Source organism: Tenacibaculum sp. M341 (assembly GCF_004337695.1).
GTDB lineage: Bacteria > Bacteroidota > Bacteroidia > Flavobacteriales > Flavobacteriaceae > Polaribacter.
The window spans coordinates 57,672-115,342 of the sequence record NZ_SJXJ01000001.1 but is presented as its reverse complement, the minus strand read 5'-3'; the positions used below and the strand labels follow the sequence as shown (position 1 = coordinate 115,342).

The 57,671-nt window shown below is 30.5% G+C and carries 42 protein-coding genes (2 of these 42 cut by a window edge); 18 read left to right on the top strand and 24 right to left on the bottom strand.

The window, feature by feature from the left end; translation table 11 throughout:
• From EYW44_RS00425 to EYW44_RS00415, 3 genes are all read right to left on the bottom strand, one after another.
• A protein-coding gene (locus EYW44_RS00425) for a class I SAM-dependent methyltransferase (RefSeq protein WP_243643580.1) crosses the window boundary here: on the bottom strand, positions 1–334 show its 5' portion. It extends 251 nt beyond the left edge of the window; 334 of the gene's 585 nt are visible here — the first part of the coding sequence; its start codon is at positions 332–334; its stop codon lies beyond the left edge, outside the window.
• A complete protein-coding gene (locus tag EYW44_RS00420) occupies positions 331–1,218 on the bottom strand; it encodes a DUF72 domain-containing protein (protein ID WP_132721273.1) in 888 nt (295 codons plus the stop codon). The genes EYW44_RS00425 and EYW44_RS00420 overlap by 4 nt, the downstream gene beginning before the upstream one ends.
• 72 nt (positions 1,219–1,290) lie before the next feature.
• Positions 1,291–2,241 carry a patatin-like phospholipase family protein gene (locus EYW44_RS00415; protein ID WP_132721271.1) on the bottom strand — a complete coding sequence of 317 codons (951 nt, stop codon included), beginning with the start codon at positions 2,239–2,241 and terminating at the stop codon, positions 1,291–1,293.
• Between the two features lie 39 nt (positions 2,242–2,280).
• Here EYW44_RS00415 and EYW44_RS00410 point away from each other — a divergent pair, with 39 nt between their 5' ends.
• The 3 genes from EYW44_RS00410 to EYW44_RS00400 all read left to right on the top strand — a co-directional run bounded on the left by EYW44_RS00410 (position 2,281) and on the right by EYW44_RS00400 (position 7,748).
• Entirely contained in the window at positions 2,281–3,339 is a 1,059-nt protein-coding gene (locus tag EYW44_RS00410; RefSeq protein WP_132721269.1) for a WD40/YVTN/BNR-like repeat-containing protein, read from the top strand.
• Positions 3,340–3,468: 129 nt separating this feature from the next.
• On the top strand, positions 3,469–6,450 hold the full coding sequence (locus EYW44_RS00405) for an amidohydrolase family protein (protein ID WP_207893726.1): 2,982 nt from the start codon (positions 3,469–3,471) through the stop codon (positions 6,448–6,450).
• Between the two features lie 2 nt (positions 6,451–6,452).
• Positions 6,453–7,748, top strand: a complete 1,296-nt coding sequence (locus EYW44_RS00400) for an amidohydrolase family protein (RefSeq protein WP_132721267.1) — start codon at positions 6,453–6,455, stop codon at positions 7,746–7,748.
• Between the two features lie 49 nt (positions 7,749–7,797).
• On the opposite strand, the gene EYW44_RS00395 is transcribed toward EYW44_RS00400, so the two are convergent.
• Positions 7,798–8,532 (bottom strand): siderophore-interacting protein, encoded by a 735-nt coding sequence (locus EYW44_RS00395; protein WP_132721265.1) that lies wholly within the window; start codon positions 8,530–8,532, stop codon positions 7,798–7,800.
• Between the two features lie 160 nt (positions 8,533–8,692).
• Between EYW44_RS00395 and EYW44_RS00390 the strand changes: the two genes are divergently transcribed.
• The 5 genes from EYW44_RS00390 (at position 8,693) to EYW44_RS00370 (ending at position 14,536) form a co-directional block, all read left to right on the top strand.
• Positions 8,693–9,490 carry a TrmH family RNA methyltransferase gene (locus EYW44_RS00390; RefSeq protein WP_132721263.1) on the top strand — a complete coding sequence of 266 codons (798 nt, stop codon included), beginning with the start codon at positions 8,693–8,695 and terminating at the stop codon, positions 9,488–9,490.
• Between the two features lie 11 nt (positions 9,491–9,501).
• Positions 9,502–10,263 (top strand): hypothetical protein, encoded by a 762-nt coding sequence (locus EYW44_RS00385; protein ID WP_132721261.1) that lies wholly within the window; start codon positions 9,502–9,504, stop codon positions 10,261–10,263.
• 232 nt (positions 10,264–10,495) lie between these two features.
• Complete coding sequence (locus EYW44_RS00380) at positions 10,496–12,706, top strand: RelA/SpoT family protein (RefSeq protein WP_132721259.1); 2,211 nt, start codon at positions 10,496–10,498, stop codon at positions 12,704–12,706.
• Between the two features lie 74 nt (positions 12,707–12,780).
• Positions 12,781–13,230, top strand: a complete 450-nt coding sequence (locus EYW44_RS00375; protein ID WP_132721257.1) for a Fur family transcriptional regulator — start codon at positions 12,781–12,783, stop codon at positions 13,228–13,230.
• Positions 13,231–13,264: 34 nt separating this feature from the next.
• On the top strand, positions 13,265–14,536 hold the full coding sequence (locus tag EYW44_RS00370) for an adenylosuccinate synthase (RefSeq protein ID WP_132721255.1): 1,272 nt from the start codon (positions 13,265–13,267) through the stop codon (positions 14,534–14,536).
• A 93-nt stretch (positions 14,537–14,629) separates the two neighbouring features.
• Here EYW44_RS00370 and EYW44_RS00365 read toward each other — a convergent pair whose 3' ends face one another.
• The 7 genes from EYW44_RS00365 to EYW44_RS00335 form a co-directional block, all read right to left on the bottom strand.
• On the bottom strand, positions 14,630–15,655 hold the full coding sequence (locus tag EYW44_RS00365; RefSeq protein ID WP_132721253.1) for a DUF6630 family protein: 1,026 nt from the start codon (positions 15,653–15,655) through the stop codon (positions 14,630–14,632).
• Between the two features lie 198 nt (positions 15,656–15,853).
• Positions 15,854–16,963, bottom strand: coding sequence for a hypothetical protein (locus EYW44_RS00360; protein WP_132721251.1), 1,110 nt, complete (start codon positions 16,961–16,963; stop codon positions 15,854–15,856).
• Between the two features lie 9 nt (positions 16,964–16,972).
• A complete protein-coding gene (locus EYW44_RS00355) occupies positions 16,973–17,437 on the bottom strand; it encodes a hypothetical protein (protein WP_132721249.1) in 465 nt (154 codons plus the stop codon).
• Positions 17,438–17,452: 15 nt separating this feature from the next.
• The gene (locus EYW44_RS00350; RefSeq protein WP_165872122.1) at positions 17,453–19,300 is read right to left on the bottom strand and encodes a WG repeat-containing protein; all 1,848 of its coding nucleotides are present in this window, start codon (positions 19,298–19,300) and stop codon (positions 17,453–17,455) included.
• A gap of 5 nt (positions 19,301–19,305) precedes the next feature.
• Entirely contained in the window at positions 19,306–20,523 is a 1,218-nt protein-coding gene (locus EYW44_RS00345; protein WP_132721245.1) for a hypothetical protein, read from the bottom strand.
• A 23-nt stretch (positions 20,524–20,546) separates the two neighbouring features.
• Positions 20,547–21,977, bottom strand: a complete 1,431-nt coding sequence (locus tag EYW44_RS00340; RefSeq protein ID WP_132721243.1) for a leucine-rich repeat domain-containing protein — start codon at positions 21,975–21,977, stop codon at positions 20,547–20,549.
• 5 nt (positions 21,978–21,982) lie between these two features.
• Positions 21,983–23,293: a short-chain dehydrogenase gene (locus tag EYW44_RS00335; protein ID WP_132721241.1), complete on the bottom strand. Its 1,311-nt coding sequence runs from the start codon at positions 23,291–23,293 to the stop codon at positions 21,983–21,985.
• Between the two features lie 383 nt (positions 23,294–23,676).
• Between EYW44_RS00335 and EYW44_RS00330 the strand changes: the two genes are divergently transcribed.
• The 4 genes from EYW44_RS00330 (at position 23,677) to EYW44_RS00315 (ending at position 31,106) form a co-directional block, all read left to right on the top strand.
• Entirely contained in the window at positions 23,677–26,733 is a 3,057-nt protein-coding gene (locus EYW44_RS00330; RefSeq protein ID WP_132721239.1) for a T9SS type A sorting domain-containing protein, read from the top strand.
• Between the two features lie 182 nt (positions 26,734–26,915).
• Entirely contained in the window at positions 26,916–29,957 is a 3,042-nt protein-coding gene (locus EYW44_RS00325) for a GEVED domain-containing protein (RefSeq protein ID WP_132721237.1), read from the top strand.
• Between the two features lie 180 nt (positions 29,958–30,137).
• Positions 30,138–30,716, top strand: coding sequence for an RNase A-like domain-containing protein (locus EYW44_RS00320; RefSeq protein ID WP_132721235.1), 579 nt, complete (start codon positions 30,138–30,140; stop codon positions 30,714–30,716).
• A gap of 81 nt (positions 30,717–30,797) precedes the next feature.
• Complete coding sequence (locus EYW44_RS00315; RefSeq protein ID WP_132721233.1) at positions 30,798–31,106, top strand: hypothetical protein; 309 nt, start codon at positions 30,798–30,800, stop codon at positions 31,104–31,106.
• Positions 31,107–31,470: 364 nt separating this feature from the next.
• Here EYW44_RS00315 and EYW44_RS00310 read toward each other — a convergent pair whose 3' ends face one another.
• The 6 genes from EYW44_RS00310 to EYW44_RS00285 form a co-directional block, all read right to left on the bottom strand.
• Positions 31,471–32,019: a hypothetical protein gene (locus EYW44_RS00310; protein ID WP_132721231.1), complete on the bottom strand. Its 549-nt coding sequence runs from the start codon at positions 32,017–32,019 to the stop codon at positions 31,471–31,473.
• A gap of 1 nt (position 32,020) precedes the next feature.
• On the bottom strand, positions 32,021–36,358 hold the full coding sequence (locus EYW44_RS00305; protein ID WP_132721229.1) for a DNA/RNA non-specific endonuclease: 4,338 nt from the start codon (positions 36,356–36,358) through the stop codon (positions 32,021–32,023).
• Positions 36,359–36,545: 187 nt separating this feature from the next.
• Positions 36,546–37,187 (bottom strand): hypothetical protein, encoded by a 642-nt coding sequence (locus EYW44_RS00300; protein WP_132721227.1) that lies wholly within the window; start codon positions 37,185–37,187, stop codon positions 36,546–36,548.
• Positions 37,188–37,343: 156 nt separating this feature from the next.
• Positions 37,344–38,228: a hypothetical protein gene (locus EYW44_RS00295; RefSeq protein WP_132721225.1), complete on the bottom strand. Its 885-nt coding sequence runs from the start codon at positions 38,226–38,228 to the stop codon at positions 37,344–37,346.
• A 116-nt stretch (positions 38,229–38,344) separates the two neighbouring features.
• On the bottom strand, positions 38,345–38,545 hold the full coding sequence (locus tag EYW44_RS00290) for a hypothetical protein (protein ID WP_132721223.1): 201 nt from the start codon (positions 38,543–38,545) through the stop codon (positions 38,345–38,347).
• 5 nt (positions 38,546–38,550) lie between these two features.
• The gene (locus EYW44_RS00285; RefSeq protein WP_243643579.1) at positions 38,551–44,013 is read right to left on the bottom strand and encodes an alpha-2-macroglobulin family protein; all 5,463 of its coding nucleotides are present in this window, start codon (positions 44,011–44,013) and stop codon (positions 38,551–38,553) included.
• A 194-nt stretch (positions 44,014–44,207) separates the two neighbouring features.
• Between EYW44_RS00285 and EYW44_RS00280 the strand changes: the two genes are divergently transcribed.
• From EYW44_RS00280 to EYW44_RS00270, 3 genes are all read left to right on the top strand, one after another.
• Positions 44,208–44,789 carry a tRNA-(ms[2]io[6]A)-hydroxylase gene (locus EYW44_RS00280; RefSeq protein WP_132721219.1) on the top strand — a complete coding sequence of 194 codons (582 nt, stop codon included), beginning with the start codon at positions 44,208–44,210 and terminating at the stop codon, positions 44,787–44,789.
• Between the two features lie 167 nt (positions 44,790–44,956).
• Positions 44,957–45,394 carry a DUF4268 domain-containing protein gene (locus tag EYW44_RS00275; protein WP_132721217.1) on the top strand — a complete coding sequence of 146 codons (438 nt, stop codon included), beginning with the start codon at positions 44,957–44,959 and terminating at the stop codon, positions 45,392–45,394.
• A 7-nt stretch (positions 45,395–45,401) separates the two neighbouring features.
• On the top strand, positions 45,402–45,884 hold the full coding sequence (locus EYW44_RS00270) for a CAP domain-containing protein (protein ID WP_132721215.1): 483 nt from the start codon (positions 45,402–45,404) through the stop codon (positions 45,882–45,884).
• Between the two features lie 86 nt (positions 45,885–45,970).
• On the opposite strand, the gene EYW44_RS00265 is transcribed toward EYW44_RS00270, so the two are convergent.
• Genes EYW44_RS00265 through EYW44_RS00255 form a run of 3 tightly spaced genes read right to left on the bottom strand, consistent with a single transcriptional unit; the run spans position 45,971 to position 48,501 of the window.
• Positions 45,971–46,726, bottom strand: a complete 756-nt coding sequence (locus EYW44_RS00265) for a patatin-like phospholipase family protein (protein WP_132721213.1) — start codon at positions 46,724–46,726, stop codon at positions 45,971–45,973.
• Positions 46,727–46,729: 3 nt separating this feature from the next.
• The gene (locus EYW44_RS00260; protein WP_132721211.1) at positions 46,730–47,932 is read right to left on the bottom strand and encodes an acyl-CoA dehydrogenase family protein; all 1,203 of its coding nucleotides are present in this window, start codon (positions 47,930–47,932) and stop codon (positions 46,730–46,732) included.
• Positions 47,878–48,501, bottom strand: a complete 624-nt coding sequence (locus EYW44_RS00255; protein WP_132721209.1) for an acyl-CoA dehydrogenase family protein — start codon at positions 48,499–48,501, stop codon at positions 47,878–47,880. Before EYW44_RS00255 ends, EYW44_RS00260 begins: the two co-directional genes overlap by 55 nt.
• A 93-nt stretch (positions 48,502–48,594) precedes the next feature.
• Between EYW44_RS00255 and EYW44_RS00250 the strand changes: the two genes are divergently transcribed.
• Both EYW44_RS00250 and EYW44_RS00245 read left to right on the top strand, forming a co-directional pair.
• Positions 48,595–49,230 (top strand): TetR/AcrR family transcriptional regulator, encoded by a 636-nt coding sequence (locus tag EYW44_RS00250; RefSeq protein ID WP_132721207.1) that lies wholly within the window; start codon positions 48,595–48,597, stop codon positions 49,228–49,230.
• On the top strand, positions 49,208–50,101 hold the full coding sequence (locus EYW44_RS00245; RefSeq protein ID WP_207893725.1) for an alpha/beta hydrolase family protein: 894 nt from the start codon (positions 49,208–49,210) through the stop codon (positions 50,099–50,101). Before EYW44_RS00250 ends, EYW44_RS00245 begins: the two co-directional genes overlap by 23 nt.
• Before the next feature lie 45 nt (positions 50,102–50,146).
• Here the strand turns inward: EYW44_RS00245 and EYW44_RS00240 are convergent, their stop codons facing one another.
• Positions 50,147–50,518, bottom strand: coding sequence for a DUF4870 domain-containing protein (locus EYW44_RS00240; RefSeq protein ID WP_132721203.1), 372 nt, complete (start codon positions 50,516–50,518; stop codon positions 50,147–50,149).
• A gap of 157 nt (positions 50,519–50,675) precedes the next feature.
• On the opposite strand from EYW44_RS00240, the gene mnmE reads away from it, so the two are divergent.
• Entirely contained in the window at positions 50,676–52,076 is a 1,401-nt protein-coding gene (mnmE, locus tag EYW44_RS00235) for a tRNA uridine-5-carboxymethylaminomethyl(34) synthesis GTPase MnmE (protein ID WP_132721201.1), read from the top strand.
• Between the two features lie 881 nt (positions 52,077–52,957).
• Here the strand turns inward: mnmE and EYW44_RS00230 are convergent.
• The 3 genes in view from EYW44_RS00230 to EYW44_RS00220 are tightly spaced (at most 7 nt apart) and all read right to left on the bottom strand, a layout consistent with a single transcriptional unit that may run on beyond the window.
• Positions 52,958–53,422: a hypothetical protein gene (locus EYW44_RS00230; RefSeq protein WP_132721199.1), complete on the bottom strand. Its 465-nt coding sequence runs from the start codon at positions 53,420–53,422 to the stop codon at positions 52,958–52,960.
• Between the two features lies 1 nt (position 53,423).
• Positions 53,424–57,581 carry a DUF6443 domain-containing protein gene (locus EYW44_RS00225; protein ID WP_132721197.1) on the bottom strand — a complete coding sequence of 1,386 codons (4,158 nt, stop codon included), beginning with the start codon at positions 57,579–57,581 and terminating at the stop codon, positions 53,424–53,426.
• 7 nt (positions 57,582–57,588) lie between these two features.
• Positions 57,589–57,671 carry the end of an RHS repeat domain-containing protein gene (locus EYW44_RS00220; protein ID WP_132721195.1) on the bottom strand. 3,418 nt of this gene lie beyond the right edge of the window, so 83 of the gene's 3,501 nt are visible here — the last part of the coding sequence; its start codon lies beyond the right edge, outside the window; the stop codon is at positions 57,589–57,591.

Here is a 57,671-nt window from a genome sequence, read left to right as displayed (position 1 = left end):
ATTCTGAAAACATAGATAAAAAATGATTTTCATTTTCAGCAAAATGCAAAACCGCTGAACAAATTACATGATCAAATTTTTCATTTTCAAAGTGTAAAGACTCTAATTTGGTTTTTGAAATTTTAACTGACGGATATATTTGTACTACAAAATCTAACGCTTCTTCATTTAAATCAACTCCATACAGATCAAAATTCTGAGTAGTAAACCATTTTAAATTTCTTCCAAGTCCACAACCTGCATCTAAAATTGTCTGTCCTTCTGCATATCTACTTTTTAAAATTTGATCAAGCAAGTAAATATCTACATTACCAATGTGCTCTAAACTATTCAAAATAATGTTTGTTGTTGTTCCTGATTTGGTACTTTTAACTGAATACCTAACTCTTTATTTAAATTTTCAATAAAATATGCCGCTAATAATGGAGATTCTACTTCTAAATTCTGGTGTACAAAAAAGTGAATATTTCTCAAGCCTAATTTTACCCATTCAGATAAACGCTTCACCCAATCATCTAATCTTTGATAATCTGACGGATGATTAGCTCCTACATATCTAATAAAAGCTTCGTTTTTGGTTAATCTCATGTGCATCATATCTCGTCTTCCAGCGGTATCAACAAGAGTATTAGAAACATTGTTTTCTTCTAACAAATCGTAAAAATCTTTTGAAATTTCTGGATCTGTAAACCAATCTGTATGACGACATTCTACAGTTAAAGGTATGTCTTTAGGCCAACTTTCCACAAAATTCTGAAGTCTATCAAAATTTTGAGGTCCAAAATTTGCATGTAATTGTAAAAAAATAGTTCCTAACTTTTCTTCTAATCTAGAAGCTGCTTCTAAATAATAATTTACCGAATCAGCCACACCCTCTAATCGTTTCCAATGACTAATATCTTGAGTTAACTTCGGAAAAAACTTAAAGCCTTCTGGAGTTTTATTCTTCCATTTTTCAAATTGTTCAGGAGGAAATTGTCTGTAAAAAGTAGCATTCAATTCAATAGAATTAAATTGATTCGAATAATAAACCAACTCATCCTTGGTTCCTCTAGGATAAAAACCTTTTAAATCAGCTTTATTCCATTTTGCGCACCCAACATACACCGAAAGTGGTGTTTCCTCTTTTACCTTCGATAATACTTCTTTTGTTTTTACGTGCGTATCAGGCATTGTAAAATCTATAACTTCTGGATGTTCTACCTTTCCGAATTTCATTGTTTTACTATTGGGGTATTAGTTATTGACTTTTTACTGTCAACTAAAAAACTACATACTGATTTCTATAACTTACTGTAATTGTTGATCAAGGCTATCCTCTTTATCTACTAAATCAGGTCGAAAATCATTCATCAACGATAGTTCTTTCATTTTAGCATATTCATAACCTTGCTTCCACCAACCTCTCATTTGTTCTTTATCAAAAACCAATGAATTTGTAGTAAGTACAGTTGGTGTATAATATAAATTTAGTTTTACATCTTGGTATTTAGCTGAAAGTTTTCCAATGGTAACATTATGTTTTTCAACATGTTCTAACATAAACCCAAAGACATCTAGCATTAATGAAAATGGATTCTTAGAAGGCATTCTATTTATTTGATTTACTTCTGTTTCTAAAATAATTGCATCTACTTCTTTTGCACCTCTCTTGATAGCTTCTCTAATTGGAACTAAACAACCAAAACCACCATCAGCATATTGGCAACCATTTTTTTCTAGCAAACTCATAAAAGGAACATAGTTACAAGAACCCCAAATCCAATCACAAAAATCGTCGTAAGTACAATCTAAAATCGATTTATATTCTATTTGGTTGGCTGTTAAGTTAGATACCGTTACAACTACTTCTTTATTTTGATCTTTAATAATTTCAAACATTTTTGGAGTTACATTGGCACGTATCAATTTTCTGAGATTCTTACTTTCTCCAAAAGTTTTTCTTCCATTTAGTAAATTCCAAAAAGTATTTCTATGTCTAATAGAAATTACCTTAACTCCATGTACTTTTTTTATTTTAAACGGATTGTTACTAAAAATGCTACGCTGTTTTACGTTGGTGTATAACATTTTCAATTCATCAACCATACCTACAGCCAAATGCGACACCATTAAACTACCTGTAGATGTACCTACAAATAAATCGTATTCTCTCTTTTGTTCTTTCATTAAAAACTCAACAACACCACCAGCAAATGCCCCTTTACTGCCTCCTCCAGAAATTACCAACGCTTTTTTCATCGAATTTAACTAATTTAGTTCTGTAAAAGTATTAAAAAAATGAAACGTTTTTCCATAATTGCATGCCTTCTAATTTTATTATTTAATTGTACTAAAAAGAGTACTACTAGAAATATTGAATCTGTTGTAATTAATGATTTTTTTAAAGACAGTACAAGCATACGTGCCATTAAAACGCTGCATAAAGACACCTTATTCTATGCAGGATCTAATGGAAAAGTTGGTATGACTTTGAATGGAGGAAAGAATTGGAGTCAAATAATTATCAAAGATTCACTGAATAACACGCCTCATTTTAGAAGTATTTCTTACAACAACAAAGCTTTATTTATACTATCTATTGGTAATCCTGCTTTGTTATATAAAATACCGTTACAAAATAATTCAAACTTACAATATGAATTAGTTTATAAAGAAGAACACGAAAAGGTGTTTTATGATAGCATGCACTTTTTTGATGATGCTTTACACGGAATTGCAGTGGGTGACCCTATAGAAGATTGTCCTTCTGTAATTATGACTAAAGATGGAGGTAATACGTGGAAAAAAACTGATTGTAATTCACTTCCTAAATTTGTTGAAGGAGAAGCTTTTTTTGCGGCGAGTAATACAAATATTGAAATTTTAGGAAGTACTGTTTGGATAGGTTCAGGAGGAAAAAAATCTAGAATTTTAAAATCAACAGACAAAGGTGAAACGTGGAATATTTATGATACTCCGATTGTACAAGGTAATGGTCCACAAGGAATATACTCTGTTGACTTTTTCAACCCAAAAGAAGGAATTGCCATTGGTGGCGATTTTTCTAAACCAGACGACAATTGTAAAAATAAAATAATTACCAACGATGGTGGACAAACATGGCAAGTAATAGCAGATAATGAGAATCCAAACTATAAAAGCTGTGTACAATACGTTCCAAACTCAAACGGAAAAGAAGTTTTTGCTGTGGGTAAAACAGGAATTTCTTTTTCTAAAAACGGAGGAGAAAATTGGAAACAAGTTTCTGATAAACCTTTTTATAGTATTCAATTTGTCGATTCAAACACCGCCTGGTTATCAGGAAATAATAAAATTAGTAAAATGATAATTCAATAAACTTCTTGAACTAAATATTTCACTATCAATTTTCAACCATAAATTGAAAACCAAATCTTAATATTATGTTAAAGGAAATTCATTATCGATAATATTGAATATTTTTAGCCTCAATTCAATTAAACCATAATGAAACAAATTTTACTAATGTTACTGCTGTGCATTAGTGTAGGGTATTCTCAAGAATACTTTCCAACTAATACAGGAGTAAAAACTACTAAAAGCACTACATATGCTTTTACAAACGCTACTATTTATGTAACTCCCACGCAAAAAATTAACAAAGCTACATTACTTATTAAAGATGGTAAAGTTGTTAATTCAGGAAGAAAAGTTACAATTCCGAAAGAAGCTCAAATTATTGATTTAAAAGGGAAATTTATATACCCTTCATTTGTTGAAACCTATTCTAATTTTGGAATAGCTTCGCCAAAAGGTGATCAAGGTGGAGGCTTTAGAAGTGCACCTCAATATGATGCTACAAGAGTTGGTTATTACTGGAATGATCATATTCGTCCTGAAACAAATCCTATCAGTGAATTTAATTTTGACGCTAAAAAAGCAAAAGAATTATTAGATATCGGTTTTGGTACGGTTAATACGCATCTTGAAGACGGAATTATGCAAGGTAATGCAGTATTAGTTTCTCTAAACACAAATGCTAATGATGCTTATAGAATTTTAGATAAACAAACTACCAATCATTTATCGTTTAAAAAAAGTAAAAAATCAACTCAAGGATATCCAACTTCTTTAATGGGAGCTATGGCTTTGTTAAGACAAACATATCTTGATGCTGATTGGTACTCAAAAGGAAATGCTAAAAATACTGATTGGTCTTTAGAGGCGGTTAATAAAAACAAAACATTACCTCAAATTTTTAACGCAGGTAGCAGCATGAATGCTTTGCGTGCAGACAAAGTTGGTGATGAATTTGGAATACAGTATACTATTTTAGGGGGTGGTGATGAATTTGAACGCATCAACGCTATAAAAAACACCAATGCAACTTTTATCATTCCTATTGATTACAGAAAAGCATATGATGTAAGCGATAAGTTTGCTACAGAAATTGTTTCTTTAAGAGACATGCGTAAATGGAACCAAGAACCTTCTAACCCAGCTTTGTTAGCTAAAAACAATGTTCCTTTTGCCTTAACAACTCATAAACTTAAATCGCTACAAAGCTTTCATAAAAACATTCAGAAAGCTATCAAACATGGTTTAAGTAGTACCAAAGCATTAGAAACCTTGACTACTATTCCTGCTAAAATTTTAGGAAACAATAAAATAGGAAATCTTAACAATGGAAGTTTTGCTAATTTCTTAATTACTTCTGGAGATATTTTTGATAGTAAAACTACTTTATTCGAAAACTGGGTACAAGGTGAAAAACATATCGTAAATGATATGAATATTAAAAACCTATCTGGAAATTATAATTTAACTGTAAATGGTAAAAATTATGATTTAAAAATTACTGGTAAAGGTAAAAAGCAAAAGGCTTCAGTTTCTTTAAATGATAAAAAACTAAAATCAAACTTTTCTTTTAAAGACAATTGGTTACAGTTAACTATTAATGAAAACGATACTTTTACTCGTTTATCTGGATTTGTTGATAAAGCTGATATAAAAGTATTTTCTGGCACTGGAAAAGATCATCTTGGTAATGATATTACTTGGTCTACTTCTGTAGCTGCAGAAGATGCTACAAAAAACAAGAAATCAAAAGATCAAAAAGTCACTGTACTACCAATTAGTTATCCTAATGTTGGATTTGGAAACTTTACTAAGCCTTCAAAAGAAACTATTTTAATTAAGAATGCTACTGTTTGGACTGGAGAAAACGAAAGTGTTTTAAAAAATACTGATGTACTTATTAAAAATGGAAAGATTGCTAAAATAGGTAACAATTTATCTAGTGGTGGTGCAAAAGTTATAGATGGAACCAACAAATATGTGACAGCTGGAATTATTGATGAACATTCACACATCGCTACAGCTGCCGTAAATGAATCGGGACACAATTCGACTGCTGAAGTTACTATTGAAGATGTAGTAAATCCGGATGATATAAATATTTACAGAAACTTAGCAGGAGGAGTAACTTCTATTCAAGTACTACACGGTTCTGCCAATCCTATTGGTGGTCGTTCAGCTATCCTTAAATTAAAATGGGGAGAAAGTGCTGAAAATATGATTTATGATAACACTCCTAAGTTTATCAAATTTGCTCTTGGAGAAAATGTAAAGCAATCTAACTGGGGAGATGCACAAACAGTTCGTTTTCCACAAACTCGTATGGGAGTTGAGCAAGTGTATATTGATTACTTCCAAAGAGCTAAAGAATATGATGCTAAAAAGAAAAGCGGTCAGCCTTACAGAAAAGATATTGAGTTAGAAACATTAGCTGAAATAATTAACAAAGAACGTTTTATTTCTTGTCACTCTTATGTGCAATCAGAAATAAACATGTTAATGAAAGTTGCTGAACAGTTTAACTTCAACATTAACACATTCACTCATATTTTAGAAGGTTATAAAGTTGCAGATAAAATGAAAGAACATGGTGTTGGTGGTTCTACCTTTGCCGATTGGTGGGCTTACAAATATGAAGTAATTGATGCAATTCCTTACAATGCTGCAATTATGCACAGACAAGGAGTAGTTGTTGCTATAAATTCAGATGATGCTGAAATGTCTAGAAGATTAAATCAAGAAGCTGCTAAAACAGTTAAATATGGTGGTTTAACAGAACAAGAAGCTTGGAATACCGTAACTATTAATGCTGCTAAATTATTGCATTTAGATGATAGAACTGGTAGTATTAAGGTTGGTAAAGATGCAGACATTGTTGTTTGGAACGGAAATCCTTTATCAATTTATACAAAAGCTGAAACTACTATTATTGATGGTACTATTTATTTTGATCTTAAACAAGACAAAGAAAAGAGAAAAGCTATTAAGCAAGAACGTGCAAAGCTTATAGAAATGATGTTAAGAGAGAAAAATGGTGGTGCGCCTACACAAGCTCCATCTAGAAAAGCAAAAAGATTATTTCACTGTGATTCTGAGTCTGAATATCACCATCATAATCACGAAACTCATTAAAAATGAAAAAACAACTATATATAATATTACTAAGTTTCTTATTTGTAAGTAATCTTAGAGCACAACAAACTCCTGGAGCAAAACAAACTTCAGATTATTCAATAGTTGGTGCCACTGCTCATATTGGTAATGGTACTGTTATTGAAAATTCATTATTGGTATTTTCTAACGGAAAAATCACCTACATTGGTAAAGCCGATGCTAGTCAGCAAAAAGGTACCATTATAAATGCTATAGGAAAACATGTATATCCTGGTTTAATAGCTGCCAATACTTCTTTAGGTTTAGCTGAAATTGATGCAGTTAGAGCCACAAGAGATTTTGATGAAATTGGTTCTTATTTACCTCACATTAGAAGTATTATTGCTTACAATGCTGAGAGTAAAGTTGTAGAATCAATGCGTCCTAATGGAGTATTAATTGCTCAAATCACTCCTAGAGGTGGAGTTATTTCTGGTACTTCATCAGTAGTTCAATTAGATGCTTGGAACTGGGAAGATGCTTCTATAAATACCGATGATGCAATTCACATTAACTGGCCTTCTTCTTTTACTAGAGGTCGTTGGTGGTTAGGTGAAGATAGAGGTATGAAACCAAATAAGCAATATGCTAAATCGGTTACAAAACTTACTGATTTTTTCACCAATGCTAAAAACTATCTTTCTGGTAAAAGATCTACTAAAAATCTTCCGTACGATGCTTTAGAAAATGTTTTTAAAGGAACAAAAAAGGTATTTATTCATGTAAATGGTGAAAAGGCAATTACTGATGCTGTAAATACTTTTTTAAACTTAAAAATTAAAAACATTGTGTTAGTTCGTGCTTATGGTGCTGAAAAAGTAACTGAGTTATTAAAAACGAATAACATTCCTGTAGTTTTAGAAAGAGCGCACAGATTACCTAATAACGAAGATGAGGATTATGATTTGCCTTTTAGATCTGCTAAAATATTAGTAGATGCAGGTATTTTAGTAGGTTTAGGTATGGAAGGTGATATGGAACGTATGAGTGCTAGAAATATTCCTTTTTATGCAGGAACTTATGGTGCCTATGGACTTGGTAAAGAAAAAGCTTTGCAATTGATTACTGCTAACAATGCTAAGATTTTAGGAATTGATAAATTCGCTGGAACTTTAGAAACTGGTAAAGATGCAACACTATTTATTTCTGAAGGAGATGCTTTAGATATGAGAACGAATATAATATCTAATGCTTTTATCCAAGGAAGAAAAGTGAGTTTAGAAACTCATCAAACAAAACTTTGGAAACGATACAGTAATAAATTTAAAAATCAATAGTTAGAAAGCTCGGGGTTTCCCGAGCTTTTTCTTTGTAAATCAACAATAACTACAATTTCATTTTTGCTCTTTTATGCTCCTCCTCTGTTTTTCCTATTTTCCAGTAAGAGCTGATGTAAACATTATTAGCATTTTTAACTTTTGTCTCATTCAATAAAAATTGCTTAATCTGTTTTACTGTTTCAATTTCTCCTGCTACAAAAACATTTGCTAAATCTGGAATTTCTAATTTCTGTATTTCTTTTAATTGTTCATTATCTGAATTCTCTTTATGAATCAACCAATGAATATTTACTCCTACTGGTTTATTAAATTCCTGCACATCCTCTTTGCTTATAATTTCAAAAAACACCTCTCCTATTGAATTTTTTGGAAGTTCCTCAATAGCAGCAATAGCTGCTGGCATAGCAGACATATCTGCTGCAAAAAGATACCAGCCTTCAATATTAGTTTGAAACTTTTTAGGACCTGGTCCCATAAAACTTATCTCATCTCCTACAACTGCATTTAAAGCCCAATTTGTAGCCGGACCCGCTGGTTTATGAATTGCAAAATCCATTGTCAGTTCTTTAGTTTCGTTATCTATACTACGAATCGTATAAGGTCTCACTTTTGTTTTACTAAAAAAGCCTTTCGATTCTACAGGAACTACTAATTTTACATATGCACCATTATAATCTGAAGAAAACTGTTGTATATCATTACTTTCAAAAACAATTCTTTTCATATTAGGAGTTACGTACTTATTGCTTTTCACTTTTATTGTTCTTGATTTTCTTATCATTCTTAAACTTTAAATTAATACTACTACTTAGTCGTAGTTTGTTTTGCTAACCTTCATTTATTTTTAATAAATCTAAATAAATTTAATTATTTTTTTCAGTTAGACATCAAAATCAATAATAAATTTCTACAACAATTATAAATAGGTATTTTTGTGCTTAATGAAAACCATCACTAGCATACAGAATAATTACATTAAAAACCTTGTTAAACTTCAAGAAAAATCAAGGGAAAGAAAAAAACAGCAACTTTTTTTAATTGAAGGCGTACGTGAGATAACTATAGCCATTAAAGGAAATTATAACATTGAAACATTGTTGGTTGCTTCTAATATTTTGTCTAAGAATGATGATGAAATTACCATGCTAATAGAAAAACATAATACGATAGAAGTTAGTAATGAGGTTTATGAAAAATTAGCATATAGAGATTCTACGGAAGGTATAATCGCAGTTGTTAAAACTAAAAAATATGGTTTAGATGAACTGAAATTTGAAACAGCATCTCCATTAATTTTAATAATGGAAGGAATTGAAAAACCAGGTAATGTTGGTGCTATGTTACGTACAGCAGATGCTGCAAATGTAGATGCCGTTATAATAGCTAACTCTAAAACAGATATTTACAACCCTAATGTTATTAGATCAAGTGTAGGCTGTTTATTTACCAATCAAATAGCTATAGCTAGTACAGATGATGTTATTACTTACTTAAAACAAAAAAATATTAATATTTATAGTGCTACTCTTCAAAATTCTAACAAATATTATGAAGAAGATTATACTAAACCTAGTGCAATTGTCGTTGGTACAGAGGCTACTGGTTTGAGTGAACGATGGAGAACTGAAGCAACACAAAATATTAACATTCCTATGGAAGGTGTTATTGACTCAATGAATGTATCTGTAGCAGCTGCCATTGTTATATTTGAAGCAAAAAGACAACGAATATCTAATTAAATTAAATAAAAATGAACATTCAAAAATCCCTAAAAAAGTTTTCATTATTAAGCTTAGCTGTATTAGCAATTTCTTGTTCTGATTCAGATTCTGATCAGGTTGGAGGAGACAACGGAGATAACGGAAATAGTGGTACTCCTGGAAGTGAAGCTTGTAACAATCCTGCAAATTACATTTTCGCAGAAAAAGATGGTTTTGTAAAAGTTGAAATTGAAGATGCTGTTTTACCTGAAAATTGGAAGTTAGAAACTAGTAATAGTGCTTCTGGTAAAGGTTATGCTGTATGGACAGGTGATCAATCTTTAGGACAACCTGGAAAAGGACTAATTGAATATAAATTAGCGATCAAAACTCCTGGAACTTACCGTTTTTTATGGAACACAGCTGTTACAATTGGTAATCAAAGCTCTGAGCATAACGATAGCTGGTTAAAATTTCCAGATGCAACTAATTATTACGGAGAAAAAAATGGTAGTAGAGTATATCCAAAAGGTAGTGGGCAAACTCCTAACCCAAATGGATCTTCTGCTGACGGTTGGTTCAAAATTTACAGAAGTGGTAGCGATTTAGATTTTAAATGGCAAGCAGCGACTTCTGATAATGATTCACACAATATTTATGTTGAATTTGCTACTGCTGGAACATACACAATGCAAGTATCTGCAAGATCAACAGGTCATGGAATTGATCAATTTATGTTATTTCAAGAAGATACTTATTCTTTAAACGATGCTAAAGAAATTACAACTTTCAGTGAAGTAAGCTGTAATTAGTAAATTATAACTTAACATTTAAAACAGTATTCTTTATGATGATTATTTCATCTTAAGAATACTGTTTCTTTTTTACACAAATTCCCTTCTTCTATTCTTCAATTAATCAACAATTTAATGTTCTTTCAAAAACTCTATATTGCCTGCTACAAGTAGAAGTTAATTTGCTTAATACAAATCTTTGTAGTAATTTCACTAAAATAACCCCTTACTAAAGGAAAATTAACTTTGAATGAAGTATTCGGCGACTCAGGAAGAAGAAAATAAAGAGATAGCAAATAGGTACAAAGATTTGCTGAAAGGTACTTACCAAACCTTATCAGAAGATGATAAAAAATTGATTCGTAAAGCTTTTGAGGTTGCTGTTGAAGCGCATTCTAAACAACGAAGAAAATCTGGTGAGCCTTATATTTTCCACCCTATTGCCGTTGCTAAAATAGTTGCTTATGAAATTGGTTTGGGAGCTACTTCTATTGCTGCTGCATTGTTACATGATGTAGTTGAAGATACTCATTACACTGTTGAAGATATGGAGCAATTGTTTGGTGAAACAGTTGCCAGAATTGTAAGTGGTTTGACTAAAATATCTCGATTAAAACAAGATCAAGATTATTCCATTCAAGCAGAAAATTTCAGAAAAATGTTATTGACATTACACGATGATGTTCGTGTAATTTTAATAAAAATTGCTGACCGTTTGCACAACATGCAAACTATGGATGCCATGCCTCCACACAAACAAGTTAAAATAGCTTCTGAAACACTTTATATTTATGCTCCCCTAGCCCATCGCTTAGGATTGTATAATATTAAAACTGAATTAGAAGATTTAGGTTTAAAATACACTGAGCCTGAAGTTTATAATGACATCTTTTTAAAAATTAAAGAAAGTAAAGAAGAGCAACAAAAATACATTGATCTTTTTAATTCAAAAATACGAGAAGCCTTAGATAACGAAGGTTTTAGCTACCAAATTAAAGGGCGTTTTAAATCTATTTTTTCCATCAGGAGAAAAATGAGAAAACAGAACGTTACTTTCGATGAGGTATATGATAAGTTTGCTATTAGAATTATTTACAAGCCCACTTCTGGAGATGAAAAATTCGATGCTTGGAAAATTTATTCTATTGTAACAGACTTTTATAAGCCAAACCCTTCTCGTTTAAGAGATTGGATTTCTCAACCTAAATCAACTGGTTATGAAGCTTTACATATTACTGTAGTTGGACCAGAAGCTAAATGGGTAGAAGTTCAAGTTCGTTCTGAACGTATGGATGAAATAGCTGAAAAAGGATATGCTGCTCACTTCAAATACAAACAAGGAAACATTGGTGAAAATGGTTTAGAAGGTTGGCTTAATAAATTGAAAGAAACTCTTGAAAACAACACTTTAAATGCTGTTGATTTTGTTGAAGATTTTAAACTGAATTTATACGCTAAAGAAATTTACGTTTTTACTCCTAAAGGAGATTTAAAATCGCTTCCTAAAGGAGCTTCTGCTTTAGATTTTGCTTTTGCCATTCATACTGATGTTGGTTTAAAGTGTAGAGGTGCCAAAGTAAATGGAAAACTTGTTCCACTAAGTTACGAGTTAAAAAGTGGTGATCAGGTAGATATTCTAACTTCTGCTAATAACAAACCAAATACACGCTGGTTAGATTTTGTGATGACAGCTCGTGCTAGAACAAAAATTAAATCAGCCTTAAAAGCCGATGAGAAAAAGATAGCTGAAGAAGGAAAAGCAATTTTAGTAAGAAAACTACGTCATTTAAAAATTAATTACGACGAAAAAATAGCACATGAAATAGCTAGTTACTTTAACCTACAAACAAGTTTCGATCTTTTTTATAGAATAGGAAATGGTGCTATAGACAATTCTCAATTAAAAGAATTTGTCAATCAACGTAGTAGTCCTATTATGACTTTCTTAAAGAATCCTTTTAAGAGAAATACAACCATAAGTAACAATGAAGAAGTTACTAATAAGTATGATGCTTTAGTATTTGGTCAAGAAGAAGAAAAACTTGAGTACACCTTATCTGTATGTTGTAATCCTATCCCTGGAGATGCTGTTTTTGGTTTTGTAACTATTAATGATGGTATTAAAGTTCATAAAAACAATTGTCCAAACGCAATTTCATTACAATCTAATTTTGCCTATCGAATTATCAAAGCAAAATGGATTGACTCTACGAAACAAGAATATTCTGCCATATTAAAAATTAGTGGAGTTGATAATAAAGGAATTGTAAATAATATTACTCGAATTATTTCAAGCAATATGGATGTTTTTATCAACAGTATTAATATCTCTGGAAATGCTGGTATTTTCGAAGGTAAAATCTCTCTTACAGTTAAGAACAAAAACCAACTAGCAAAGCTTATAGACAGCATTAAAAAAGTAGAAGGTGTTCAAAAAGTACAACGTGTTAATAGTTTATAAATATATTCTTTTGCATAGGCTTTTTTTATTGATAAATTAACGTAAATTTGTCTTTTGGTAAAAAATAGAAAAGTATGAGTAGTTTATCTGAAAATCAAGAAATAGTAAAAAAGGTTTTCACTTCTTTTTTAGAAGAAAATAAGCATCGTAAAACACCTGAACGTTATGCTATCTTACAAGAAATTTACGAAGCAGATGAACATTTCGATATAGAATCTTTATACATTAAAATGAAGAATAAAAACTATCGTGTGAGTAGGGCTACTCTTTACAATACGATGGATTTATTACTTGATTGTGGATTGGTTCGTAAACATCAATTTGACGGGCAATCTATGGCTCGCTATGAAAAAAGTTACTTTGATAAAAACCATGACCACGTAATTTTTACTGATTCTGGTGAGGTTAAAGAGTTTTGCGATCCTCGCATTCAAACTATCAAAAAAACTATTGAAGAAGTTTTTGATATCGAAATTCACAATCATTCTTTATACTTCTACGGAACTAAGAAAAACACAAAATAAACATAATAAATACACAATAACAACACACTAAATAATGGCAGTAGATTTATTACTTGGTTTGCAATGGGGCGACGAAGGAAAGGGTAAGATTGTCGATGTTTTAACTAAAAACTACGATATTATTGCGCGCTTTCAAGGTGGACCAAATGCAGGACATACACTTGAATTTGATGGTATAAAACACGTTCTAAGAACTATTCCTTCAGGAATTTTTCATGACAAATCAATCAATGTAATTGGTAACGGTGTAGTTATCGATCCTGTAGTTTTTGCTAAAGAATTAGAAGGTTTAGATCAATTTGATATTGATTATAAAAAGAAGCTAATTATTTCTCGTAAAGCTCATGTTATTTTACCAACTCACCGATTATTAGATGCTGCTTCTGAAGCTTCTAAAGGTAAAGCCAAAATTGGTTCTACTTTAAAAGGTATTGGACCAACTTACATGGACAAAACTGGAAGAAACGGAATTCGTGTAGGTGACTTAGAATTAAGTGACTGGAAAGATAAATATCGTGCTTTAGCTGACAAACACGAGGCAATGATTGCCTTTTATGATGTAGATATTCAGTATGATTTAAAAGAATTAGAAGAAGAATTCTTTAAATCTGTTGAAGTATTAAAAACATTACAGTTTATAGATTCTGAAGAGTATTTATACAAAGCGCAACAAGAAGGAAAAACTATCTTAGCAGAAGGTGCTCAAGGTTCTTTATTAGATATTGACTTTGGTACGTATCCATTTGTTACTTCTAGTAACACTACTGCAGCTGGTGCTTGTACTGGTTTAGGTGTTGCTCCTAATAAAATTAAAGAAGTATTTGGTATTTTTAAAGCTTACACTACTCGTGTTGGTTCTGGACCATTCCCAACTGAACTATTTGATGAAGTTGGTGCTGAAATGGCTAAAGTTGGTCATGAGTTTGGAGCTGTTACTGGTCGTCCTCGTCGTTGTGGATGGTTAGATTTAGTTGCTTTAAAATATGCATGTCAGGTAAACGGTGTTACTCAATTAATGATGATGAAAGGTGACGTTTTATCTGGTTTTGATACTATTAAAGTTTGTACTGCTTACAAATATAAAGGTGAAGAAATTACACATTTACCTTACAACATTGAGCCAGAAAACTTAACTCCTGTATACACTGAATACAAAGGGTGGACAGAAGATTTAACTAAGATGACAACTAAAGAAGAATTACCTCAAAATCTTTTAGAGTATATCGATTTTATCGAAAAAGAGACTGGTATTCCTATTAAGATTGTTTCTGTTGGTCCTGATAGAAAACAAACTATTTTAAGATAAGAGAACTTTTAAAAGTTCACACATAAAAAAACGCCTAAAATTAGTTTTAGGCGTTTTTTTATGAAAGTAGTTATATATACAATATTCTTTACGTTAATTTTTGTTGTAATAAGCGTAACCTATTTTGTGTACCGCTTCTTTAATTTGTTCAGTATCTTCTTGCTTGTGTAATAACAAGATATATTCATCAGATTGAGTATCTATAAAACCAACTTGCAAGCCTATCAATCTTATAGGTTTAATGTATGCTTCAAAAATACCATCATTAGATACAGAAGCATTCTCATCATAACTCTGATAATCTGGTAACTTCAATACCTCATCATAATTATCCTTTAAAGCTGCCTTTAACATTCGCTCAAAATCCTCAATATCAGATTTCCAATCTAGTCTCATTATAAAATTATACGCATCTTTATCTAAAAACTCTAAGAAGTAATTTAACGTTGTTAAATACTCTTCATCCTCATCATAATTTTTAAGAGTCTCTATAAAGTGAGTTATTTTCTGTTTGCTTCCCTTATTGTTAACACATAAGTTGGTTAACTTTAAATAACCAGATTTTTGTTCTTGATTCAAAAGAGGTCGCATTTCCTCTATCTTTCGTTTTCTCTCTAACTCTTTTTGAGCTCTCTCTTCCTCTACTTTTTTATTGTAGGTTGTATCAACTAGTTTTTTAACCTTCTTTAATGAGTTTTTTACTTTTGACAGCACTTTTTTATCCTCTACAGTTTTATGCAACACAGGAATTTGATACCACTTAACACCTTCACCAGCATCACATTGTCTCAACTCTATTTGATCTCCTATTTTTGAGATAAAATAAAATTCTGAAGGAAAAACCGCGTCTTCCACATCATAAAAAATAATTGAATTTGGTAAATAAAAGTTTCCTTCTTCTGCACTGTAATCAATTCCGTCTCTAGTTAATTGAATGTTATTAAAAACCTCTTTCTGAATTTTTAAGGTTTTCAATATCGGATTTTTTGGAGTTGCTGTTAGTTGAAATTTGTTCGTATTTGTACTGTTAAAAATGTAATCAAATAAATCTACGTTTATAAATTTATTATGTAGGGGGTCACCACTTAACTTTTCTTCTTTGTAGTATACTCTAGCCATTTAGTTTCTTATTCTTTCAGGAGTTTTTCGTTAATTAATTTAGTTTTTCGATTCCAAAATACCAATTCTTTTTGACTGAAAAAATTTAATATTACAATTAAACAATCTATCGGCATTGATAATTTAAAATGAATCTGCAAAGATGAAGATATTTTTTTGCTGTAAAAAATAATTACTGTTTAAGTATGTTAAAATAACCTACTTTTTATCAACACAATAACTATTCTTTAAATCTGAGAAGCTAGGATTGTACTTATTGTATTTCACATCAAAATGCTTTGAAAAATTTTTTACTGTTTCTCTCTTAAAAAAACTGTTAAGTGCACAATAATTTTTCAAATTAGCATTATCTCTAATACTTATACTACCTATTTCTTTCAAATTTTCTAAACCTACAAGAGTAGTTAGCATATTATTTTCTGCGATATGCAACTCTCCTCCTACTTTTTCTAAAGCCTTTAATTCAGATATTGAACTCAAACTTCTATTTAACCAAATGTCTAAATAATCACCTACATTTTTTAAATTATGAAGTCCTTTTAAGGAAATCAACGAACTATTTCCCCTTATCAACACTCCAGAAACTTCTCTTAAATTCTTAAAACCTTCAAGTGTTTTCAATTTATTATTACCAGCAATTACTATAGACGAAAGTGTTGTTATCTTATCTAAACCGTATAAAGATGTAAGCTCATAATTATTCTTAATACTTAAAACATTGCCTATACTTTTCAGTTTCAACTGAGCAATACTTTCTAACGACTCATTATCAATTATTGATAAGTTTGATACTATTGTCTGTAAATTTTCTAAGCCTTTACAACTTTTCAAATTCTTATTCATAAAAACCTCAAACTCCCCTACTTTCTTCAATTTATCGAACCCTTCAAAAGAAACTACATTTTTATTATGAGAAAATTTACATAAGTTTTTTACTGTTGCTAAATTTTCAAATCCATTAAAATTGATTAAACCTTCATTTCCGGTTATTTCTAATTCTGATAGAATACTTATCTTTTCTAATCCTTTTAAAACCTTTAATTCAGGATTATTAAATAGATACAGACCTCCTTCAATTTTTTCTATTCTTGAAAATAATTCTAAATTAGAAATATTACTTAAAGTACTTCTATCTCCTATAACCAAAGTACCATTTATAGTTTTTATGTTATGTAGTTTTCCTGATGCTTTAAAAGCATTATTAATTTCTTGTTGAGTTTTAAACTGTAAATCTCCGTTATAAATTTGTGCTCTTATTGATAAAGAAAACAGAACAATACTTATGTGAAAAAATAATTTCTTATCCATCTTTTAATTTTAAAATTTATTATTAAAATTTAATGTTTTTACTCCTACTTTTTTAAGTTCATTTTCTAAGTTATCCCAAAACGTTAACTCTTTCAAAAAAGGAGTTCCCATCCAATACTTTTTTAGTTTTTTAGAATTTTTAAAATATATTTCAATTCCTTCCCAATAATGTCTAGATGTTTTCTTGGTTTTATATGAAACATAGTTTATTTCATCAATAAAATAAACTTGCTTATACCAAAATAACAGTAAATTCTTGACTACAATTTTCTCTTTATGCAGTTCTATAAAATACATTTGTATTACCCCTGAATACATTAATAATAGTACCGGTAAAGTAATCAGAAATGAAAACACATAAGAAAAACCATCAGAATAATCAATTGTAAAAATTATTTTAAATAATAAAATAACACCTAAAAGAATAGGAATAATTCCTACTGAAGTAAACATTTCTTTTTTAAAACTATGCATAAGTATACTGTACTCTTATTCTACTACCAGTTTACCTTTACTATCATACTTCTTTCCTTTAAACATAAAGTATACCGTTTCTCCTTCCTTTAATTCTTCTACACTTTCAGGATTTTGTTCTGTATCACTACTACCAATAACAATTTTACCAGTTTTATCTATTACTTTCTTTACATACTCTAATTCAACCAATGCTAAACCGTTTTTAAACTCAAACGATTCGTTATATTTAAACGGTATTACAACTTTACCATTTTTATCAACACCTCCATAAAATCCTCTTGAATTCTCTAAGCAAGCTATACCTTCACTAAAATCATTGACATCAGCATATTTAATTGGAGCTATAATTTTACCTAAATGATTTATTATTCCTTTCTCTCCTTCTTTATTAAATATTATACAGAAATTATCATCGTACATTTCTTTGAAACTAGTAACATCTTTTAATAATTTTTCTTTTCCTGAACTTGAGATGAAATAATATTTATCATCTCTCTCTCCAAATAAAACATTTCCTTTTTCGTATAAATATTCAAATTTTTCATTCGATAACTTAACATTATCAGCACTTAATAACTCATAATCGTCATTACTTGTGTTTTCTTGAATTGCTGCCAATCCATTTTCAAAAACTTTTAATTTGTATACCAATAAAGTATCTATTCTCTTTTTTATAAAATCATAGTGATAATAATACTCATCATCTTCAAAAAAAGTTTCACTTAACTGATCTTGATCTGTATTTTTTACACTTAAATTTTTTTCTAACTTATTATTAAAGAACAACACACTATCATTTACTGGCATCATTATTTTATCTCCAAATTTTGTATCATTTACAGCTGTAAAAGAGATGTTTTTAAGTTTAGTTTCAGTTGGAAAATATAATTTAACCTTGTCTATATTTCCTTTGAAGTATAAATACCTATGAAAATAACCATCTTCGTCTTTAAAATAATCAAAAGCTGAAACATTCTTTTTAAAATAACTTTTTAAATCATCCATTGAAGCAAAGTCTTCATCTATTAATTTTTCTTTTAAGTTTTCTAAGAAATTTACTAATTTTTCTATCCTCTCTTCTGACACAGATTTCTCTGCACCTGAATAACTGTAAGCTACATTATCCAATGGTTTTCCTCCTTCATTATAAGCTTGAATTTTTACTGGTGATTTTATTGTATCACTGGTTTTAAAATAGATGTAATTATCTTTTAAATCCTCTATAATTATTTTACCTTTTTCATAATCTAGTTCTTGAGTATCTTTTGAAATTTCAACTTCATCAAATGCTGATACATACTTAACTTTATAGTTTAGTTGAATACTATCGATAAAACTCATTTTTCCAAAACTATCTTCCATTCCTAAACCAGTAATCGTGTAATCCTCAAAATCTTTATCTTTTTGAGTTCCATTTTTATAATAAATTACTTTTGGACTAATTTTTTGTTTAATATGTTCTGGTAGTTTAACCAATTCCTTTTCAGAATCATTTTTAAACTCCAGTTTTACCTTGTTCTTATATTCATTAAACGATTGCTTAAAAACAATTTGACTTTCAAACTGATTCATAGCTTTTTTTACAAATACACTATCTTTTATAAATTCAGGTTCATACACTTCATCTTCTTTAGCTATATATTCTGATTCTCTATCAAAAGTTTTATTAAAAGACACAAATGGTTTAAATGTACTTAGCAATTCAGACACTTCTTGTTTTGCCTGTTCTAAGTTTTTTCCTTCAAAAGTTTCGTCTATTTTTGATAAATATTCATTATCCTTTGTGTCTGCTGATGAAGAACAACCAAATAAAAAACTAACTAACAACACAGTTACACTAATTTTTATAATTCTTTTCATAACCATTATCTTATTATTTGCAATTCTTTACTTCCTTTAGGTAAATAGAAAAAATAATCAAATTCCTCACTCTCCTCTTTACCTGTGGTGATTAACATACTTTCTAAATCTTTTGAAAAAGCAAAACCTAACCTATTGTCTGGACTTATCTGAATATCAAAGTTTTTTGATACTGTATATTTATAAGTTTCTCTCATATATTCTAACCAATTCTCCCAAGTTCTTCTTGAAAGTTCATGATTTTGAACATAATTAAATTGATGTGTCTCCACCTCATATTGATACATCATCTTATTTATTAATTCTTCATCTTTTTCTTTTAAAGCTTCTCCTAAGTTTTTATATAAATTATGAATTTTATCGCCTAAATTTTCAACCTTAGTTAAATCCTGACCTTCATTCCATCCTTTTAAACTATATGGAACTTCATTCTTAAATAAATAAACAACCTTTTTTAAATTAGGATCATCTGTATCTTCTATTTTCTTATTCATGTAAGATTCTTCTTCTCTTTCGTAATTAACTTCTTTTCTTAAAAAAAGTTCCACATCATCGTCTACTGCTTCTTTAGGTACTAAAAATGTAATTTTTATATCATCATTATTTAGTATGTATGGATTTAAGTCGACACTTCTTCTGTATTCTCCTTCTTCATCTGTAACATTGATATCATTTACAAACAAAGTACTTTCAGAATATTTTTGTCTAACTATAAGTGTGTAAAGAAATTGTTTTTTTGTTTTCTTTACTTTTTCAAACACATTAGCTATTGGAGAATAATAAATTTTAAAAAAAGAACATAAAACATCTCCTCTTCCTTTTTCATCAAAATCAACATTTATCTCTCTGTACTTATTATTCCAATGATATAATGAATCCTCTTCTTTAGATGTATATAAATCCTTAATCCTTGTATATTCTCCTTCTTCATTCATTATACTTTCTAACAAGTCTGATTTGTCAACATATTTTTTAGTGTAAAAACTATAACCATCACCTTTACTATATGTTCTAAACTCTTCAATCGGTATTTCATTGTAATGCATTCCTTCTGTATAAAAAATCTGTTGATATCCTTTAAGAATGCTATCCTGTGGAGCCAATACCGTCAACAAACTATCAAGTTTTTCCTCTGTATTAATAGCTGCTAAATTGTATTTAAAACTTTCTTTTTTACTGCATGCAAAGATGGATAGTAAAATAAGTAGAACTATTTTTTTCATTTTTATAATTGGAATTAATCGTTTTAATTAAAATATATTTTACAATTAACAGGTAGTAATCGAATTATATTTTCTTTTTCCTTATCTGATAAAGGATTATTTTTTATACTTAAAACTTTTAGCTTATCTAAACTTCTAATAGACCTAGGTAATTTTTTTAAATTATTATCAGATAATAATAAATATTCTAATGATTCTAAATCTCCTATAGTATCTGGAAGTGATGTTAATTTATTATTAGTAAAATCTAATACTTCTATTTTTTTTAATTTACCTATAGATTCTGGTATTTTACAAAGTTTATTATTTTCTATAATTAAATGAGTTAATACACTAAGATCTCCTATTTCTTTGGGAACTTCTGTCAGTTTATTATTATTTACTCTAAGTACTTCTAATTTTTTTAGCTTTTTAAAAGCTTTACTAGGTAAAGAAATCAACTCATTATCTTTAAGTTCTAAATAATCTAAGTTTATCAGTTTTCCAATATCATTAGAAATGGTTCTTAGTTTATTATTATATAAATCTAAAGAAGTTATATATTTTTCTTTCCATATTTTTTTAGGAACTTTAGTCCAATTTAAATTATTATACCTCACATACTCATTCGGTTCGTGTTCATAACTTTCATATTTTTTTGAATCCTCTTTTGTTTTTGTTTCTTCATTAGAAAATTCATTGCTTTTTACTGTTGCTCCAATGACTTCATCATACTCAACTTCTTCTTCTATAGCTGTTTCAGCTATTTCTCCTTCTACAGATTCATCATCTTCTACAACAATTATTTCTAAATCATTATCATTTTTCTTTTCTTGTTCATCTTTCTTTTCAATTACTTCTCGCTCTCCAAAAATAATTTTAGAGGAAGCTATGTCTTTCTTCATTTTATCTATAGAATATACATTTAGTTCTCTATAAATAAAAACGATTGACATATATTTCACATCTAAATTTGTAAACCAATCCTTTTTTAAATTTTCTTTCCATGCTTCAGAAAAATTAGAGTAACCATCCCATTCTTTGGGTACTTCACCAGAAATTATAATTTCATCTATCTCATTTCTAACCTTTAAAAGTTGTAATACTTGTGATGGTAATTTTGATGACATATCTTCTTTTTTAAGAATAGAAGAACAAGACTCTAAATTATCTAAATTTTTAAAATATTGATTAATTATAGTAGCAAGCTTATACTTTTTCTTTATCTCTTTTTCTGTTTTATATTCATTGTAAGGATAATATTCAGAAAAAAAGCGATGGTACTCTTGCGCTGAATTATTTACTATAAATCCATTTATAATTAATGCTTTTTCAAATTTCAAGTATGTCCCTCCTTCTTCAAAAAAACATTCTTTAAATGAAGATTCTAAAATTGATTTTTCTACTTCTTGTGCTTCATTACAACCTGTAAAGGTTATTAGAAATAATGCTATTATTTTAAAATATTTTTTCATAATTATTAATCCATTAATCCTTTAGCTTTATCAAACAAATCTTTTCCTTTATTCTTTAAATCTTCACCTACCTCTTCTATACCTTCTTTGGTCATGTATAAATTCATATTATCCATTAAATAAGCTACATTATTAATAACTACAAACATTTCATCAACATGAGGTACATTTTGCTCTTTCAATACTTTTTTCCATTCTACCTCTGCTAGTTTAGAGAACATATACTTTGTTGCTATTTTTGCTAAAAAATACTTATCATACACCCCATTTAAAAGGCTTTCAGCATCTCTATCTTGTAAATAAGCAATAGATTCGTCTATTTTACTTTTCTCTTTAGATGATAGTAAACTACTTGTTTTTAATTTTGTTAATGAAGCAATAGCTTTTTCTTTTTGCTCATTTTTTAAATACAAATACGTTTCAACAGACCAAATAATTTCATTTTCTAAACCTATTTCGTTTGCATCTTTTAAAAAAACTTCAAAATCTTTAAGCGCACGCTCTTCATCAATCTCTCTATCCATCATCAAACGATCAAAACCTCTAAATAAATGATTTAAACCATGCACACCTTTATAGGTTTCTTCGTTATTTAAATTCCCCCATTCAAATATCTCTCTACTGTAAGGTAAATCAATACCTTTATTATTCTCTAGCCATTTTATATTTCTTGAAATTTCATCTTCAGACAAATAATACAATCCTTTTTCAAAAAATAATAAGCCTCTGAAATAATGTAACAACGTTTTAATCTCTGAATCTGGTAAATAATCAGGATTTGTTTTTGAACATTCGTACAAAGAAATTTCTTTACCAATACTTTTTCCTGCAATAGCTATTGTACTTAAAACAGTATGCTCTAAACTTTGTACAAATTCTTTAGCTTCTCCCGAATAATAAGGTCTTTGTCTGCTTATAGAATCACCATACATCATATTCAATGCATCAGTAATTGTAGGAAACTGATCTTCATCTGTTTTAATAATAAAGTTTTCCATTTTCTTATAATCTCTATAAACAGATATATAATCTAATATTGAAAGTTTTTTAGGCTCACTTATATCGTGACTCAATAACTTACCTGAAAGCTTATTTAATGTTGATTTGAATGATTGAAATTCTTCTGAATGCTTGTCTTCTGTAAAAGTAGATCTTACGGCTATTTTAACGAATTTATAAGGAAAAATCTTGTAAGAAGATAAACTTTCTTTAAGCGCCTTCTTATCTAATTTCAATAATTCTTGATCTGTTTTTTCTTCTCCAGAACAGTTTACCAATAAACTTATTGTAAAAAATAATAATATAAAATGCTTCATTTACTTTTTGTAGATGTATTTTGATTATAAATACAAAACTATAACATATAGTACTACTACTTAAACAATAATCTCTATTCTATTATTTTCAATCTATTTTCGTAGTGTTTATAAGCTTTTTTGATTTTTTTGCATCACTTTACTTCCCGTAATAAACCTGTAAAAAACATACTTTTTTCACTCTAAAAAAACACCAAAAACAAAATAAACCACTAAAAAACAGCTTTTTATATTGTTTTTTTTCATTAACTTTATACTAATCATTATCACGTTTAATTTTTTTCTTAAAATTAAAAACCCTGATTTTAAAAACAAAAAACGCTGTTTTTTGTCCTCGTCTTTTAAACGTGATAACAACTATTAATTAACTAAACCTATTTATTATGAAAAAACAATTATCTATTGTTTTGTTCTTGTTGTCTATTATGGTTATGGCACAAGAAGGCACACCCAACAAACCTTTTTATCGCGGAAAAATTCCTTCAGTAGAGTATGTATCTCCAATTGCTAACAGACCTTCAGATGTAGTTCCTTTTGTAAATGTTCAAAAAGAAGCCAAAGACAAAAGGTCTATGGGAGGACTTGTAGTGGCTGGAAAAGATCCTCAAACTCAAGATGATTTTTTCATTAGAAACAGAAACTCAAAAGAGCAAAGTGTAAAAATGGCGGATGCAAAATTAGTATTCGATACTTACTCATCTAACTCTCAACCTACCGATCCTTCTTTAGCTGTAGGTCCAAATCATGTAATGGTAGTATTCAATACTGGTTTTATGGTTTACGACAAGCAAGGAAACGAATTATTAGGTGAAACTGCTCCAAATCCGGCTATTTTCCCTTCGGGTGGATGTTGTGATTTAACTGTTTCTTATGATAATGCTGCTGATCGTTGGGTATTATCTTTCTTAGGAGGTGGTGCACAAATTGCCGTTTCTGACGGTCCAAACCCATTAACTTCAGGATGGTATATTTATAACATTCCACAAATCAACGATTATCAAAAATTATCTATTTGGAGTGATGGGTATTATATTACAGATAACACAAACAGCTCTAATAGAGTTTGGGCTTTAGAAAGAAGCGCAATGCTTGCTGGTGATACCAATGCAGGTATTTTAGGGTTTAATTTACCAAACATTGCTACTAGTGGTTTTTATAGCCCTCAAGTATTAAATGTTACAGATAATAATTTACCAGCTGCTGGTGGAGCTACCGTAGTATACATGCAGGATAATGCTTGGTCTGGTGTTTCTAACGATCATGTAAAAGTATGGACGATAGATGTTGATTGGTCAAATACCTCTAGTTCAACAGTATCCTCTCCACAAGAGATTTCTATTACTCCTTTTATTGGTGTATTTGATAACGGAAGTTTCTCTAACTTACCCCAACCTGGTGGTGGGGCAACTATTGATGCCTTACAAGCTACTATTATGAATCAAGCACAATTCAGAAAATTTGCAACACACAATTCAGCAGTGTTTAATTTTGTAGTTGATGTAGACTCTTCAAGTGGAAAACGTGCTGGTGTTCGTTGGATGGAATTCCGTCAAAGTGGAGACAATCAACCTTGGTCTTTATTCCAAGAAGGTACTTATACTGCTGCGGATGGAAAACATGCTTGGAATGCTAGTTTAGCTATGGATGCAGACGGTAACATTGGTATGGGATATACTTCAATGTCTGGTCCTACTACTTCTTCAACAGTAAGGGTTAGTTCTTACTTTACTGGTAGATCTAATGGTGATCCGTTAGGTACTATGACAGCTGCTGAAACTCTTATTGCTAATGGAAATGCAAATATTCCTGGTACTCGTTATGGTGACTATAGTAAAGTAGATGTAGATCCTGTTGACAACAGTACTTTCTGGTATATTACTGAATATATGAACAACGGAAGAAAAGGAGTTGTAGGTACTTTTGAAATGGCTCCTGCTGGTCCACCTGATACTGAAAACCCAACTGATCCTTCAAACTTAACTGTTTCTAATATCAGCGTGGTTGGTGCTACATTAAGTTGGACTGCTGCTACCGATAATGTTGGAGTAGCTAATTATTTAATTTCAATCAACGGAAATCAAGTAGGAACTTCTTCAACTACTTCTTTTGATGTTACTGGATTATCACCTTTAACAACCTATACAGCATCTGTTGTAGCACAAGATGCAGCAGGTAATACTTCTGGTAGTGTAAGTACTACCTTTACAACATTAGATGGTACTATACCTGTAAATTATTGTGATTCTTCAAGTAACAATGTAAATGATGAATTTATTAGCAATGTAACTTTAAATACTATTAATAATGATTCTGGTGCTCAAGTGTATTCTGATTTTACTAGTATATCTACTAATTTAAATGAAGGTCAACAATATACTGTTAGCGTTACCCCTACTTGGACAGGTACTAACTATGCTGAAGGGTATGCTGTTTGGATTGACTATAACAATAATGGCGATTTTGATGATAGTGGTGAATTAGTTTGGTCTAAAGCTCCTTCAACAGATGCAACTAATACAGGTACTTTTACTGTTCCTTCTGGTACAGCACAAACTGCTGTAAGAATGAGAGTTTCTATGAAATATAATGCTATACCTACTTCTTGTGAAAACTTTACATATGGTGAAGTTGAAGATTATACCATTAATTTAGAAACTGGTACAGGTGGTGGCGGAAATCCTGGTGTAATTGCTGGTTATAGCTTTGAGAACGGTTTTGAAGGATGGAGTGATCCTGGTAGTGATTGTGCGCGTGTAAACAATGCAGCTCGTTCTTATGATGGTAGCTTCTCTATTCGTTTAAGAGATGATACTAACACTTCAAATACCCAATCTCCTGTATTAGATTTATCAGCTAACAATGAGGTGACTTTTGAGTTTTTTGCTTTTATTAATAGCTTTGAAGCTAATGAAGATTTCTTTGTAGAATTCTTTGATGGAACTTCTTATCAAGTTATTGGTCAGTATGTAGTTGGTACAAATTATAACAATGATGAATTCTTTACAGATACTATTACATTAAATGCAGCTGATTACGATTTTAATGCTAATAATAGATTCCGTTTTCGTTGTGATGCCAGCGGAAATGCTGATAGAGTATACTTTGATCAAGTAACCATTAGTGGAGACAATGTTGCAAATCCTTTTGTAAAAGAAACAACTCCTACTCCTGGTGAACAATTAAAATCATTTACTGAAAATTCTTTAAACAATATCAAGCTATATCCTAACCCTGCTAAAAATAGTTTAAGTATTGAAATATTAAATGGAGAATTTGAAAATGTAACTATATACTCTATTGCAGGACAGGTAGTATACAGTTCTGACAAAAAAGTGGTTCAAAAATCAACTATTGACGTTTCTAGATTCGCTAGCGGACCATATTTTGTGAAGTTTATCTCTAATGGTAAAGCTGTCACAAAACGATTTATTAAAAAATAAACAAATAACACATTCTTATTTTTAAAGGTCATCAAAATTGATGACCTTTTTTTATGCATTAACAAAAAATAAAACAAAAATTCATGAATAGTTAAATATTTAACAACTTAACAATCAAATCAATGATTTAATTCAGGTTTTTTCATTAGTTTTACATCAATATTAACCAAAACCCTATCATTATGAAAAAACAATTATCTATTGTTTTATTCTTGTGCTGCATTATTGGGATAGCACAAATTCAGGCTCAAAACACCCCTTCTTATCGTGGAAAAGTACCTTCTGTAGAGTACGTTTCTCCTTTATTAAGTAGACCTGCCGACTTAGTTCCTTTTTTAAATGTTCAAAAAGAAGCTAAAGACAAAAGATCTATGGGAGGAGTTGTTGTAGCTGGTAAAGATCCTCAAACTAAGGATGACTTTTTTGTTAGAAACAGAAATCCAAAAGAGCAAAGTGTAAAAATGGCTAATGCCGGATTAGTATTTGACACTTATTCATCTAACTCTCAACCTACAGACCCTTCTTTAGCTGTTGGTCCAAACCATGTTTTTGTTGTATTCAACACAGGATTTATGATTTATGACAAAGCTGGTAACGAATTATTAGGTGAAACCGCTCCTAACCCAGCAATCTTCCCTTCTGGTGGTTGTTGTGATTTAACTGTTTCTTATGATAATGTCGCTGATCGTTGGATATTATCTTTCTTAAACGGTGGTGGTGCAGGTGCACAAATAGCTGTATCTGATGGCGCTAACCCTTTAACTTCTGGATGGTTTGTTTACAACATTCCTCAAATTAACGATTACCAAAAATTATCTATCTGGAGTGATGGTTATTACTTAACAGATAACACAAACAGCTCAAACAGAGTTTGGGTATTAGAAAGAGATGCTGTACTTGCTGGAGAATCAAATCCTGGTATTTTAAGTTTTAACTTACCTGGTATTGCAACTAGCGGTTTTTACAGCCCACAAGTATTAAATATAACAGATAATAATTTCCCAGCTACTGGTGGTGCTACTGTTGTATACATGCAAGATGATGCTTGGAGTGGTGTATCAAATGATCACGTTAAAGTTTGGACTATTGATGTAGATTGGGATACGCCAGGTAACTCAACTATAACAAATACTCCTTTAGAAATTCCTGTAACTCCTTTTATTGGTGTATTTGATGGTGGTAGTTTTTCTAACTTATCACAACCAGGTGGTGGTGCAACTATTGATGCCTTACAAGCTACAATTATGAATCAAGCCCAATTTAGAAAGTTTGCTACTCACAATTCTGCGGTATTTAACTTTGTTGTAGATGCAGATGCATCTAGTGGAAAATTAGCTGCTGTACGTTGGATGGAATTCCGTCAAAGTGCAGACAACCAACCTTGGTCTTTATATCAAGAAGGTACTTACACTGCTCCTGATGGTAGACATGCGTGGAATGCTAGTTTAGCTATGGATGCTAGTGGTAATATTGGTATGGGATATACTTCTATGTCTGGTCCATCTACTTCTTCTACAGTTAGAGTTAGTTCTTATTTTACAGGTAGATCTAACGGAGATCCATTAGGAACTATGACTGCTGCTGAAGGTCTTATAGCTAATGGTAACGCTAATATTCCTGGTACTCGTTACGGTGATTATAGTAAAGTAGATGTAGATCCTTCTGATAATAGTACTTTCTGGTATATTACTGAATATATGAATAATGGAAGAAAAGGAGTTGTTGGTACGTTTGAAATGGTACCTGCTGGACCACCAGATACTGAATCTCCTACAAATCCATCTAGCTTAACAGCTTCTAATGTAACTGCTACTGGCGCTACTTTAAACTGGACAGCTGCTACTGATAATGTTGGTGTTACTCAATACTTAATTTCTCAAGGTAGTACACAAATAGGAACGTCTGCTAGTACTACTTTTGATATATCTGGATTATCTCCTCTTTCTACTTACACAGTAACTGTAGTAGCACAAGATGCTGCTGGAAATACTTCTAGTGGAGTTAGTACTACTTTTACAACATTAGATGGTCCTGCTGTTACATATTGTGCTTCTTTAAGTAACAATGTAAGTGATGAATTTATTAGTAATGTTAGCTTAAATACAATTAACAACAATTCTGGCGCTCAGTTCTATTCTGATTTTTCTAGTATTTCTACAAACTTAACAGAAGGACAAGAATATACTATAAATGTTACTCCTACATGGCCTGGTACTAACTATGCTGAAGGGTATGCTGTTTGGATTGACTATAACAATAATGGTGATTTTACAGATGCTGGGGAATTAGTATGGTCTAAATCTCCTTCAACAGACACAAGTAACAGTGGTACTTTTACTATACCAACGGGTACTTCTCAAGCTGCTGTTAGAATGAGAGTTTCTATGAAATATAATGCAATTCCTACTTCTTGTGAAAACTTTACTTATGGTGAAGTTGAAGATTACACTATTAATTTAGAAGCTGGAAGTGGTGGTGATACTTCTACTCCTCCAACTGGTTATTGTGATTCTAACGGAAACAATACAAATGATGAATATATTTCTAGAGTTCAATTAGGAAGTATTGATAACACTACTGGTCCTGAAACTGGTGGATACGGAAACTATACTTCTATTTCAACAAACTTAAGTGGTACAAATACAATTACTGTAACTCCAACTTGGACAGGTACTGTATATAACGAAGGATATGCTGTATGGATTGACTATAACAGAGATGGTGATTTTGCTGATGCAGGTGAATTAGTATGGTCTAAAGCGGCTTCTAACAATACAACTAACTCAGGAACATTTACAATACCTAGTTCTGCAATTGCTGGTGCTACAATTATGCGTGTATCTATGAAATATAATGGTATACCAACTGCATGTGAAACGTTTACTTACGGTGAAGTTGAAGACTACCAAGTAAATATTAGCAAATCTGCTAATAATGTAAAATCAGAAACTCCTGGAGAGGAATTAATAGAGTTTACAGAAACTTCTTTAAGAAACATCAAATTATATCCTAATCCAACAACTAATAGTTTAAATATTGAGATATTAAATGGTGATTTTGAGCAAGTATCTATTTTCTCTATTACTGGACAAAGAGTTTACAATTCAGAGAAGAAAGTAATGGAAAAATCAGCTATTGATGTTTCTAAATTCTCTGCTGGTACATATTTTGTGAAGTTTACTTCTAACGGTAAAACAGTTACGAAACGTTTTATCAAGAAATAACTATATACTTATTCTAATTTTTTAAGATCGCTCTTTTAGAGCGGTCTTTTTTTGTTTCACACTCTTTCTTCTGTTAAATTTTATTTACAATAGGCTAACAAAAGATTAATTGGCTCATGATATTAACTTTTTATTCCAAGCATAAATTGGACCCCATTAATCTTAATAATATCTATTATCATGAAATTAATCTTTAACTACTTCTTAAAGTTTTTCCTATTAGGACTTCTTGTTACTACTTTCAATGCTTGTCAGCAAGATGAAATTGTTTTAGAAAATGAAACTTCTGAAGCAATCATCTCTGAACAAAATTCAATAAAAAATGTTCTAGACGAAACAAAACATGCTGAGCGCTACTCTAGTCGTTTTTTATATGATCATGAAGACTGTGGTGGTCATACTATTGAACGTCATATTGAAAAATCAGACAACTATTTATACAATAGATTAAGAAATTCTTCAATTAGTGCTGCAAGTACTTTTTATAACAGAAATCAAGCAGGTCAACTAATTTATAATTCTATTTATTCATACAATGCATCTAGAGTTAATAATTGGTTAAACTCTAGCAGTAACTCTAATTTAGTAATATACTATACTCACAGTAGTAATGTTGGAAAAGTAACGGAAAGAGGAAGTTACAACACCTTCCAATCAAGAAGATTTAGAGTTATATTATCTAAAAGAAGTTGTATTTCTTATGATAACAACTGGGATAATGATTACGATTTTACAATTATTACTGCTTATCCTTACTAACTGAAATTACCAAAAACAAAAAAATAGCTCTCTAAACATTCATGTTTTTAGAGAGCTATTCACTAAAATTGATTGATAACAATGGAAGACATTTTACAAAGTTTTATAGAAAATACACCCGATGTTTTAAACTTTTTCGCAGGATACTTTCCTGAAGCTGAATTTGATGATACATTGACTGATAAAAAAATCATTGCCAATTATATTTTATCTAATACCACAGCAACAATTACACAGACTTATAAAGAATTAGAAATGTTAGATAATGATCCTAACACTTTAAAATTAATTGCTCGAGAAATCAACAGACATTTTGAAACTACTGAAGAAATTTGGCAATGGCTACAAATGATAAAAAAAACATATCAAACAAAAATAGAGCAGCTTTAAAATACTGCTCTATTGTGTATCTTTTAAATTACTACTATAGTTTCATTAAAATTTTTGCACTAAAAACCTACTGCTGTAACATTTGTTATAGCATATATTTTGTCTTTTTATCAGACTTAATCTTTTGTTTTTGGGTATTAGTTATGTAATACTAGCACTAGATTTGTACTCTAGTGCTAGTATATTTTTCTTTTATTTTTTTCTATAATTGGATACCTAAAAAAGGTATTTAGATAATAGCTTTTTAATGGAGTTTTTCTTTCTAGCTTTTATTTACTGTGTATAATCAGTATTTTACCTATTAATTACTAAAACTAATATAATCAAATAGAAAATACGTAACCCTATTAATGAGAATACTAAATTAAGCTTCTTCATTATATATCATTAAAGCATCACGATAATCTTCAGGTTCTAAATACCTCTCTACTTTTATTAAATCTCCTATAGATTCAAAAGTTAAATCTTTATACCCTGATCCTCCTTCCCATCCATAAGTTTTACTCATTCCTCCTTGATTAGAATAAATATAATTTCTTGCTATTTTGAAATCCTCCTCCTCTTTAATTACAAAAAGCGCATGTGTCAATATTGGGAAGTCTATGTCTGGATTTGTTCCTGAAGTATAACAAATCCAAACTTCCCCATATTTTTCACTCTTGTAATAACTTATTTTGAATAAATGACGTGGCTTAAATACCTCTCTATATTGATATGTTTTGTAAAAATCTTCACTCTCAGGTTTATTTAATTGAATCATCCCTAGTGTGCCATACATCTCAGAGACAACTTTTGAATGTAATTCTTTTAACGAATTATTAAACTCTTTAATGTTTTTAGACTTATGCCACTTATTTAGAGCATCTGCCTCATTTAATAAAAAATTTAATATAAAATCCCTAATTTCTTCCATTTTAACTTTGATTCTTTAAACTATCTTTTAAATTTATATCTTGACCTATTTTTATTGCTGGTAAACCAGATTGTACTGAAACTATTTTTTCTCCATTAGCACCATTTAATGTAATCCAAGGAACCTCATAAACTACAGAATTACAAAATTTAGGATCAGTTCTTTTAGATAAAACCTGATGCAAACTTTCTAATCTTTCTTTTGTTTCTATTTGAGTCTCATTTGATTGTTTTTTAGTTTTTTCTCTTAAAACATCAAAAATTTCATTGTCAACAATTGGTATCCACTCAGCCTCTACTTTCATATTGAATGTTATATATTCCACTGGAATCTCTTTTCTTTTGTACTTAGCTTTATATATATCTTCTTTATCCGTTAACGATGATTCTATCTGCTTTTCTTTTTCAAACATCACTTGTTTATTGTAATGTTCTGAAGTATTAACTAAATTAAGACCTAATACATAACCAGAACCTTGAAACCAATCTGCAATTAAATGAGATGCATTAAATTTAATTGTTTTATCATCAATTTGATCTTTAAACTGATCTTTTTTTTCTACTCTAGCTGTGCTTTCATTATTTCCTTCATCCAACTTAGTTATTTGACTAATGACCTCCGAATTTTCAGCTTTAGCTTTCTGTACTTGTTCTCTAGACGCCTTATTTACTGCTGATGCTGTTTTACCTCTAGTACCTGGTTCTTTAATTGCTAAATTAAACCCTTCTACCTTATGTTTAATTCCTTGTAATCCGTTACTCAATTTGGCTTGCTGTAAAGTTACTTTAAAAGTTTTGGTTTCTTCTGGCTGATCTCCTTTTTTTACAAGATATTTATAATTCACCACAAGAACTCCCTCTGTAGTGCCAGTAAAATCAACTTCTTGTTTTAATACTTTATATTGTTCGTGTTCTCCTTCCTCTCCTCTGAATAAACTATCTAACTGTTCATTAACTTTTACCTCTTTGCTCTTGTCAAAAATCTGTCCTCTTATAGTTTGATAAACTCTTTTACCATCTGTTAATGTATTTATCTTACTCTCTATTTCATTATTCTTTTCGGTATCAGAAGCATCTCCCATTACTCTATCTGCCGACTTTTTGAAAAGTCCTCTTACATAATCTCCATAATTTCTTTGATTCTTTACAGGATTGTTATACAACTCCTTAGTAGGATCAGTAGTCTTAAACTCATCTAAAAGTCCGCTCCATGATCTTTTTCTATTTTTACTCTCTTTTTTCTTCTCTTCTTTCTTTATTTGCTCAAAAGCAAGACGAACATCTTTTTCCGCCTCTGAATGTAAACTCTCTTTGTTCTCTTTATATATTCTTTCAATATTCTTATCGTATTCAAGAGTTAATTTTTCTTCAGTAGTATTTGGATAAATTTTGATATTAAAATCTATATCATTATCCTTTCGCTCTTGAGATAAAGTCCCAGATGTTATATCTAAATTAATTCCTTTTTTAAGCTTTGGTTGATATTTGTCTTCTAATTTCTTAGCTTCTTTAGTTTTTATTTCATAAAACTCTTTAAAGTCTTTAGTTTTTTTGTTTGACTTAGCTGAAAGTTTTGCCTTAATTTTACTAGCCATTTTTTTGTGCTTAGCCCTATCTTTAGCTGTAATTTTTTCTGGCTTTTGTTTTTTATTATCCTCTTTAATCTTCTTAGAACTTCCTTTTTTACGAGATAATTTCCTCCAAACCTTCCTTCCAGCATTCTTAATTTTAGTCCATAGGCTAAATAATGCTTTTTCTACACGCTTTCTTATTTTACGTACAATTCCTAACACTTTATTTGCCAAGCCTCCAATACCTAATACAGATGCCAATAAACCAATTACTACAGGAACTGCTTTTCCTAATGCATTTTCAATACTCTTAGCCACAGCTCCAACTTTTCCGGCTGCAATAGCTGCAATAGATTCTGTAAATGCACTTACCAATTCTGCTATTTGTGAAGCTCGTTGTATAAAGAACTTAACTACATCTATAATTGCCATAATTGCTTTGACAAAAGCTCCTACTGGAGAAAGCAAACCTAGAATCCATTTAATCCCTGCTTGGATTACTTGAGACATTAACATGTCTTTAATAGCACCAATAACCGTTTCTTTTAAATCTTGGAACTGCTCTTTTAAATGTTCCCATAATCCTGCTATTCCTTTTTCTCGTAGAATTTGCACCATTTCAAAACCTGTTTCTAAGGCTTTTACAATAGGTTCACCTACAACTTTTACTCCAACAGTTCTAATGGTACTCCATGTAAAACCTAAAATTTGAGTAGTTAATGAGAAAATTCCTTTTAACGAGAAAATATTTTCTGGCATTTGAATGCTTAAACTTCCCATAGCACCTGTTAACCATCCTAGCAATCCGCTTTGTAAATACTGTACAATATTGGTCATAAAATTTTGAACTCCCTGACCTACACCTGTGATTAACATCTTAAAGAATCCTATCGGATCTGAAATAATAGCACCTACTGCAGTAACTACATTTGCTAATAAATTGGTTAATGTATTTTTTACTTTGATAATAATGTCAAATACACCTTTTAAAGCTCCCATAGCTTTATTTATCAGCCCACTATTTTTCTCTTTTAATGCTTCAATTTGAGTATCAACGCTAGCTACAGCCTCTGAATATTTTTGAGATAACACATCTATTAACGTATCTTTCTTGTTATCTATATCTTGCTCTAAACTATCAAACTTACTTTGTATTTCATTAGCTGCTTGCTTACCTATTTTACGCAAGTCTGGCGATAATCCACCTACATAATCTTGTACCGATTTTTTACCTTCCTTAATGGTACGTTTTGCTTTGTTTAACTCATTTGCTACTAAAGTTGCTATGGAACCTAAATAGCTATCCATGGTATCAATGTATATTTTTCTACCACTCTCAAAAAATTGATTCACCTCTTTTGGCAAACCTACAAAAGCATCTTTTACTCTTCGCAGTTGTTTCCAACTAAAAATGGAACTTCCGTAACGCTTTTCTTTGTAAGCTTTCATATTGGTTTCAATATGATTTTCAAAAGCTTGTTGCGCTGCTCTTGCTCCACTTTCAAATTTAGAAGCTACAGCGGCATCTAATGCTGATAAAATACTCGTTACTTTTGTTTTGGTTTCTGTATAAAGTCCTTGTATTTTATCAGCAACTTGCTTTCTTGCTGCCGTATTTTGGGTAGCACTCTGCTTTTGATTGCCTGCTACTTTATTAAATGCTGCTACTCTATTGGTATGCATTCCTTGTGAGGTAGCATTTACTTGTTGTTGACTTTGTTGTTGTGCTGTGTTTAATTCCTGATTTTCTGTATTTCTAAAAGATACAACTGATGCTTTACTTTGTGCTTTGGCATTATTTTTCTCATCTAAAGCACTCTTAAAAGAAGCTTCATTTGAATTTGCAAGCATTGTATCTGTTACACCATGTTGTTCCATTTGCGTATCTAAACTTGCAGTTTCTTCTTGCAATGGCTTTTCTACAGAGGCTTCTGATCGCTTACTTGGCATTGCTTGTGCTGTAGGAATCATCGCTGGTTTTTTACCAGGCATTGCTTTCGGCATAGGAGCAACTGCCGTTACTGGAACTGATGCTGTGCTTGGTGCTGCTGATGTTGCTTCAGGAATTCCTCCTGATGCATTGTCTTGTGCTGTTTTTACATCACCCATTGCAGCCGATTTCACTTCTGAAAGATTATTATTCTCTTTGAATTTATCTGCTGCCTCTTCGTCTTTTGGCAATTCCATTTCTGCAATTCTAGATTTTAATTGCTCTTTAAAGTCTGAAGCTTTAAATTCTCCTGTTTCTTGTTGTTCCATTACCTCAACTTGAGATGCTTGTGCCTTACTCAATCGTTCATTACTTGGAACAACTGCTGCTTTTTGCGCTTTTTTAGAAGCACTTTGAGCTGGTTCATGCTTTCGTTGCTTTTTAGCATTTGCATTAATAGAACTTGTCAATGCCTTAAAACTCGGATCTTCAGCTGGTGTTTTTGGTACTACAACTTCTTCTGCAGTTGGTTTTCCTGGTCCAGCTATCGGATAATCATTAACATCAAAATTATTATTTGTTGGTGTTGGATATTGTGCATCTAACATTTCTTTTGCAGAAATTGAAGTGTTTTGAGATGCTTCTTTAACATCGTTTTGCTCCTTAGCTATAGGAGCAGCAACAGTTGCCGAAGCAACATTTACAACAGGAACTGGTTTGTTCAAACCTTCCTTGTTATTTTTTATTGGTATGTTTTCTTTTTGTATTTGAGCCTTCGGTTTTTCTGCTGCTGGTTTTGCAACTCTACCTTTAGGTACAATCCTTTGCTGTTTATTCATAACACTTATGCTTTTCTTGAGATGATAGATTATGCAAAAGTCTAAGGAATAACAATGTTATACAAGTCCAATTTCTGTAGTTGCAATTTTACTAAAAGCTATATAACTTAAAATACTACAAAAAAATAAAGCAGCTATAAAGTGCTGCTCCATTGATTATATTTTTAATTAAAATTATAGTATTCGTTTAATCATTAACTCCTTTAAATGTAATTTCCTTGTTCTTTAATAAGTCAAAAATATTAGAAAGTTTATACTCTCCTTTTCTAACATAATAATTTCCTTTCTCGTCTATTAAAACAAAACTCCCACAGGGATAATTTACTGGAAAAAATCTACTATCAATTGTTCTATACTCATCTTTAATCCAATGTAACTTCTTTCCATATTTCTTTTTTCCTTCTGGAGATTTATACATAAAAAACTGGCTTACCCCAGATAATTCTTGTATATTTTTTAAATAAGTTTCATGTAGAGATTTTACTCTTCCACTACCTCCTGAATTGCATTTATCTTTTCCATGATAGTAATTAACTACTATAATGTTCTCTTTTGAAATTTCTTTTCCTGATAATTTTGACAGATCGTTTCTAATAGAATCAAGAGATTGTTTTGATATTGTTCCTTTTTTTACTCGCTTAGCTACCATGTTAACAGCTAAAGTATCAGTTTCAAATCGCATACTTATAATGGAAGGATCTTTCGACACAGCAAAATACTCTGCTTCTGTAATTGAAATAAAATCATCTGTAACAAAAATTTCTTTCTTTTGAGCTAGTATAATTGTATTAGATATAATAAATAACAGAATTGCAAGTCTTTGCTTCATAGATTATTCTTTTCGTTTGCAAATGTAATACTTTAAAATAGAGATAAAATACCTGATTTATTTAATACTACATTTTATGATTTCATCAGCACGACACGCTGATCACTCTGAAAACCAACAATCCCATCAGCATGACACGCTGATCATTCTGAAAATTTATTTTAAATATTCTTCTAACGTTTGTTTATAAAACGATAATCCTTTGATTGGATAAGTTGTATGTGGATCAAAATCTCCTGTCCATGTTAAATGCCCTCCTCCTTCTACTTTATATACTGCTCTTGAATTAATTGAAGTGTAAATACGAGAATCTTTTGTTGGTGGACACTCTTTCTGAAACATAAAAAAGCTTCTGCTACGACGCCTGAGTTCGTAATGAGATAAATCAGACAACTCCATAAACTCATTTAAAGTCATATCTAATTGATAAGGGACTCCTCTAAATACTATAACATCAAACAAAGTTTTAGCCTCTTTATATTTACTTTTATAAAAACGATCTTCTTCAGACATAGCAATACTGAAACTTCTTAATTGATACTCTTTATTAGGTAATCTCTTAAAACTTACATCTATTTTTAAACTTGTATACTCAAAACGAAGTGAATGTTCTTTTAAAAACAATGAATCTCCATATGTTTGTTTTAATTCTTCTAATCGTTTCGTTTCATCTTTATTTATATACCGGTAAGAATCTCCAAATTCATAGCGTGTACTTTCTCTTCTTTCATCAGGCTCTCCAAAAATAGCTGTGATTTTTTCTGGATTATCTCCTATAAAAAATTGTTGATCATTGTATTTGTATTCACAAACACCAAATTCAAAACGATGCGCTTGTTGGTTAAACTGATCTGTTAATTCTTTAAATTTTGGATGATCTGTATAAGCACTAATCACGTAATCATCTGTATAATCAGATATTGTTTTCTCTTTTGGTTTTTGAGGAAAAAACACGGGAAATAATATAATTGCGAAGAAAATAAATATCAATACAATGATTCCTAAACAACCAGTTAGTAGTATTTTAAAAAACTTTTTCATTAATAAATAATAATGTGTAGCTGCTAAAATAGTATTTAGCTACTACACATTATTATCTTATTTTTTTTCTTAATGTTTACAACCTATTTCCGTTGCTTATGAATCGATTTTTGATTCTAAAATAATTCCATTTCTTCACCTCCAGAGAAGTACAATACAATAAATATAATGATATAAAAAACAGTCATTAACAAGATTAATACTAAAGGAACCATCAACAACCATCTAACCGTTCCTTTAATTTCTTTTTTTAATACAAACTTAAATACAGCCCATAACAATACTGTACATATCAATACAAAAAGTAAAATAGCCATATTACTTATTTTATTACTTTAATCCATTCACCTTTTGTTCTTGCCAAATAATCATTATCATACATAGCTTCTGCTTGTACTCCTGGTAAATAATAGTCACCTAAGTACGAAGCATTTAATAAAATGGTAAACTTTTTAGTTTTATATTCTTTTAAAGTAAAATAATTACTGATGCTTGCATCTCTAATATCTGTATAATCAACTTCCGATGACGAAGTTGCATTGCCAAAATCTGTAAAACGTGTATTAACAATCTCCCAACCAGAAGGAATAAATTGAGTTAAGGCTATATTTTCAACAGTTTCATTTGTTGTATTACTAATAGTTACCTCCGCCACAAAATTGGTTCCTTGTGATAAATTAGCAGGATTTAATCGTTTTCCATCTTTAGAATAATAAACAACGTCTAACTCAAAATTCTTTTGAATTGCTTTCTCTTGCCCTACAGGTAAAATTCCTTTATTCAATAAACGTACATATAAAACTCCGCTCGATTTGTTTGTGATTTGTAACTCATTATCTTTCTTAATTCCCGCTACATCTGATGTAAATAATGACTTTGAAGTACTTACTTCTGTACTACCTGTATTATTCAATGTAAAACTTGAAGAAATACCTGAATTTCCGCCATTTTTAAGTGAATATTTTGCCATAGCCAATAATGCATATGAGGTGGTTTGCGTACTCATCCAATCATTACTAGACAATCGCTCTGCAATTCCTTTTGCTAATTTTATAGCCTTTACTTGATCTTCAATTAAAGTATAGGTTTCTAATGACATTGCTTTGTCTCTTACCTCTGATCCGTAATTATAATAACGCCTTTTAGTGTAAGTATCCTCTCCTAAATCATTTAAAATAGTGGTAGCTACCGATTTTTTACCAATTAAAGCATAGGCACTTGCCAAACGCTTTTTAGCTTCATTTGACAATCCTGAAGTTTCTCTTAAACGATTCATTGATGCCAAATCTGGTTTGTTTACTAAACTTAAAGTATATAAACGATAGGCTTGTGTTAATGCATTATTATCGTAACGATTTCCTTTACGCCAATTTCTTGCTGCTCTTTTTTGATAAGCTATCCATTTAGATTTAAACCCAATAGGTAAAGAATATCCTTTTTTAGAAGCTTCAATTAAAAAATGTCCAGCATATGAAGTTCCCCATGAATTAGCTCTATCACCACCCTGCCAATAACTCAATCCGCCATTAGAAACTTGAAAATTTGATAAACGCTGAATTGTTGCTTTTATATTTCGTTCTATTGATGCTTGTTTTTCTTTAGTTAAATCAAATAATTCTGTTAAATACAACTGAGGAAAAGCACTAGAGGTAGTTTGCTCTACACAACCATGCGGATAACGTATTAAATATTCTAAACGTTTTGTAAAATTCATTGGTGGTAAAGTAGACAACTCAATACTTGCTGTATTAGTTCCTTGGGTACCAAAAGTTGCAAAGTTAATAGCACCTTGTGCGTTTGATTGTAACACTAAATCTTTCACTTCTGTAGTTACAGGATTCGGATTTAACACATCTATTTCTACTTCATAAAAAGCTTTTTCTGAACCAGAAGTTGCTGTTACTCTTACCTTGCCAATACCTTTAAAGTCATTTACTTTTAATTTAAAATATGCCATTTTCTCATCTGGCTGATCAAAATAAATATTTTGCGTATGCTCTCCAACAACTGTGTACGACTCATTCGGTTGTACCGTTACTTTTACATTTTTAACACTTGGTTTCATTGCAAATACAGTAACTGGTAAAGTAACCGTTTCTTGCGGAGTTATTTTTCTTGGTAATGAAGTTAATAACATAATTGGCTTACGTACAAAAGCTGTTTTTTCACTACTTCCATAAGCTTCATTTTTAGCATCAGAAGCCACCACCATAGCTTTTACCGATCCAATATAATTAGGTATTTTAATCGAATGCTCTTTAGTTTGCCCTGGAGCTAATTTAAAAGGTCCTAAATAACTTACCATTGGCTTAAACCTATTTGCCTTTTTATTTTTACTTCCAGCTTCAGCTTCATCTCCTCCAATACTTAAAATTTGATTGGCTGTTCCTCCATAAGCGCCTATAATATCATCAAAAATATCCCATGTTTTTACTCCTAATGATTGACGAGTGTAAAATGTTTGCCAAGGGTTTGGTGTTTTAAATCGTGTTAAGTCTAACAAACCTTCGTCTACCAATGCTATAGTATAGGTCATTGGCTTTCCATCTTTTTCGCTTATTTGAATCGTAGCTGTAGTTTCTGGAGCTAACTCTTCTGCTAACTCAATTTCAGGAGCTAGTTTGGTTTTAGGATCACTAACTAAAATTGGTATAGAACCGTACATTCTAATTGGTAAATCGTTTTTAGTTTGAGCATGCTGTTGCAACAACGATACGTTTACAAAAACATTAGGTGTGTAATTCTCTAAAACAGGAAATGTAAACTCAGTAGTTTTTTCTTTGGTCTCTGTCCAAAAATAATCTAACACCTCTGTTCCATTTTCAATGGTAACCAAAGCTCTTCCATCAGCTGATGAAGGGAATTTTATTGTAGCGTTTTCGTTTACGTTGTATTCACTTTTATCACTTGAAAAAGATAACATTGTTGCATTCGTTTTATCTTGACTTCCTCGTTTTTTACCATACCAAGAAGGCCAATCAAAATATACTATTGATGAAGTTACATGTCCGCTACTTTTATCTTTTACTTTTACTAAATAACGTCCCCAATCATTTTTATCTACTTTTAAAGTAAAAGCTCCTTTTCCACTATTATTGGTGGTTACAGATTGTTCTTCATATGTTGAATGATACGTACTTCCATCATAATTAGACAACCCATCATCCGAAGAACTCCACCACCATCTCCAAGAAAGTTTATATACTTTAATTTCTAAATCATTAGCAAAACCTTTTCCTTCTTGATCTACAGAAGCTACATTAAAAGCATACTCCTGATCTGTAAATAAATAATTTTTAGAATCTTGTTCTTCTGCCATATTTATTCCTACATACGATCCGTATGGCGAAACTTTTGTTGAAAACACATCTGTACTAAAATCACCTCCATTTTCATATACTTTGGTTAAAAAAGTAGCTTTTAGCATTCCTGGTGTTCTCATTCCTTTATCTACTGATAAACTATAATTTGCTTTTCCATCATTATTTAAAACACCATCAGACACTGTATAACTTTCTGATAATGTACTTCTAGTAATATCATCAAATTGATAATTTGAAAACTTCGGAAAAGTTGTGGCTACCGATGAAAACTTACCATTAATATCATACTTTAAATTTCTAGCAATCGCTCCGTGCAACCATTTTACTTCCACATCACCGACAATAGATTCTCCATATTTTACTAACTTATTATTAGTATTGAATTTAATTTTTAAACGATTTGGTTTAATCGTTTCTATTTTTAATGTTTTATGAAATTTTGCAGCTCCCACATTTACAGTAACTGTCCAGTCTCCTGTTAAATCTTCTTGGTCAGTTTTAGGTTGATAGTTGTATACATTTTCTGCTGTTTTCTGAACCACAGTTCTGTCTATAATCTTACCTTGTGGATTCATCAATTCAAACTTTATTGGATGTTTTTCTGGAATAGGATTGGCATTATCGTTTAAAACAAAATTTAAGAATAGCTGATCTCCTGGTCTCCAAACACCTCTTTCTCCATAAATATATCCTTTAATTCCCTTTTGCAATTTTGCTCCAGAAACATCAAACTTACTCATAGAAAGCGCATTTCCATCATTCAACTTTAAGTAAGTTGTGTTATTATTAGCCGTAACTACTGCAAAAAATGCTCCTTTAACTTCGCCAAAAGTAGCTATACCATCTCCATTTGTTGTTGCCGATAATAACTCTTGTTGTTGCAAATTCAATAATGTTACTTTACTCCCATTCACAGGTTTTGCCGTAACAATATCAGTAACTGCAATCAACATTTTTCCGTTATTTCCTTTTTTTGCTATCACTCCTACATTAGAAGCTAAAATGTTTGTACTTATTTTTTTATCGCTGTAATACGAACTAGTACACGGATTTTCTCTGTCTCTCCATCTATAATCTGAATCGTAACGACTGTAGTATCTTGTATTGTCGTACCTATCAGTATTTACTTCTTTTTCTCCATACACAATTGTTTCCGCATCACTACTTTCTTCACAAGCATAACTTGCATATTGCTTATTAAAAGAAAACTCAACTCGATACATTGCGCCATTTTCTACTGTAACTAAATCAGCTAAATCAATTGAAAAAGCATTTGGTTTGGTTAAATCTAATCCCTGATCAGATAAATTCACAGTATACTTAACCTCTGGTCTACCTACAAATCGTAAGTCAGCTTGATTGGCTAAGTTGTTATTTTGTAAAAACTGTAATACATTGTTTTTATATATTTTATATACCGTTACATCTACAGCTTTTAAACTTGTTGCTTTAAAATTTATTTTTAAATTTTCTGAGTTTGGTAATATCGTTCCACTCTTAATTAAGCTCAATTCTGGTTTAGGTTGTTCAAAATAAAGAGTTCTTATAATATTTTCTTTTAAACTATTTCCTTCTGTGTTTTTAATTTCTTTAAAAACCTCAATATCAACCTTTCCTTCATAGGATAAAGCAGGATACACAATTACCTTATTCTCTTTTATGGTATAAGTAAATCTTTTTCTTTGTGTATTAATAAACTGAATTAAACCTCTTAAATCTTGAAAATCTTTAACTGGATCAGAAAAATTAATTTCTATACGCTGTTTGGTATCATTAAAAGCATCTATAGATAGTATTTTAAAATTATTTTTCCCTGTTACTGTTACTTCTCTACTCCCTTCTGAAGATGAATTTACTGCTTTACCATTCCAACTTACATTTAATATTTTATCATCATTAAAACGTTGTATGCTATCTATTTTAAAAGAAATAAATTTTGAATATTTTTCTACATCATCAAAAGCAATTTTGGTTGATGCTCCTCCGTAATTTGCTTTTACCAATTCAGCTATGTTCTCTGTATTTAAAACATCACTTGCCTGAATATTTCCTTCAACATAATATAAATTTTTGCTTCTTATTTTTGGTGCTTTTATAGCAACACTAAAGTTTAGTGGTTTTGTTTTTACATTTACAATGAAGTTTTTCAACTCATTATCTACTTGTCCATACAATTTATCTAAATGCAATGTAACCTGATAGTCTTTGTCACTTTCTAATTTTTCATCGGGCGTAAAAGAAACCATGTTATTTTCTAAACGAACTTGTCCTTTTACTTCTGGTACTAATGTAATCACATCATTTCCTAACTCAGATGCTGTAACCTCTTTATTTAAATAGAATTTTAAATTAGGAACTGTTGAAATTATTTTCTCAGGATACACTCTAATATATTCTGTAAAACTATTTGCATCGCTCTCTTCAACTGTAACTTTCTTACAATTAACTATTAAAAGTAACATTAGAAGAATGGGTATTAGTAACTTATTCGTTTTCATGATTTAGACTTGTGTAGATAATTTAATTCACTCAAAACTAATGAAATCTACTCTATATACATGAAGTTTTTCTAAATTCGTTGCTTCTTATCTAGTATTCGTTTGCAGTTTTGCTAAATTTGCAACATCACAAAATAAGTATCTTATTCTTAAAGGTTATGTTAGGATTAAAATTTGAAACGGAAACATCTTGGGTTGATGTTGCTAAGGATGGATTGGAGCAATTATTAACAGATCATGCTTTTGCTGAGCAAAAAGCGGCTGCTAATGCTATGTCAATTACAATTAACTATTCTGAAGAAACAGATTTAGTTAAAGATATGATTGATATTGCCATTGAAGAAATGGAACATTTTAAAATGGTACACGATATTATTATTGATAGAGGAATGTTATTAAGACAAGCTTCTAAAAATGATTATGCTATTTCTTTACAAAGATTTTTTCCTAAATCTTCTGATAGAAACGAAGCTTTAGTTCACCGTTTATTAGTTGCGGCTTTAATTGAAGCTAGAAGTTGTGAACGTTTTAAAGTATTTTCTGATAATATGAAAGACCAACAATTATCTGACTTTTATAGAGATTTAATGGTTTCTGAAGCAAATCATTATACATTATTTTTAGGATATGCCAGAAAATACATGGACAGAGCTGTTGTTGATCAAAAATGGAACGATTTATTGGCTTTTGAAGCTGAAATGATGAAAAACAGAGGTACTGTAGCAAAAGTACATGGATAATACAATTCTCATTTATCAGTAATCAATATTTTCTTTTGGTAATAACGTTTAAACTACTCAAAAATTAATTTTGTTAGTTTAAAGTATTGACAACTCATAAACTGATAATTGTACCTTGATAATTAAAAAATTGATAACCGATAATTGATAACCGATCACTGAAATAGATGTTTAGTAAAGAAGAATCAGCACGCATACGCAAAGAATTTTGGACAAGTTTTGGTAAATCTTTTCCTAGAAAGTGGTTGTTATACAACACTAAAATAAAAGGGTTTTCTTTTAAATTTCAAGCAGATAGAAAAAAAGCTTTTGTTTGTTTAGATTTTGAACATCCTGATGAAGTTGCTAACGAACTGTTATACGATCAGTTACTATCGCTTAAAAAGATATTAGAAACCGAATATTTACCCGAAGTAATTTTTGATGACGAATATCTATTAGAAAGTGGAAAATATATTCGTAGAATTTACGTTTTACATGAACAAAAGTTCAGTATTCATAACAAAAACACATGGCGAGATTGTTACGAGTTTTTTGTGGAAACTATGACACAGTTTGAGTTGTTTTTTTATGAATACGAGGACTTTATTACACAAGCAATTTAATACAAACATGAATACATTTTTTAAATTATCCATACTATTTTTATGTGTTTTAATCACGTCTTGTTCTGATAGTAATGAGCAGGAAGCCGAAGAAACAGGAAACAATAACACTGAAACAGTGTCTATTGAAACTGAAATTTTACGTTTGATTAACGAACACAGAAACTCTAAAAACTTGAGTACTCTTGAGATTTCTGAGATTATTAAATCTCAAACTGATGCTCATACAGATTATATGATTGCCAAAGGTGAAATTTCTCACGATAATTTTGGTGATCGTTCTGATTATTTAAAAGCAAACGACGATGCTAAAAGTATGGCTGAAAATGTTGCTATTGGATACAGCTCTGCGAAAAGTGTTGTAAACGGATGGCTAAATAGTGAAGGTCATAGAAAAAATATTGAAGGTAACTATACTCACTTTAATGTTACTGCTAAACAAAACAATGGTGGTACTTGGTACTACACCAATATTTTCACTAGAAAATAACAAGAAATTAGGAGTTAAAACTTAATTGGTACAACCACATTTTAACTCCTAAAACTTTAAACTTATTCACAAATTTTTATGCTATTCTAAATGGCTACAGAAGTAAATACTTCTTTACAATAGGCATAACTTTTTTCGTAAATAATATCCATTTTATCTTTATCCAATACTTTAAAACCTGTTAAATACTGGTGATCAAACATGTAATCACAGAATTTAAACTTTTCTTTTGCACGTTGATATCCATTTATTGTAAACAACCTATTAGATAATTGCTGTACATTTTCTTCATATTTTGGATTATAGGTTGTCATGGGTATTGCATAACTTCCATATATAACATCACAATTATTTATTAAAGGCTCTACATTAAAATTATTTAGTAATGCACTGTCTACTAAATCTCTTCCCAAATAATTAACTGGTTTTAAAAAAGTAGATAATGCAGCAGATGCTTTTAAAATAGTTCTTAAATCCCCTTTATTGTAGTTTATCAATGCACCACTATTAATATCAGCTGCTAAAATGTTTAAAAACTCAGAATCAAACTGTTCTGGAAAATACTTTTGAAAGCTTTCAAACATATCATTTACTGACAATATTTTTTGCTTTTTCAATTTATCAAAAGGAACAGATAACCAATTCTCTGTTTGTATAATCTCTAAAATTTCTTCTACAGAATAATTATGATAGTATAAAGCTGCAATAATAGCACCCGCACTATTTGCGGAAAAATGGGTTGGTTTTATCTCATGTTCTTCTAATACTTTTAACAATCCTAAATGCGCTACAGACAACGCTCCTCCTCCTGATAATACAATTCCTATACGCTGCATCTTCATATTTTAATTTGATTCTTTTGCTAAAACATACTTTGCTATGTTTCTTCTTTCTTCTTTTACATTACTATGTGGTATTTTTAAATACTTACTTTTTGCTGCTACAATAGCCTTTGCTTCTTTTTTAGAATTAAAAGCCCCAATCAACTCATTAACAGTAGTTGTAACTTTTGAAAAAACATCAAAACCTATAATTTTTAATAACGAAAAATGATATGTCTCATCTAGTAAATCTATGCGCTGTAATTTCTTTACTCTTAATAGTGTACTTTCCATAACATATAGACTGATTAAAAGATCTGATATACACATAGAAACTTCTTGTTCATTTTCTAATTGTGTCATAAACTCTTGTAAACATACTCCTGAAATTAAAATTGTTAGTGATTTTAAATTGTTTACAAACTGCTCATATTGTTGTATTACATCTTCAGAAAAAGCTGCTGATGGAGTAGACAAATCTTCTAATATTTCTGAGAATAAAGAGAAAATTTCCAACTCTCCTTTCATTCCTTTTTTCACAAACTCTTTAATAATTACAAGTCTATTAATTTCATTTGTTCCTTCGTAAATTCTACTAATTCGTATAGCTCTATATAAATGTTCTACTGGAGATTCTGCTGAAAAGCCCATACCTCCATAAATTTGAACGGCTTGATCTACTATGTAATCCTGAATTTCTGAACCATATACTTTTACAATGGCACTTTCTATACTAAACTCTTTTAATGAATTTATTTTTGCTTCTGAAAAACTTTCACCTTGTTTCTCTTTTGTTGCTCTTAATAAATCAATATCATTACCTAATCTAAATACAGCGGATTCATTAGCAAAAATATAAGCTTCCATTCTTGCTATTTTATCTTGAATAGCTCCAAAATCACTAATACTTTTTCCAAATTGTTCTCGCTGCTTTGCATAACTTACTGCATGATTTAAAGCCTTCTTTCCTACTCCAATACAAGAAGCTCCTAATTTTATTCTACCAGTATTTAAAGTATTTAATGCTATTTTTAATCCTTTATTTCTTTCTCCTAATAATTGTTCTTTTGGTACTTTTACATTTTCTAGAAACACTTGGCAAGTACTCCATCCGAAAAATCCCATTTTCTTTTCTTCTGGTCCAATAGTAATACCTCCAAAACTCTTTTCTATCACAAAAACAGATAGATTTTTATCGTCTTCAATTTTTGCAAAAACAATAAACATATCAGCAATACCCGCATTAGAAATCCATGTTTTTGACCACTAATTACATAATCACCATTTTCATCAATAATTGCTTTTGTTTTTCCCGAATTTGCATCACTTCCTGCATTAGGCTCTGTTAAAGCAAAAGCCGATAACAATTCACCTGTTACCATTTTAGGTAAATACTTTTCCTTTAAATAATCGCTTCCATATAAAAAAACAGGCGCAATACCAATACTAGTTTGTACACCTAAAGCCCCAGTAAATGAATACCCTTTACTAATAGCTACACAAAAATGTAACACATCAATAAAAGTTAAATCAATTCCTCCATATTCCTCAGAAACTTCTAACCCTAAAAAACCTAATTCCCCACACTGCTTTATTAAAGCTGGTGTTTCTTGTATAGCTTCTTTAGTTTCCATAAAATCTATACGATTTTCAATTTCATTCACTAAAAAAGAGGTTCCTGCCTCTTTCATCATTTTTGCTTCTTCAGAAATTAATTCTGCTACATAAAATGTTTGTAAATCGGTGTCACTTACTAAGAAGGATCCTCCTTGATTTTTCAATAAAACTTCACTCATTTAAAATAGATTTTAATTAATTAGGTAAAAATGCCTAATTCAAAAGTATGAAAAAATTTCATAAAATAGGCTAAAAAGCCTAATTTTGGTTTTATGACGACAAAGCAGAAGATTTTAAACGCATCAATTGAATTGTTTAACGATCAAGGATATGCTAACACCTCTAGTAAAACTATTAGTGAACATATAGGCATTAGTTATGGTAATTTGTGCTATCACTTTCCTAAAAAAGATGATATTGTTATTAGGTTGCATCAGAATTTCATGGATGAACTAGACGAAACATTATTGAACTTGAAAGGTGAAATTTTTGAGTTTGACTTTATGTTAAGGAGTTTAGAGAATATGATGAACTTAACCTATAAGTATCGGTTTTTTCTTTTAAACGGATATGATGTTACCATAAAATACCCTGATATAAAAACAAAAACGATTGAGCGTTCAAAAGTTTATAGTACTATAATTTTAAAAATCTCACAATTTTTAATAGAGAATGGTTACATGCACGAAATCAATGAGAAACAACTGAAACTAAAAATTCATGGGCTGTTAATCATCTTTAATTCCTGGGTGGTTGATAAAACAATTTTTGCCATGTTACCTACTGGAATTAAAACAGATCATACAAAATATTACATTCAATTATTATTTTCTATGATAAGTACATCACTAACTAAAAAAGGAATTAAAGCGTTCTCTTCTGCTTATGAAAGAATTAGCAAAAACTAAAACTATGGTAGACAAACAAGATATTAATATTGAATGTAAAGATGGTTTTAATTTAGCCGGAACTATATATAAACCAGAAACGGTTAAAAGTGCAATTATGATTGCTCCTGCTACCGGAATTAAAAGAAGATTTTACAATTCTTTTGCTACCTATTTAGCAGAAAATGGATACGGTGTAATTTCTTTTGATAACAGAGGTATTGGCGAATCTGTAAACGGTGATATTAATAAAATAAATGCTTCTTTAGTTAACTGGGGTAAACTTGACATGACTGCCGCAATGGAATCATTAAAAGCTAACTTTCCAAATCAGAAATATCATATTGTTGGGCATAGCGCAGGTGGTCAATTAATTGGTTTAATGGATAATGCAAGCGATGTTAATTCTTTTTTCAACTTTGCCTCTTCTTCAGGTAGTTTAAGTTATATGAAATATCCTTTTAAGTTGAGTGCTTCATTTTTTCTTAATATCTATATTCCTATCAATAACTTATTTTTTGGTAAAACAAACTCACAATGGGTTGGTATGGGAGAACCTTTACCTAAAAAAGTAGCTGCTCAATGGTCTAAATGGTGTAATGCTAAAGGATATGTAGCTGCAGATTTTGGAGAAGAAATTAAAGAACATTACTTTGATAAATTAACATGTCCTTCAATGTGGCTACATGCAACCGATGATGGCATTGCAAATTTGGAAAATGTAAAAGATATGATTAAAGTTTACAGTAAATCTAACTTTAAAATTAAAACTCTAAATCCTAAAAGTATGCATAAGAAAAGCATCGGTCATATGGGGTTTTTCTCTTCTAAAAATAAAGATCTTTGGAGTTATGCTATTGACTTTTTCAATGAAAATAAAAAACACTCTTAAAAATAAGAGTGTTTCATGTAGGTAGTTAGTTTATAGTGTTTATAACTATAAAATTTTTATACTAAACGGATAATATGGTTCTTCTCCATTTGAAGCTTTAATTGCATTGATTATAGGAAATATAATAATACAAATTCCTAAAGCTATCAATCCTAATATTCCTAAACCAAATAAAAATATTAATGGAATACATATAATTGCAAAAATGAATGATGAGATTCTAAAGTTTAAAATAGCTTTTCCGTGCTCATCCATTCCATCTATTTCATCTTTTTTTAACACCCATAAAATTAATGGTACAATAAAACCACCAACACCAGTTACAAAATCTAATAACTGACTTAAGTGTGTTAATACTAATAATTGTCTGTCTTCTTTTAATCCTTTAACTTCTATTAACTGTCTGTGTTCTTGCATTTTTTGTTGTTTTACATATGTATGACGCAAAACTGTTTAGTTTGTTACACTTTTGATTTTTTATTCCTCTTACATTTTTTAAATCAATCAAACTTACATACCTTAAAAAGCATGGTAATAATTATATAACTGTAGTATATTTGCAAAAAAAACGAGTTTGCAAACATTAATTAACGATACTATTGTTGCTTTAGCTACTCCTTCTGGTGTTGGTGCTATTGCTGTTATTCGACTTTCTGGAGAAAATGCTATTACTATAGTAGATCAATTTTTTAAATCAATTAAAAAAAACAAATCATTACTACACCAAAAAACACATACTGTTCATTTAGGTCATATTATTGATAATGAACGTATCATTGATGAAGTTTTAGTATCTGTATTTAAAAATCCAAACTCGTATACAGGTGAAAATGTAGTTGAAATTTCATGCCATGGTTCAGTATTCATTCAACAAGAAATCATACAACTATTCTTAAAAAATGGTTGTAGAATGGCTGATAATGGTGAGTTTACCATGCGTGCTTTTTTAAATGGTAAAATGGACCTAAGTCAGGCTGAAGCTGTTGCAGATGTTATTGCTTCTAACTCAGAAGCTTCTCATCAAATGGCTATTCAACAAATGCGTGGCGGTATTACCAATGAGTTGAAAGAGTTACGCGGACAATTATTAGATTTTGCTGCTTTAATTGAATTAGAATTAGATTTTTCTGGAGAAGACGTTGAATTTGCTGATAGAACAAAATTCCGTCAACTAGTAACTAAAATTTCATCTGTTTTAAAGCGATTAATTGATAGTTTTGCCTTCGGAAACGCCATGAAAAATGGAATTCCTGTAGCAATTATTGGTGAGCCTAATGTTGGTAAATCAACGCTTTTAAATGCTTTATTAAACGAAGAAAAAGCTATTGTTTCTGATATTGCAGGTACTACCAGAGATGCTATTGAAGATGAAATTAATATTAATGGTGTGGCTTTTCGTTTTATTGATACAGCTGGTATCCGTGAAACTGAAGATGTTGTTGAAAATATTGGTATTCAAAAAGCATATGAAAAAGCAGACAATGCTCAGCTAATTATATTCTTAATAAATGCTGAAGAAGCTATTATTAAATCTTCTAAATTACTTTCTGAAATTTCTAAAGTTAAAGATCGTTTCTCTCAAAAACGTATCTTAATTATCGCCAATAAAATCGATAATCTTTCTGAAGAGAAATCTTCTGAATTAAATTATTTACTACCTGAAGCTTTATTGTTATCAGCAAAGCAAAAAATTGGTGTGGATACTTTAAAAAATGAATTGACTTCTTTAGTTAATATGGGAGCTTTAAGTAATAATGAAACTATTGTTACCAATTCTCGTCATTTTGAAGCTTTAAATAATGCACTTGAAAGTATTCAGTCTGTTGAAAATGGCATTGAAATAGGTATTTCTTCTGATTTGTTTGCTATTGATATTCGTGAGTGTTTACGTTATTTAGGGAATATTACTGGTGAATATGATGTTGATAAAGATATTTTAGGACATATTTTTTCTAACTTTTGTATTGGGAAGTAACATATAAAGATTCTTGTTTTCAAAAAGACTTATATTTAAAGAAAAAACCACAACACTTAAAATGTTGTGACTTACACTAATTATTGTTATTGCTTACTCATAAACGACACTAGAATATTCAAAGGCTAGCGAAAAATGTTTAGTTTAATATATATAATAGTAACAATAACATATAGTTAATAGAACTGATACTATATATATAATAGAAATGTCTCTATATAGCTAATAGAACTGACTTCATAATTAAAATTACTCCATTTAAACAGAAAAAATTACTGTTATTGCTGATTTGTAATCCGTAAATTTTTATAAACAATGTTTTTTGTCTACTCTATTTCAGAATAAGACATCTTTTAAAACCTTTAAAATATTAATTCAAATTAGGTTAACGCTCGACTCCTGTCGAGTGACTCATTAACTTAATGAAGTTACAAACCTGCAAAATATAATCCTAATCAATTATCTTATTTATATTCAGTATTCATAGCTTTTTAAATATAAAAAAACTACCTCAATCATTACAATTAAGGTAGTTTACATAGTTATTCTATTTTGACTTACTATGACGGTACTCGACAGAGTCGAGCACTAGCCACAACTTTTTATTTATTTATTCGGGCGCGAGCAGGGCGCGAGCGGAGGGTAATAAAATTTCTTGATCTAGTTATTAGAGATTATAAAACTTAAAAAGCACATACTTAAATAACAAAAAACCACAACACTTAAAAATGTTGTGGTTAATATATTTTAATTATTGTTATTGCTTACTGTTGCTTGGCACCCGAAAGGATTCGGGCGCTAACGGGGGAGCACGGATCCAAATCTTAAATCCACACTAACATACCCGATCTATCTAGAATAAAGACCTCAATTTTAAAACATTACCGAACACTACACCAATTATCTAAACTCCAACCTTCTTCTAATCTTTCAACTAAAAGAGTATCATTCCATATGCCCCAAGGAGAAAGTTTTCTCTGTTTATTTGAAAGCTTTTTCACGAACTTACGTTTCCATGTATCCGTGTCAATTATATCCCAACCTAAGAACTCTCCGGCTATATAATGTTCGGTTCTCATTTGTTTTGGTTTTTCATAATTATCTAGTAAGTGATTACCCACAAACTTTACCTGTTGTTTCTTATTTGCTGCGGAAAGAGGAAAAAAGACAACAAACCTATGACTACCTGAAACTAGCTTATCAAGATCATCGGGAAGATAACTATATAAATCAGGTAGTACTCTTATCAATTGCCCTAAGTGATTATCTTTATACACATAATGTATATAAGCACTTCCTTTGGAGGTTTTTATTTCAAAAACATCTCCTAATTTAACTCTTCTCATTCTAATATTTATATCCTTTTTGTTTTAATAAATCGTAACCTCTTTTTAATGATCTAGCATAAATAGGGTTTTTAGTAGCTATACTATTTATTTTATTAAGTAGCGTACCTCCATTCTTACTTAGTTTATGTATTTCTATTAAAGCTTGTTCAACTGACCTTGCATCTATTCTAGACAAATTATTAAATATTGGTTCAATATTTATACCTTTTTGTGCTAAATGTTCCGCTGCTCGACGAGATAGATTATTAGTTATTCCAACATAAATAGTTTTACCTCCTTCCACAGTATGATAAACATAGTTGGCTAGAGGTGACGTTGAAGTAAGTGATCTAGTTGTTAAAGCTCTAACAGCTGGACTAACGCCAGCGGCAGGACCAAATGCAATTGACCAAGGGTTTAAAACTGATAAAATTTGTAAAAAATTCTTCAAATATTCCCCTCTAAATTTATTCATACTAGTTATGAACTCATCAGTTTCTTGTTTATATACTTGACTAAAATCTATTTGGTCTAGCAGTAACTTTTCACCAAATTGATTAAACATTGCATCTTCCCCTGTAGCACCTTCAGGTGCTTTTGTTGTACCAGTATCTAAATCAACATCATCTAATATTGTTGTATGGTTATCCTCACTATCCCTATATTCATCAAATAAATCACCATCTGGGCAAGCAATAACATTTCCATTAGCATCTTTACAATGACCTCCATCTGGATCAAAAGACGTAACTGGATTATTTCCCATCGCTAAATATGGGTTAGCAAACTGCTCATAAGGATCTGTTGTAACAAACCTACCAAGAGTAACATCATAATGTCTTAATTCAAACTCATGCATATTGTAACCTAAACTTTCATTAAGTTCTTGATGTTGATAATTAAACTTCTGCGCAACCTTATTTCCAATTGGATTGTATAATGTATTATAACCTTTATGCTTTAATCCAAAAGGATAATAATTAGATTCTTCTATAATTTCACTTGTATTATTTACTTTTGATATTTTTAAATCATCAAACCAACCTTCTACATAAGCTCCATTTGTATAAATGTCTAAACGTACATTTAATTTTTTTGCACTTGCAGGTACTGTAACTCTTTTCTTTACATATACCCATTCCCCTGATGTTCTTACTCTGTCTGCTTCAGAAAACTCTATTAATTTACTGTTATTATCATAGGTGAATAGCATTAATCGTATGTATCCTCCCTCTGGTTGAGGTGCATTTAAACGCAACCATCCTGAATACTCATAAGTAGTGGAAATTGTGTTGTTAACATTTACTCCTGTATTATGGTACGCTATTAAGTTTCCGTTAGTACTTAATTTTAATTTACCACTAGTGTTACCTGAAACCTTTTGTTCTGTATCTAATGTGACAGGTGAATTACTCCAATTATCAAGAGTTGAAAAATCTTCATATAAAATGGTACTAGATGGTTTAGATATTACACCATCACCATTAGTATCTGTGTACGATAAACGAACATTCCCTAAATGATCTTTGTATTGGTAGACGTACTCAAATGATGAGATTGCCACGCTACCGCTCGCAATGACAGGTTGTGTGTACCCTTCTGGGTGGTTGAAGAATTGTAAATTCGCCTGCTCTCCTTCTCTTTCTTCGTATATATAGTTACCAGCATAAAGTGTTGCAACTGGGGTTTGAGTAGAAGATTCAACTTCTTTTTTCAGTTTCATTCCACTCGCATCATAGGTATAAACTATTTGACCTCCATTAGAAAATAATACCTGTGTAGGTAAGTTTAAATGATTATACTTAATATTGGTAATTCCTTTATTTGCATCAGAAATCATATTACCATTGTCATCATAAGTGTAATCTGAACCTGAGTTTGGTTTATCTACATAACCATAATTAACATTTCCATCATCATCTACTCCTTGTAATTTATTTCCTGAATCGTAATTATATGACAGGTCATCCATAACATCAAAATGATTGTTATTAGTTATGTCTGGATTTTCAACAACATGTCCTCTTCTTAATAAAGTTTCAATATTACCATTCTTATCATATGTAATACCTGATACATTGTAATTAGAGGTATTAGTTCCTATAGCTGCATTAATTCTATTCAACGCGTCATAACTGTAAGTGTAAGTTTTCTTACTGTTATCTTCATTTTCAGTTTGCCAACTTGTTTGTGCAATGTTTCCGTTAAATAATGCGGCTCCGTTTACAGATGGAGTATTGTATTTTAACTCAAAATTAAATAAATCATTATCGTTGTTGTTATCTTCATTAATCTTTGTTAACCAACCACGAACATTATAATCATAGTCTACTTTTTGTAAACCATCACCTACTTCTTTTGTTGTTAATTGTCCTAAGGCATCGTACTCATTTTTTACAATAGTTTCTGTAGCTTGGTTATTTATTTTTTGTTGCTGACTTACTAGCCTTGTTGCATGATCGTAACTAAAAGTATCAACAGTAACAATAGGGTTTTGATCTCTTTTAGTATGTGTTGTTTTTGTTTCTAATACTTTACCTACAAAATCTAACTTGCTTTCTACAACATCTGTTGTATTTAAATATACATTATTTTGATATACGTATACAGGTCTTGCTTTTTCATCATATAAAGTAACAGTTGTAATCCAATCATCAGTAGTCAACACCTTTACTTTGGTTCCTGTTGCTAGTCCTTTGGTTTTGTTAGTAGTGTTTCCTATTCCTTTATATAAGACTGCACTTGTAGGAGCTCCAGCTCTGTCAAAAGTATAATCATCATAATAACTTACGGTGTATATTTCAGTGTTAGATACTGGAAAGTTATTATTAGAATAAAAAATATCTTTGGATCCTGCCGTAGTGAGTTTATTTTCATATTGTTTTAAAGCCGATATGTTCTCCTCGTCAAACTTCAGTTGCATACTTTCTTGGTCCAACCTTACACCCTCTGTATAAACACCTGTATAAACAACTCTACTTAAATAATCATACTTAGTAAATAACCATTGGTTGTGCATTCTTAAATTAGCATCTTGCGTTAAAACAGGTCTATCTAATTTATCATAAACAATATACTCCCAATCTTTACCAGGTATTTTCTTTTCTACCAAACGGTTTCTGTAATCATACACATATTGATAACATAATTTAGATAACTCTACAGCCGACACCCCGTCAGTTACTCTCACTTTTGGAGGTAGTACATACGTTAAATTTCCAAAATCGTCATATACATAATACGTATCATGAGCTTCTTCTACATTATTTACCAAGGCATAGGTACGTTTTAATACTACCTGTCCTTCTTTATTTTTAAATTCTTCTGTAGTATGTAATTTACTTCCATCTTCCGTATGATTTTCATCTTTAGTAACTGTTTTATAAAGCTGTCCAACACTGTAAGATACACTTCCGTTTCCTAGTAAAGTAGGTTTATAAATTTTAGAATTTGGAGCAATACTTAAACTCACTCTAAATAATTTTACTTCACCTTCTTCATTATTTTCATAACCAAACTCAACCTCATGACCACCGTCTTTACGCCAGTCTTTTCCTGGAGCTGCTTGCTTTTGTACTCTATTTAATGGTGATGATTCAATAGTTTGTTCAGAAAAAGCGTTAATGGAAGTCAGTTCTGTTATCCCAGGAAAATCCTCTGCATAATTTGAGTAGTAATACTGTTGTGTAGCTATTTCCGCACCAGTTTGCAAACGACCATTACTTGTCGTTGCTGCATATGGTAAAAACTCTCTGGTTTGTCTTCCTAAATCATCATAATCTATAAATGTTACAATATCTTTTTTAGTAGGTGATTGTTTAATACCTATACTTTGTTTAGGTCGTCCCAAACCATCAAAATAAGTAACAGATTCTATTACCTCATTATTTGAACTTACTACTGTGCTTTTTGTTGGTATTTGAAATGCTCTTTTTAACACGTAATTATCATCTGTTAAAGAGAGTGGTAAATAAACATCGTCAATTATTTTAAAGTTTACATTTGATCCTAATTTTATTAATGAAGTAGGTTTTAGTGTAATACTTTTAGTTGCTGTTAAAGTTACAGGTCCGTTGGCTGCTGTAATTTGTAAGTTTTCTTCTACTCTGTGTTCTTGTACCTGTGCTACTAACAATAAAGGAAAGAGCACGGTAAACATGTAAATAATCTTTCTCATAGTAATATTAGTTTTTATAGTTGTATTTTGTTTCTTCTAATATATTACCCGATGCATCTTTAACCAGCTCTAATCTGTTTAAAGGATCGT

Coding starts and splice junctions, on each gene's coding strand:
- EYW44_RS00390 (WP_132721263.1), top strand. CDS start 8,693: ATGAAAACCATCACTAGCATACAGAATAATTACATTAAAAACCTTGTT.
- EYW44_RS00410 (WP_132721269.1), top strand. CDS start 2,281: ATGAAACGTTTTTCCATAATTGCATGCCTTCTAATTTTATTATTTAAT.
- EYW44_RS00330 (WP_132721239.1), top strand. CDS start 23,677: ATGAAAAAACAATTATCTATTGTTTTGTTCTTGTTGTCTATTATGGTT.
- EYW44_RS00260 (WP_132721211.1), bottom strand. CDS start 47,932: ATGTTTATTGTTTTTGCAAAAATTGAAGACGATAAAAATCTATCTGTT.
- EYW44_RS00270 (WP_132721215.1), top strand. CDS start 45,402: ATGAATACATTTTTTAAATTATCCATACTATTTTTATGTGTTTTAATC.
- EYW44_RS00265 (WP_132721213.1), bottom strand. CDS start 46,726: ATGAAGATGCAGCGTATAGGAATTGTATTATCAGGAGGAGGAGCGTTG.
- EYW44_RS00335 (WP_132721241.1), bottom strand. CDS start 23,293: ATGAAGCATTTTATATTATTATTTTTTACAATAAGTTTATTGGTAAAC.
- EYW44_RS00365 (WP_132721253.1), bottom strand. CDS start 15,655: ATGGCTAGAGTATACTACAAAGAAGAAAAGTTAAGTGGTGACCCCCTA.
- EYW44_RS00375 (WP_132721257.1), top strand. CDS start 12,781: ATGAGTAGTTTATCTGAAAATCAAGAAATAGTAAAAAAGGTTTTCACT.
- EYW44_RS00320 (WP_132721235.1), top strand. CDS start 30,138: ATGAAATTAATCTTTAACTACTTCTTAAAGTTTTTCCTATTAGGACTT.
- EYW44_RS00370 (WP_132721255.1), top strand. CDS start 13,265: ATGGCAGTAGATTTATTACTTGGTTTGCAATGGGGCGACGAAGGAAAG.
- EYW44_RS00315 (WP_132721233.1), top strand. CDS start 30,798: ATGGAAGACATTTTACAAAGTTTTATAGAAAATACACCCGATGTTTTA.
- EYW44_RS00300 (WP_132721227.1), bottom strand. CDS start 37,187: ATGAAGCAAAGACTTGCAATTCTGTTATTTATTATATCTAATACAATT.
- EYW44_RS00275 (WP_132721217.1), top strand. CDS start 44,957: ATGTTTAGTAAAGAAGAATCAGCACGCATACGCAAAGAATTTTGGACA.
- EYW44_RS00310 (WP_132721231.1), bottom strand. CDS start 32,019: ATGGAAGAAATTAGGGATTTTATATTAAATTTTTTATTAAATGAGGCA.
- EYW44_RS00385 (WP_132721261.1), top strand. CDS start 9,502: ATGAACATTCAAAAATCCCTAAAAAAGTTTTCATTATTAAGCTTAGCT.
- EYW44_RS00290 (WP_132721223.1), bottom strand. CDS start 38,545: ATGGCTATTTTACTTTTTGTATTGATATGTACAGTATTGTTATGGGCT.
- EYW44_RS00360 (WP_132721251.1), bottom strand. CDS start 16,963: ATGGATAAGAAATTATTTTTTCACATAAGTATTGTTCTGTTTTCTTTA.
- EYW44_RS00280 (WP_132721219.1), top strand. CDS start 44,208: ATGTTAGGATTAAAATTTGAAACGGAAACATCTTGGGTTGATGTTGCT.
- EYW44_RS00255 (WP_132721209.1), bottom strand. CDS start 48,501: ATGAGTGAAGTTTTATTGAAAAATCAAGGAGGATCCTTCTTAGTAAGT.
- EYW44_RS00400 (WP_132721267.1), top strand. CDS start 6,453: ATGAAAAAACAACTATATATAATATTACTAAGTTTCTTATTTGTAAGT.
- EYW44_RS00225 (WP_132721197.1), bottom strand. CDS start 57,581: ATGAGAAAGATTATTTACATGTTTACCGTGCTCTTTCCTTTATTGTTA.
- EYW44_RS00355 (WP_132721249.1), bottom strand. CDS start 17,437: ATGCATAGTTTTAAAAAAGAAATGTTTACTTCAGTAGGAATTATTCCT.
- EYW44_RS00350 (WP_165872122.1), bottom strand. CDS start 19,300: ATGAAAAGAATTATAAAAATTAGTGTAACTGTGTTGTTAGTTAGTTTT.
- EYW44_RS00250 (WP_132721207.1), top strand. CDS start 48,595: ATGACGACAAAGCAGAAGATTTTAAACGCATCAATTGAATTGTTTAAC.
- EYW44_RS00240 (WP_132721203.1), bottom strand. CDS start 50,518: ATGCAAGAACACAGACAGTTAATAGAAGTTAAAGGATTAAAAGAAGAC.
- EYW44_RS00345 (WP_132721245.1), bottom strand. CDS start 20,523: ATGAAAAAAATAGTTCTACTTATTTTACTATCCATCTTTGCATGCAGT.
- EYW44_RS00325 (WP_132721237.1), top strand. CDS start 26,916: ATGAAAAAACAATTATCTATTGTTTTATTCTTGTGCTGCATTATTGGG.
- EYW44_RS00380 (WP_132721259.1), top strand. CDS start 10,496: ATGAAGTATTCGGCGACTCAGGAAGAAGAAAATAAAGAGATAGCAAAT.
- EYW44_RS00285 (WP_243643579.1), bottom strand. CDS start 44,013: ATGTTACTTTTAATAGTTAATTGTAAGAAAGTTACAGTTGAAGAGAGC.
- EYW44_RS00420 (WP_132721273.1), bottom strand. CDS start 1,218: ATGAAATTCGGAAAGGTAGAACATCCAGAAGTTATAGATTTTACAATG.
- EYW44_RS00230 (WP_132721199.1), bottom strand. CDS start 53,422: ATGAGAAGAGTTAAATTAGGAGATGTTTTTGAAATAAAAACCTCCAAA.
- EYW44_RS00245 (WP_207893725.1), top strand. CDS start 49,208: ATGAAAGAATTAGCAAAAACTAAAACTATGGTAGACAAACAAGATATT.
- EYW44_RS00295 (WP_132721225.1), bottom strand. CDS start 38,228: ATGAAAAAGTTTTTTAAAATACTACTAACTGGTTGTTTAGGAATCATT.
- EYW44_RS00405 (WP_207893726.1), top strand. CDS start 3,469: ATGAAACAAATTTTACTAATGTTACTGCTGTGCATTAGTGTAGGGTAT.
- EYW44_RS00395 (WP_132721265.1), bottom strand. CDS start 8,532: ATGATAAGAAAATCAAGAACAATAAAAGTGAAAAGCAATAAGTACGTA.
- EYW44_RS00415 (WP_132721271.1), bottom strand. CDS start 2,241: ATGAAAAAAGCGTTGGTAATTTCTGGAGGAGGCAGTAAAGGGGCATTT.
- EYW44_RS00305 (WP_132721229.1), bottom strand. CDS start 36,358: ATGAATAAACAGCAAAGGATTGTACCTAAAGGTAGAGTTGCAAAACCA.
- EYW44_RS00340 (WP_132721243.1), bottom strand. CDS start 21,977: ATGAAAAAATATTTTAAAATAATAGCATTATTTCTAATAACCTTTACA.